Source organism: Sphingomonas sp. BAUL-RG-20F-R05-02, from assembly GCF_022662305.1.
In the GTDB taxonomy this organism is placed as follows: domain Bacteria; phylum Pseudomonadota; class Alphaproteobacteria; order Sphingomonadales; family Sphingomonadaceae; genus Sphingomonas.
Genome location: NZ_JAKNQH010000006.1, coordinates 1 through 57,671 on the forward strand (window position 1 = coordinate 1; position 57,671 = coordinate 57,671).

General features: G+C 63.5%; 47 protein-coding genes and 1 pseudogene (1 of these 48 running past the window's edge). 19 read left to right on the forward strand and 29 right to left on the reverse strand.

Features of this window, described 5'->3' with window-relative positions; translation table 11 throughout:
- Positions 1-72: 72 nt before the first annotated feature.
- The 8 genes from L8F97_RS14015 to L8F97_RS14050 form a co-directional block, all read right to left on the reverse strand.
- Complete coding sequence (locus L8F97_RS14015; RefSeq protein WP_242151254.1) at positions 73-948, reverse strand: hypothetical protein; 876 nt, start codon at positions 946-948, stop codon at positions 73-75.
- A gap of 1,173 nt (positions 949-2,121) precedes the next feature.
- Positions 2,122-2,802 (reverse strand): cell wall hydrolase, encoded by a 681-nt coding sequence (locus L8F97_RS14020; protein WP_242151257.1) that lies wholly within the window; start codon positions 2,800-2,802, stop codon positions 2,122-2,124.
- A gap of 368 nt (positions 2,803-3,170) precedes the next feature.
- Complete coding sequence (locus tag L8F97_RS14025; RefSeq protein ID WP_242151260.1) at positions 3,171-4,535, reverse strand: MFS transporter; 1,365 nt, start codon at positions 4,533-4,535, stop codon at positions 3,171-3,173.
- 45 nt (positions 4,536-4,580) lie between these two features.
- Positions 4,581-5,420 carry a fumarylacetoacetate hydrolase family protein gene (locus L8F97_RS14030; RefSeq protein ID WP_242151263.1) on the reverse strand — a complete coding sequence of 280 codons (840 nt, stop codon included), beginning with the start codon at positions 5,418-5,420 and terminating at the stop codon, positions 4,581-4,583.
- A gap of 42 nt (positions 5,421-5,462) precedes the next feature.
- The gene (locus L8F97_RS14035; protein WP_242151266.1) at positions 5,463-5,909 is read right to left on the reverse strand and encodes a GlcG/HbpS family heme-binding protein; all 447 of its coding nucleotides are present in this window, start codon (positions 5,907-5,909) and stop codon (positions 5,463-5,465) included.
- Positions 5,906-7,471: a bifunctional 3-(3-hydroxy-phenyl)propionate/3-hydroxycinnamic acid hydroxylase gene (locus L8F97_RS14040; protein ID WP_242151269.1), complete on the reverse strand. Its 1,566-nt coding sequence runs from the start codon at positions 7,469-7,471 to the stop codon at positions 5,906-5,908. The genes L8F97_RS14035 and L8F97_RS14040 overlap by 4 nt, the downstream gene beginning before the upstream one ends.
- 136 nt (positions 7,472-7,607) lie before the next feature.
- Positions 7,608-8,516, reverse strand: a complete 909-nt coding sequence (locus tag L8F97_RS14045; RefSeq protein WP_242151272.1) for a VOC family protein — start codon at positions 8,514-8,516, stop codon at positions 7,608-7,610.
- The gene (locus tag L8F97_RS14050; RefSeq protein ID WP_242151275.1) at positions 8,516-9,526 is read right to left on the reverse strand and encodes an ABC transporter substrate-binding protein; all 1,011 of its coding nucleotides are present in this window, start codon (positions 9,524-9,526) and stop codon (positions 8,516-8,518) included. Before L8F97_RS14050 ends, L8F97_RS14045 begins: the two co-directional genes overlap by 1 nt.
- 96 nt (positions 9,527-9,622) lie before the next feature.
- Between L8F97_RS14050 and L8F97_RS14055 the strand changes: the two genes are divergently transcribed.
- Positions 9,623-10,558, forward strand: a complete 936-nt coding sequence (locus tag L8F97_RS14055) for a LysR family transcriptional regulator (protein ID WP_242151277.1) — start codon at positions 9,623-9,625, stop codon at positions 10,556-10,558.
- Here the strand turns inward: L8F97_RS14055 and L8F97_RS14060 are convergent.
- Positions 10,546-12,009 carry an alginate export family protein gene (locus L8F97_RS14060; protein WP_242151279.1) on the reverse strand — a complete coding sequence of 488 codons (1,464 nt, stop codon included), beginning with the start codon at positions 12,007-12,009 and terminating at the stop codon, positions 10,546-10,548. The genes L8F97_RS14055 and L8F97_RS14060 overlap by 13 nt on opposite strands.
- A gap of 598 nt (positions 12,010-12,607) precedes the next feature.
- Positions 12,608-13,186, reverse strand: coding sequence for a GDSL-type esterase/lipase family protein (locus tag L8F97_RS14065; protein ID WP_242151283.1), 579 nt, complete (start codon positions 13,184-13,186; stop codon positions 12,608-12,610).
- Between the two features lie 109 nt (positions 13,187-13,295).
- Between L8F97_RS14065 and L8F97_RS14070 the strand changes: the two genes are divergently transcribed.
- Complete coding sequence (locus L8F97_RS14070; RefSeq protein ID WP_242151286.1) at positions 13,296-13,526, forward strand: hypothetical protein; 231 nt, start codon at positions 13,296-13,298, stop codon at positions 13,524-13,526.
- 1,035 nt (positions 13,527-14,561) lie between these two features.
- On the opposite strand, the gene L8F97_RS14075 is transcribed toward L8F97_RS14070, so the two are convergent.
- Positions 14,562-15,080: a recombinase family protein gene (locus tag L8F97_RS14075; protein WP_242151290.1), complete on the reverse strand. Its 519-nt coding sequence runs from the start codon at positions 15,078-15,080 to the stop codon at positions 14,562-14,564.
- A 580-nt stretch (positions 15,081-15,660) separates the two neighbouring features.
- On the opposite strand from L8F97_RS14075, the pseudogene L8F97_RS14080 reads away from it, so the two are divergent.
- Positions 15,661-16,421: pseudogene (locus tag L8F97_RS14080) on the forward strand (IS5 family transposase).
- On the opposite strand, the gene L8F97_RS14085 reads toward L8F97_RS14080, so the two are convergent.
- The 4 genes from L8F97_RS14085 to L8F97_RS14100 are packed head-to-tail and all read right to left on the reverse strand — an operon-like array spanning position 16,389 to position 20,027.
- Positions 16,389-17,039, reverse strand: a complete 651-nt coding sequence (locus L8F97_RS14085; RefSeq protein WP_242151293.1) for a TadE/TadG family type IV pilus assembly protein — start codon at positions 17,037-17,039, stop codon at positions 16,389-16,391. The pseudogene L8F97_RS14080 and the gene L8F97_RS14085 overlap by 33 nt on opposite strands.
- A complete protein-coding gene (locus tag L8F97_RS14090) occupies positions 17,036-17,620 on the reverse strand; it encodes a TadE/TadG family type IV pilus assembly protein (RefSeq protein WP_242151296.1) in 585 nt (194 codons plus the stop codon). The genes L8F97_RS14085 and L8F97_RS14090 overlap by 4 nt, the downstream gene beginning before the upstream one ends.
- Positions 17,621-17,628: 8 nt before the next feature.
- A complete protein-coding gene (locus L8F97_RS14095; RefSeq protein WP_242151300.1) occupies positions 17,629-19,671 on the reverse strand; it encodes a vWA domain-containing protein in 2,043 nt (680 codons plus the stop codon).
- Complete coding sequence (locus L8F97_RS14100; RefSeq protein WP_242151303.1) at positions 19,671-20,027, reverse strand: hypothetical protein; 357 nt, start codon at positions 20,025-20,027, stop codon at positions 19,671-19,673. Before L8F97_RS14100 ends, L8F97_RS14095 begins: the two co-directional genes overlap by 1 nt.
- On the opposite strand from L8F97_RS14100, the gene L8F97_RS14105 reads away from it, so the two are divergent.
- The gene (locus tag L8F97_RS14105; protein ID WP_277924983.1) at positions 20,010-20,462 is read left to right on the forward strand and encodes a DDE-type integrase/transposase/recombinase; all 453 of its coding nucleotides are present in this window, start codon (positions 20,010-20,012) and stop codon (positions 20,460-20,462) included. The two genes, L8F97_RS14100 and L8F97_RS14105, sit on opposite strands and share 18 nt — an antisense overlap.
- Here L8F97_RS14105 and L8F97_RS14110 read toward each other — a convergent pair.
- On the reverse strand, positions 20,459-20,869 hold the full coding sequence (locus tag L8F97_RS14110) for a hypothetical protein (protein WP_242151311.1): 411 nt from the start codon (positions 20,867-20,869) through the stop codon (positions 20,459-20,461). The two genes, L8F97_RS14105 and L8F97_RS14110, sit on opposite strands and share 4 nt — an antisense overlap.
- Before the next feature lie 16 nt (positions 20,870-20,885).
- Positions 20,886-21,296: a response regulator gene (locus L8F97_RS14115; RefSeq protein ID WP_242151313.1), complete on the reverse strand. Its 411-nt coding sequence runs from the start codon at positions 21,294-21,296 to the stop codon at positions 20,886-20,888.
- 78 nt (positions 21,297-21,374) lie between these two features.
- On the opposite strand from L8F97_RS14115, the gene L8F97_RS14120 reads away from it, so the two are divergent.
- Positions 21,375-21,851 carry a beta-galactosidase trimerization domain-containing protein gene (locus tag L8F97_RS14120; RefSeq protein WP_242151316.1) on the forward strand — a complete coding sequence of 159 codons (477 nt, stop codon included), beginning with the start codon at positions 21,375-21,377 and terminating at the stop codon, positions 21,849-21,851.
- A gap of 27 nt (positions 21,852-21,878) precedes the next feature.
- Here the strand turns inward: L8F97_RS14120 and dld are convergent, their stop codons facing one another.
- Positions 21,879-23,558: a D-lactate dehydrogenase gene (gene dld / locus L8F97_RS14125; RefSeq protein WP_242151320.1), complete on the reverse strand. Its 1,680-nt coding sequence runs from the start codon at positions 23,556-23,558 to the stop codon at positions 21,879-21,881.
- Positions 23,555-24,169: a DUF5605 domain-containing protein gene (locus L8F97_RS14130; protein WP_242151323.1), complete on the reverse strand. Its 615-nt coding sequence runs from the start codon at positions 24,167-24,169 to the stop codon at positions 23,555-23,557. Before L8F97_RS14130 ends, dld begins: the two co-directional genes overlap by 4 nt.
- An 80-nt stretch (positions 24,170-24,249) precedes the next feature.
- On the opposite strand from L8F97_RS14130, the gene L8F97_RS14135 reads away from it, so the two are divergent.
- A complete protein-coding gene (locus L8F97_RS14135; protein ID WP_242151326.1) occupies positions 24,250-24,939 on the forward strand; it encodes an MFS transporter in 690 nt (229 codons plus the stop codon).
- 187 nt (positions 24,940-25,126) lie between these two features.
- On the opposite strand, the gene L8F97_RS14140 is transcribed toward L8F97_RS14135, so the two are convergent.
- Genes L8F97_RS14140 through L8F97_RS14155 form a run of 4 tightly spaced genes read right to left on the reverse strand, consistent with a single transcriptional unit; the run spans position 25,127 to position 29,244 of the window.
- Positions 25,127-25,573, reverse strand: coding sequence for a DMT family transporter (locus tag L8F97_RS14140; RefSeq protein ID WP_242151329.1), 447 nt, complete (start codon positions 25,571-25,573; stop codon positions 25,127-25,129).
- 13 nt (positions 25,574-25,586) lie between these two features.
- On the reverse strand, positions 25,587-26,837 hold the full coding sequence (locus tag L8F97_RS14145) for an arsenic transporter (RefSeq protein WP_242151332.1): 1,251 nt from the start codon (positions 26,835-26,837) through the stop codon (positions 25,587-25,589).
- The gene (locus L8F97_RS14150; protein ID WP_242151335.1) at positions 26,834-27,955 is read right to left on the reverse strand and encodes a metallophosphoesterase family protein; all 1,122 of its coding nucleotides are present in this window, start codon (positions 27,953-27,955) and stop codon (positions 26,834-26,836) included. Before L8F97_RS14150 ends, L8F97_RS14145 begins: the two co-directional genes overlap by 4 nt.
- Positions 27,952-29,244 (reverse strand): MFS transporter, encoded by a 1,293-nt coding sequence (locus tag L8F97_RS14155; protein ID WP_242151338.1) that lies wholly within the window; start codon positions 29,242-29,244, stop codon positions 27,952-27,954. Before L8F97_RS14155 ends, L8F97_RS14150 begins: the two co-directional genes overlap by 4 nt.
- Positions 29,245-29,822: 578 nt before the next feature.
- Here L8F97_RS14155 and L8F97_RS14160 point away from each other — a divergent pair.
- Both L8F97_RS14160 and L8F97_RS14165 read left to right on the forward strand, forming a co-directional pair.
- On the forward strand, positions 29,823-32,228 hold the full coding sequence (locus L8F97_RS14160) for a TonB-dependent receptor plug domain-containing protein (protein ID WP_242151340.1): 2,406 nt from the start codon (positions 29,823-29,825) through the stop codon (positions 32,226-32,228).
- A gap of 14 nt (positions 32,229-32,242) precedes the next feature.
- Entirely contained in the window at positions 32,243-33,541 is a 1,299-nt protein-coding gene (locus L8F97_RS14165) for an aminotransferase class V-fold PLP-dependent enzyme (protein WP_242151343.1), read from the forward strand.
- A gap of 193 nt (positions 33,542-33,734) precedes the next feature.
- Here the strand turns inward: L8F97_RS14165 and L8F97_RS14170 are convergent, their stop codons facing one another.
- Complete coding sequence (locus L8F97_RS14170) at positions 33,735-35,897, reverse strand: histidine kinase dimerization/phosphoacceptor domain -containing protein (RefSeq protein ID WP_242151346.1); 2,163 nt, start codon at positions 35,895-35,897, stop codon at positions 33,735-33,737.
- 281 nt (positions 35,898-36,178) lie between these two features.
- Between L8F97_RS14170 and L8F97_RS14175 the strand changes: the two genes are divergently transcribed.
- The 5 genes from L8F97_RS14175 to L8F97_RS14195 all read left to right on the forward strand — a co-directional run bounded on the left by L8F97_RS14175 (position 36,179) and on the right by L8F97_RS14195 (position 42,562).
- Positions 36,179-38,572, forward strand: a complete 2,394-nt coding sequence (locus L8F97_RS14175; protein ID WP_242151349.1) for an EAL domain-containing protein — start codon at positions 36,179-36,181, stop codon at positions 38,570-38,572.
- A 246-nt stretch (positions 38,573-38,818) separates the two neighbouring features.
- Positions 38,819-40,288, forward strand: a complete 1,470-nt coding sequence (locus tag L8F97_RS14180; protein WP_277924984.1) for an aminotransferase class I/II-fold pyridoxal phosphate-dependent enzyme — start codon at positions 38,819-38,821, stop codon at positions 40,286-40,288.
- A gap of 120 nt (positions 40,289-40,408) precedes the next feature.
- On the forward strand, positions 40,409-41,371 hold the full coding sequence (locus L8F97_RS14185) for a phosphatase PAP2 family protein (RefSeq protein ID WP_242151357.1): 963 nt from the start codon (positions 40,409-40,411) through the stop codon (positions 41,369-41,371).
- On the forward strand, positions 41,358-41,825 hold the full coding sequence (locus tag L8F97_RS14190) for a sterol desaturase family protein (RefSeq protein ID WP_242151365.1): 468 nt from the start codon (positions 41,358-41,360) through the stop codon (positions 41,823-41,825). Before L8F97_RS14185 ends, L8F97_RS14190 begins: the two co-directional genes overlap by 14 nt.
- Positions 41,822-42,562, forward strand: coding sequence for a fatty acid desaturase (locus L8F97_RS14195; RefSeq protein WP_242151368.1), 741 nt, complete (start codon positions 41,822-41,824; stop codon positions 42,560-42,562). The genes L8F97_RS14190 and L8F97_RS14195 overlap by 4 nt, the downstream gene beginning before the upstream one ends.
- Here L8F97_RS14195 and L8F97_RS14200 read toward each other — a convergent pair.
- Positions 42,534-43,793 carry a glycosyltransferase gene (locus L8F97_RS14200; protein ID WP_242151371.1) on the reverse strand — a complete coding sequence of 420 codons (1,260 nt, stop codon included), beginning with the start codon at positions 43,791-43,793 and terminating at the stop codon, positions 42,534-42,536. The two genes, L8F97_RS14195 and L8F97_RS14200, sit on opposite strands and share 29 nt — an antisense overlap.
- A 329-nt stretch (positions 43,794-44,122) precedes the next feature.
- Between L8F97_RS14200 and L8F97_RS14205 the strand changes: the two genes are divergently transcribed.
- Positions 44,123-45,649: a carboxylesterase/lipase family protein gene (locus L8F97_RS14205; protein WP_242151375.1), complete on the forward strand. Its 1,527-nt coding sequence runs from the start codon at positions 44,123-44,125 to the stop codon at positions 45,647-45,649.
- Between the two features lie 149 nt (positions 45,650-45,798).
- Positions 45,799-47,451, forward strand: coding sequence for a GH39 family glycosyl hydrolase (locus L8F97_RS14210; RefSeq protein ID WP_242151378.1), 1,653 nt, complete (start codon positions 45,799-45,801; stop codon positions 47,449-47,451).
- A 137-nt stretch (positions 47,452-47,588) separates the two neighbouring features.
- Here the strand turns inward: L8F97_RS14210 and L8F97_RS14215 are convergent, their stop codons facing one another.
- The 4 genes from L8F97_RS14215 to L8F97_RS14230 all read right to left on the reverse strand — a co-directional run bounded on the left by L8F97_RS14215 (position 47,589) and on the right by L8F97_RS14230 (position 51,342).
- Positions 47,589-48,605, reverse strand: coding sequence for an LLM class flavin-dependent oxidoreductase (locus L8F97_RS14215; protein WP_242151380.1), 1,017 nt, complete (start codon positions 48,603-48,605; stop codon positions 47,589-47,591).
- A complete protein-coding gene (locus L8F97_RS14220) occupies positions 48,605-49,513 on the reverse strand; it encodes a RimK family alpha-L-glutamate ligase (protein WP_242151383.1) in 909 nt (302 codons plus the stop codon). The genes L8F97_RS14215 and L8F97_RS14220 overlap by 1 nt, the downstream gene beginning before the upstream one ends.
- A gap of 162 nt (positions 49,514-49,675) precedes the next feature.
- Entirely contained in the window at positions 49,676-50,659 is a 984-nt protein-coding gene (locus L8F97_RS14225) for a cupin-like domain-containing protein (protein ID WP_409929047.1), read from the reverse strand.
- The gene (locus L8F97_RS14230) at positions 50,656-51,342 is read right to left on the reverse strand and encodes a SapC family protein (RefSeq protein ID WP_242151386.1); all 687 of its coding nucleotides are present in this window, start codon (positions 51,340-51,342) and stop codon (positions 50,656-50,658) included. The genes L8F97_RS14225 and L8F97_RS14230 overlap by 4 nt, the downstream gene beginning before the upstream one ends.
- Positions 51,343-51,464: 122 nt before the next feature.
- On the opposite strand from L8F97_RS14230, the gene L8F97_RS22635 reads away from it, so the two are divergent.
- The 4 genes in view from L8F97_RS22635 to L8F97_RS14245 are tightly spaced (at most 60 nt apart) and all read left to right on the forward strand, a layout consistent with a single transcriptional unit that may run on beyond the window.
- Complete coding sequence (locus L8F97_RS22635; RefSeq protein WP_277924985.1) at positions 51,465-51,590, forward strand: hypothetical protein; 126 nt, start codon at positions 51,465-51,467, stop codon at positions 51,588-51,590.
- A 38-nt stretch (positions 51,591-51,628) separates the two neighbouring features.
- Positions 51,629-54,637 carry a TonB-dependent receptor gene (locus L8F97_RS14235; protein WP_242151389.1) on the forward strand — a complete coding sequence of 1,003 codons (3,009 nt, stop codon included), beginning with the start codon at positions 51,629-51,631 and terminating at the stop codon, positions 54,635-54,637.
- A 60-nt stretch (positions 54,638-54,697) separates the two neighbouring features.
- Positions 54,698-56,239, forward strand: coding sequence for a tryptophan halogenase family protein (locus L8F97_RS14240; protein WP_242151392.1), 1,542 nt, complete (start codon positions 54,698-54,700; stop codon positions 56,237-56,239).
- Between the two features lie 29 nt (positions 56,240-56,268).
- Positions 56,269-57,671, forward strand: the 5' portion of a protein-coding gene (locus L8F97_RS14245; protein ID WP_242151394.1) for a glycoside hydrolase family 3 C-terminal domain-containing protein. It continues 1,282 nt past the right edge of the window; 1,403 of the gene's 2,685 nt are visible here — the first part of the coding sequence; it begins with the start codon at positions 56,269-56,271; its stop codon lies beyond the right edge, outside the window.

Consider the following 57,671-nt stretch of genomic DNA (forward strand, 5'->3'; position numbering starts at 1 on the left):
CTTTTAGACAAAAACACCTTCGAAGCAGACGAAGGCTCGTTCCAGCCTCAGGGTCCGCCCGTACGAGGTTCCCTAGAATGGTGGTGGGATGGCGCGCTGCAAACGCATTCTGACGATCCGTCCATCAACTATCACGAGGCCGGCGATCCAATCACCGCCGAGGAACACTGTCAGGCCCCGGGCCACACGACTTTTAGTAGTCTTAAGGTCAGAAGCTTTAAGGATATTAGGAAATGCTGTCTCTGAAGGACCGGCAAACGTCGCTTCACCGATTGGAAGCGATGCCAGAGCTTTCTTGGCGTCGTTTATGATGCGCAGGCCGGGTACTGGGGTTAGTTCGGGATGCTCTCGCTGAAATGCGAGCATCTCGGGACCTTCTTTATCCACGAGCGATAACGAGTAGCCCAACCGTCTGCCCTTTTTAGCAGCCTCGCTAGCCGCTGCTAGCAGGCGGACTGCCTCGAGAGCGCTCTGTTTTTCCTTGAGGCTTGGAATAAAGAACGCATATTTTGGCGCATTGCAGGCCAAAGCTCCGCGCGCCTCCCCAATCCAACGATAGGCTACCTCGGTTGTCAGGTTGATCGGACGTCCACCAGACGCACTCGAAATTTCTGGGCGGCTGACTGGCTGAAGGTAAGTGGTAGCGATAGTCCGTTGGCAGAAGCCTGATTGCTCACTCAACAAGGGCTTGAGGTACAGTTTAACCCGTGTGGGGACGACTCCGCCAGGCGGCGGTGGCGGCTCCATGCCCTGTGCGCCTACAACAACTTCCAAGACAGGCAGGTGTCCGGGAGCGAGTAAAGCGTCGCCTAAGGCCTGTGGCGGCAGCGCTTTCGCTTCTTCCGGGCTTATTGATGGTCCTTCAGGTCGTAGTTGAAGCGTGGTCGTTGTCCGGGGCTCTGCCGCGTACAGGGCGGAAGGCACGAGGATCAAGGCAGCCATCGTCATGTATCGTCGCCACATTATCTTTGTCGCTCCACGCAGCCACCACCGTCTCCTTGTGGAGTCAGTCAAAGGCTCGCGCAACGACGACATATGGGCGACAGCCGTCGGTTTGTTTTTCTTCCAGACAGACGCCGGCTTGCTATCGGACGACAAGCCCGCAAAATGGCAGCTTGGAACGGACTGCCGCCGCACATTTCCGCGCACGCGCGCGAGGCGTGTTCAATTTCGAACGCTACCCATCATCGACAGAGTCAAGGTGGTGATTTGTTCGGACAAAGCGTTGCATGTGAAAGCCCAGATGCAGTCAGACTCTTATTCATTACTTCTGGCGAAAATAGGGCTGAGGCATTAGCGTTCTCCGCTTTTAAAGAGCCGATGACAAAAGGCTCGACCGTAGGTTTCAGAGCGGATCGCTTTCAAATGCGCGGGTACCTCGCAGAAGGCGCGTATCGCAACCTTGTGACACTTGGAGCTGGCTAATTAGGCTGCCTGAGGGACGACCGGCCGCTTCTATGAGTATCGACGTGATCGGAGCGTCTGGAGTTGGGCGACCGCGGAAGGTCCGGTCCTGGTCGGCGATGGTGGGATCGCTGCCCATCCCTTCCCTTCGGCGCAACGACCTACAAAGCGGCATATGGCTGGGCTTGGGAGATCCCCATTTTCGGCCATCTGTTCAGCTAAAGATCGGGGCAGCCTAGCCTAGATAGTCGAGTGGCTAGCTGCTTCATCATCTCGCGATGGCGCCGAACGCTCGCGACCATTACGTAAAGCCTGAGGAAGACAACGGTCCGTTTTGCGTAGCTCGCAGGTGCGTTTCTCGTTTTTCCCCGTAGTGAGGCGTTCGGTCTATCAGCCGAAAGATTGCTCGTGGAGCTCCCAATACCATCGGCGGCGCAACAGCGTCACCTGCTGCTGACCGTGCCATCGTCTTTTTGGTGTTTGCCGCAGCGGCACCGGTGGCGTCCATGATCAGCAACCTGCCGATCGCGATTGCGCGCGGAAGCGGTGCCGGCGTCTCCGTCGCCTTCCTGATTGCCGGCGCCATCCTGATCGCCTTCACCACCGGCTAAACGTTCGGTATCAGGCGTTCTAAAGTGACCGCGCAATGGGTTGAGGTCGTGGAATCTGTGTGAAAACACGGGCCGAACGCTACGCCGGATGTTCCAGGCTCATTCTCTAGCCGACTTTGCGTATGTAGAAGAGGTGCGGACCGACTTGGGCGACCTTCGTCATTGAATTGCGCCAGTAAGGAACGATCCAATCAGCATGATAGTGCGTCGCTTTACCCACGTCGGCGAACACCGCTCCGGCTAACGCGCGACGCGCAGCTCGCTTGGCCAGCGACCAACCGACATGCACCGGCCGGCGCTGGAGTGAACCATCGCAGGTGAAGGAGAACTGGCACCCGGCCGGGCGGCCACAGCCTTGATATACAACTCCGCAAATTGTTGCTGGAAAGCCAGGCGCACGCAGCCGATTTAGAATCACTTGCATCACCGCACGCTGTCCACGTTCATCGTCGCCGGCTTCGTAGAGCGCCGCTGTCGCCAGACACTCGGCAGCCTGTTCGCGTGCAGCGCGGCCGCCGCGAAAATAGAAGGCCTCGGCGCTCACGAGTCGATCCGTCTGAATTGACACCGCTACATTTGAGGCCCGGGCCTGCGCCACCGTCATTGGCTCAGCAACATTCAACTCGTGCGGCGTAGGCAGCAGCGTTGCCACTACCAGTAATAGGATGCCAGCCGCAGCGAGCAGCAGCAGCAGCCCGCGTTCGGGCGCACCGTTGCGCTTGGCGCTCCGCTTTCGAGGGCGCTGGCGCCGCGCAGGCAACAAAGACTTTTTTGATCGCTGCGGCACGATCTTTTCCTAGCTGCGGATATGCCGAGAGGCACGCAAACACGGAAGATTGACATACGAGTTGAGACGTGGACCTCCGCAATCGATGCCGAGGCTTGCTTTCACCTACTCGCGCGCTGCACACTCGACCCAGAATTGGACGTTCCAACCGAGCTGTCCGCGATCAAAACTTCGATCATTTGTTCATATCGGGCGGCTGCCTTTTGGAAAGCTAGATCAGCCGCCCTCACGTCCTATTGCTTGTCAGTAACTCTTGGCAAGATCGCCGGTGGCGGGTCGAGAGTCTTTCCAAGGATCAGGAGTTCGTCTGCCACTAAGCATCACCGACCACCTTCAGGATATCTCGCAACTGCCCAGTGGAAGGATGATCAGTGCCCCGTCTGGAGCGGCGTCGGACCAGCATGATGGGGAATATCATACCCGCTCCGATTACTGCGCCTCCTGAGCGTGGCGATAACCAGCGCGGCGAAAACTTGAGCGCCGGCTAGCATGGCCAACGTCAGCCACAAGGCGTCATGCAATCCTTGCATTCGGCCAATCAGGATCGGACCGGCTACCCCGCCAACGCGGCTGAACGCGACTGCGGTACCGACGCCAGTTCCGCGCAGCCGTGTCTCGTAACTCGCCGCCGTGAAATTGTTCATGACGGCGTGGGTTCCGAATACAAAGAACCCCGCGCCCGCCACTGCCGCGAATGCGAAGCTGCCGTGAATAGTGAATGCAAGCAAGATCAGCGAGGCCGCCGCACCAAGGAACCCGACGGCCATGACCGCAACCCGGTCGACGCGATCGGCCGACCAGCCGGCAACGGCGCCGCCCAGGATCTGCATGGTCATGAGCAACGTGCCATATCCGAAGGCCGTCTGCACCGCAGCGCCCTCGTGAAGCAGAATCGAGGGGAGCCAAGCGGTCAGGCCGTGCAGGCAAAACAGGCTGAGCGCGCTTGCCAACCAGATGGCGATCGTCGTCGCGCGGTGATCGCGGTCGAACAGCATGGCGATGCCACCACCTCGCTCAATTGTGCCGGTCTCGAAACCGCTCGCCTGCCGGTAGATCGACGCACGATCCGGCCGCGCCTTGGCCAGCACCGTCGCGACTCGGGTCCAGTCGCCTCGCGCGGCGAGAAAACGCACAGATTCCGGCAGCACCGCGTGGCACAGCAGCGCGATCAACAGCGCGGCCGAGCCGACGCAATAAAGCGAGTGCCAGCCAAAGTCCGGCGCGAGGGTAAGCCCGGCGATGCCGGCGAAGATGCCGCCAAGCGAAAATGGCAGCACGAACGAGATGGTCGCATAACGGTTCGCGTAGCGCGCCGGCGCCCATTCATTGATGTAGACAAACGCGATTGGCGACAGCATGCCGAGCGCAATCCCCAGGCCGGCGCGTAGAGCGCAGAAGACGACGAAGCTGTGCGCCAGCAGTGCAAGCGCGAGGCTGGCGAGCCCGAGCAGCCAAATCCCGGCGAGCATCACCCGCCGGCGCCCGAAGCGATCGGCAAGCGGACCTTGCAGCAGGGCGCCGATTGCCAGTCCCGCAATGCCGAGCGACAGCATCAGCCCGATCTGCTGGCTGGAAAGGCTCCACTGCGCCTTCACATAGGGAGCAACATATGCGGCGTTGAACAGATCGTAGCCGTCGATGAACAACACGGTCCCGATCAGCGCGGCGAAGCGGATATGTGCCCCCGACAGGGGCGCGTCCGCCATCTCTTTCTCTACGTCGATCAGGTTCATGTCGCTCTCCTTGTATTTGTCTCGCTCGGTCGATCGGGCCTGTGTTCAGGCTTCGTCGATGACCGGGTTGGTCAGCGTGCCGATGGCGTCGATGGTGATCTCGACGGTATCGCCGGCCTTCATCCACACCGGTGGCTGGCGCTTGGCGCCTACGCCGCCCGGCGTGCCGGTCAGGATCAGGTCTCCCGGCGACAGGTTGGTGAAGGTGGAGCAGTAAGCAACCAATTCGGGTATCGGGAAGACCAACTGGTCAAAGCGCCCCTGCTGCATCACTTCGCCGTTGAGGCGGGTAGTGATCGACAGCATTTCGAGCGGCCCGATCTCGTCGGTTGTCACCATCCAGGGTCCGGAGGCGCAGGTGCCGGGGAAGTTCTTGCCGGGGGTGAACTGGCCGGTGTGCCACTGGAAGTCGCGGATCGAAGCATCGTTGGCGCAGGCGAAGCCGGCGACATGATCCATTGCATCCTCGCGGCTGATCCGGCGACCGCCCTTGCCCACGATCAGCAACAACTCGCCCTCATAGTCGAGCATGGTCGATTCCGGCGGGCGGCGGATCGCCTCGCCCGCGGCGATCTGGGTGTCTGCGAAGCGCGTGAAGATCGACGGATGATCGGTCTTGGCCCGGTTGGTCTCCTTGCGATGATCCTCGTAATTGTGGCCGACGCAGAGGATCTTGCCAGGATTGGGGATAATCGGCAGCAGGCTCACCTCGGCGAGCGCCAATGTCGGCTCCAGCCCCTTGATTGAGCCGGGCAACCAGCTGGCGGCGATTGCCGCCTTGAGATCGGCCGGTGCATCGGGTCGGCAGCCGAGATCGGCGATCTGGTCGTCAATCACCGCGCCATAGCTGGCGCGATCGCCGATGCGATAGCTGATGAACTTCATCGGTTGGTTCCTTCGATAAGCGACAGGGAAAAGTCGGCCGTTTTAGCCATGGTGCGAGCCGCCGGGATCGGGGACGAGGCCGACTGCGACGATCCCGGCGATCGCACACGCCTCGTCAATGTCGGACTGATCGCCGCTGATGCCGACGGCACCGACGATCCCGCCGTCGGCGGCGCGGATCAGGACGCCACCAGGCGCGGGAACGATGCGCCCCGCGGTCACCGCCGACAGTGCGGTAAAGAAAGAGGGTGAGGCAGCCGCGCGCTCGGCAAGCGTCCGGCTGCCGCTGCCCATGCCGAGTGCGCCATGCGCCTTGGCGGTGGCGATCTCGGCGCGGAACAGGCTGGCCGCTTCGTTCCGTTTGAGCACAAGCGGATGGGTGCCGGCATCGAGCACCACCACCGCCAGCGGCTTGGCATCGCGCGACGCTGCGTGTGCCAGCGCGGCATCGACGATCCGCGTCGCGACCTCCAAGGTTAGGCGGGTCAAGCTGCCACGCTCTCGATCACGGGCGCACCGACGCCGCGCAGGAACGCATCGAGCAGCGGACCGACGTCGGCCGCGGTGCGGGCGGTGCCGAACACATAGAAATCGGGGCGGACGAGCACGGCAACGGCGTCATGCGCCGCCAGCCAGGCTGCCAACGTGTCCGATTGCAGCGCCTCGATCGAGACGACGCCCCCGCCGAGGCGCTTGAAGGCATCCGCGCTGGCGGCATCGAGCACCGGATCACCGGCAACGAACAGCCGCAGCCCCGCGCCGGTGACATCGTCGAGCAGGTAGGAAAGACCCTCGGCATCGGTTAGCCGCGGCTGGATGAAGCGCTCCCCTGCCCCGGTGCTGGCGGCGAGCACCAGCCCGGTGATGGGGCTGATCAGATCCGCCGCGGTGTGAACAGTTCGCGTCGCCTCACGCTCGCGTATAATCCGGTCGCGAGCCGCGGCAGCGAAGGGGTCGAGTTCGCATATATACTTCCCGGCTTCGATCGCCGCGGAAATCACCGCGCGCACCTGCGGCTCGCGTTCGCCTTGATAGCCGTCGAGCAACGGTGCGCCAGCCAGGTCACGATGCACCAACGCCAGCTTCCAGGCTAAGCTGGCGACGTCGCGCATCCCATGGCACATCCCCTGCCCGAAGAAGGGCGGGGTCTGATGCGCGGCATCGCCCGCTAGGAATACACGGCCGACCTGCCAGCGATCTGCGACCAGTCCGTGGAAGCGATAGGTCGCCGCCCGGACCACCGTATGCGGCACATCGCCTACCCATGGCTCGATCAACGCGGCGACGCGCTCGGGCGCGCGCATCGCCTCGTCCTGCTCGCCCGGCAGCAACATGAATTCCCAACGGCGATGATTGCCACGCCCCGGCACGATCGTCGTCGGTCGACGTGGGTCGCACAGCATCACCGAGAGCTGCTGGAGATCGGCCCCGATCGGCAAGCCGGCGTAAGGCGGGAAGGTGACCGGCCCGTCCATCTCGACGTCCACCACCAGCCATGGCTCCTCGAACCCGATGTCAACTAACGACACGCCCAGCATTGCCCGGGTCGGGCTCGACGCGCCGTCGCAGGCGATAACGTGCCCTGCCCGCACCTGAACACCGCCATCGGCACGCTCTAGCGCGATCGTCACGCCATCGGCGTCCTGGTTGAGCCCGATTGCGCTGGCGCCCGTCCAAAAAGTGACGTTGGGCATCGCCGCAAGCCGCTCGCGCAGTAGCGCCTCGAGTTCGGGCTGGTAGAAGAAATAGTCGTTCGACCAACCGAAGCGGCGCGCCTGGCCTGCGGTGCCGAGATAACGCAGGACGCCGCCGTCGGCGCCGATGTGGAGGTGACCCTGGGTGTCGCGCGCCAGCGGCTCGAAACCATCAACCACCCCGGCCGACTGGAAGATCCGCATTACCTCATGGTCGATGTGGACGGCGCGCGGCAGCGGATAAGGATCGGCCTGCTTCTCGACCACCAGCACGTTAAGACCAGCGCGCCCGAGCAGGTTGGCGGCTGCACCACCCACCGGGCCGCAGCCGATGATCACGATGTCGAAGTCCTGCACGTTGATCCTCTCCGCACTGCGTGCTCGCTCGGAAGTTGAGCCTTGAGTGCACCCCGGCTTAACTACGGTCAAATGATGGAAAATGAGATGGTGCCCACGATTGGTGATGGCTAATTGGGGCCACCGGCGGGGTCGCTCAGATCGCCAGCGTGAAAGGGATGGCGAGTTGCGCAGCCGTGCACGCGTCTGACTTGGGGGGCGCGATGCCCCATTGATCGGTGCGGCCTGGCGCCCACGTCCAGTCTTGCGGACCGCCGACCCGGTAATCGTCGTCGACCTGCAGCACCTCGGCGGTATGCTCGACGACGAAGCCGAACGGATCGACGAAATAGGCGAACACGTTGTCGCCCGGCCCGTGGCGCCCCACCCCCCAGGCGATCGGGAAGCCGTTGTCGACCAGCCGGCCGGAAGCGACCATCACCCCTTCCCAACTGGGGAGGAGGAAGGCGACGTGGTTGAGCGTGTCGACCGGCGCCTGCGCGATCACCACGCTGTGGTGATCGCTGTTGGTGCGCACGAAACCCATCATCTTCGATCGATCGGTAAGGCGGAAGCCGAGCTGCTCCTCAAAAAAGGCGACATCGGCGTCGACGTCGGTGCTGTTGATGTTGACGTGCGCCAGCCGCTCGGGCCGGTCACGCTGCAGCGGCGCCGCGTCCGGCCGATGATCACCGTGGACGATTCTGATGGTGCGCCCGCGCGGATCGGCAAAGGCGAAGCCAGTGCCTCCCGCAGGCTCGTTGGTTATAAGGCCGACCGGCTTGACCATGGCGAGGCCCGCCTCCCTGATCCGCGCTGCCAGTCGCTCAAGCGCCTCCGCAGATGCGGCGCGAAACGTCATGTCGCGGATTGCCGCGACGCCACCGGCTCGCAGGCCGAGCAGATAGGAATCGTCGCCCGTGCCGCGCAGCCACAGCCGATCATCGTCACGGTCCGCGACGGAGAGCCCCCAGACTTCGGTGTAGAAGGCCTCGGCCCGCGCCAGATCAGGTACCTGGAACTGGACGCTGCGCAGGCTCTCGATCAAAAAGTTGTTAGAAGTCATCATTGTAGTCCGCTGCTCGGGGGAAGATCGTCGGCGCCAGGGAGATCGGCAAACAAGGCCTCAGGCGCGAGCCGATGCTTGGTAAGTCCATCGGCTTCGGCGTAGCGCAGGATTGCCTCCAGCGCGGCGCGATTGGCGGGAACGCCATAGCTCCACGGATCGCCGCCGAGTTCGGCGAGCGTTCGTGTGCGATCGGCCATTAGCCAGGGTGAGGCTATCTTGGGATAATCGCGATCTGTGAGATCGCTGCTCGCGAGCTGCCGTGCCCGATCGAACGCTTCGAACAGCGCCTTTGCAAGTCGCGGTGCTGTCTCGACACAGCGCCGCCTCAGCACCAGCAGGTGCATGATCGGAAAGATGCCGGTGTCGCCGAACCAGGCGCGCTCAGCCGCGCGATGATCGGGCCAGAGTCGCGCCACGCGCGGGTCGCCACGGGTGAACAGCGCCGGGGCGGTCGGGCTGATCACGCCATCAATCGCGCCTTCCTCGAGCAGGTCATTGAGCGTTTGCGTCGACCGCCGTACGGAGATTGACGGCGGCAGATCGAGCGTGGCGCGATCCTCGAGCACTGGGGTCGACAGGCCGCCGGTGATCCATTCGATGCTGGAGCGTTCGACGCCATAGCCATCGGCAAGGATCCCGCGCACCCACAAGGCGGCAGTCTGGTGAAAGTCGATCACCCCAATCCGACGACCGGCCAAATCCTGAGGCGAAGCGATGCCGCGATCAGTGCGTACATAGACGTTCCCGTGGCGGAACGCGCGCGACACGAAGATCGGCAAGCCGACATACGCGCCATTGCCAGCCGCAACCGCGGCGATATGGCTGCCAAGCGAGAACTCGCACACGTCGAACGTTTGGTCGCGCAGCACCGAGCGGAACAGCGCCTGCGGTTGTCGGCAGCTGATCGCCAGCGTCGCACCGTCGACATCGACACGGCCATCGAGCAGCGCCTCGATCCGGTCGGAGAAGGCGAGTCCTGCGCTCAGTGACAACGTTGAGACGGTCATATTGAGGGGCTTCCGTGTTCCGGCATGGCGCGGCGTTGACACAACCTTTGATACACGGTCAAATGATCGAAATACTGTGAGTACAAAGGTTTCCCTATGGCTGTCGATGCCACGCAAATCGCAAACCTGCTCGCGATCGCGCGCACTGGCTCCTTCACCCGCGCGGCTGCCGAAAAGGGCATGTCGCAGCCGGCGCTTTCGAACAGCATCGCGCTGCTGGAACGCCGGCTCGGCGTACCAGTTTTGACGCGAAGCCGACGCGGCTCCGAACTAACGCCCTATGGCGAGATCCTCGTGCGCCGCGCCGAGGGACTGCAGGCCTTGCTTTCGGACGCGGAGACGGAAGTCCGCCGACGGGTCGACGGTGTTGCCGGGCCGTTGCGGATCGGCGCCACACCGAGCGTCATTCCAACCTTGCTCGCTGACACGCTGATCGAACTGATCCGTGACGGCGACCCAGTTGATATCGAGATTCTCGACGGCCTTGATCAGACGCTGGTGCCGATGCTGCGATCCGGCGCGATTGACGTGATCATCGGGCCCGTGGGTGAGATGTTCATGTCAAGCGAAGACGTGGTCGAGCGTGTGCTGATGCAAGATCCGTTCGCCGTCGCGGTGGGGTCACTTAGCCCTTTCCGCCAGCATACCGCAGTGACGCTGGCCGAACTCGCCGATGCGCCATGGATCCTACCACGGCCGGGCAGCACCTATCGCAGCCATGTCGAGGCACTGTTCATGACCGCTGGTTTGCCATGGCCGCGCAACTGCATTCTCGCCAACTCGCTCCAGTTGCTGGAAACGGTGGTCGCATCGAGCGACCGGGTCACGATCGTCTCCCCAATTCAGCTTAAGCAGGCCGATGGCGCGCTGACCGTGATCCCGCTCGCCGACGCCGGCAGCCGGACGATTGGCTACAAGGTTCGTGCTTCGGGCCGGCTGTCGGCGCTAGGCGAGCGTCTCGTCAGCCTGCTGTCGGACAACGCGGCCGCCCGTATGCCGACCGACCGCGCCTCAACAGATCAGAAGCGGTAGTCGGCGAGCACTCCGAAATAATTACCATTACGGCCGCCATGCGCCTGAAAGGAGTCAGTCGCCGCGAAGTAGGTTTCGAACAATCGGAACTGCATTCGCTTGGAGAACTGCCACGAGGCATCGAGGTTGAGGTCGGTGCCGATCGCCCGGCTCGATGCGTAAGGCGCGAACGACCCTGACGGGCCGAGGTATACGCCGTCAGCCTTGCTGTTGCGCCACAGGAAGTCGGGGCCGACCAGTACCGTAATGTTGTCGCGCGGCTTGAGCGTCAATGAGGGGTAAAGGTCCATCAGGTTGGACAGGCCGAAGAATGCACCTTCTGTGATCAGCGACGATCGGCCGAAAGCTGCAACGAAGGTCCCGGCTTTGCCGTCAGCCAGATTGTTGTCGCCGCTGAACAGATTGGCGCGCAGGCCCAGCCGTGGCTTGAGCGGCTTGGCTACAAGCGTATAGCCGCCTTCGAACAGGATGGCGTAAGCATCGATATCGCCGCCGTTGAAGCTGCCGCTCTGGTGATTGCCCTCGAGATCGAAGTCCCACGCGGGTCCGCGACGCCACAGCCGACCACCCCAATTATCACGGTGATCGCGGCCAACGCCTTCACGCAAGGTCGCGCTGTCGCGATTGACCTCATACCAGTAACCGTCAACTCCGAACCCGGCGACGCGATTGGGGGCGCTGACGTAGACGCCGGTGAAGGTGGACGCGTGATTGGGGTTGTCGTCGAACGTGCCTGGTTGAATCGCCACAGGCCGCACGCCGAATACATCCACCGACACCTTGCCCGGCAGGATGTAGGTGGCGCGAACTCCCTGAAAGGTGAAGCGGGTATTCAATCCCTCGCGCGTGTCGACGAGCTTGCCGTTGCCGAGCGGCATCTCGAACCGGCCGGGTCGTAGCGTAATCTTGCCTGCGGAGCCCAGCGGAAGCGTCACATCGACAAACGCCTGAGCTATGTCGAGTTTGTCGCTGTTGGGAGGAGTAACAAACGAGGCGCCGAGATCGCGGTTGTCGCCAAGTTCGACAAACGCGCGAACGTAAGGCCCAACGTGAAGGTCGGCGAGCAGCCGCAGGCGCGACTGCACCGGGTCCTCGCCATCCTTTGCCCGCGCGCCAAGCACGGTGTGGTTCCAATTGGTATAATAGAGCCGCGCCTCACCGCCGAGCGACAGATAGACATCGTCTCCCGCGATCGGGATATGACGGATCTTCTCCACCAGCGGCGCGTCCGCTTTGGGTGTCGCCGACCAATCCTCGGTCCAGCGATAGAACTGCGGAAGACCTTGAGGCCCTGGCCGCCCACCCGGCAGGACCTCGGCAGGACGCGGCTGCGATCTTGGCGGCCGCACCCCGGTCATAGATTGCGACGCCAGCGGTCCGCCTGACTCGGTCGTCTGCGGCGAATTAGGGGGAACGCTCTGCGCTTGCGCGACCTGGGCGGCGAAAACCACCGCTGACAAACCTACCGGGGTCATGAGCACACGCAGTGTGGAACGCCCATATCTTCTTACCACAGTCAAAGCTCTCCGTGCCGGGCGTTCGCCGGTCTTCTTGTGGTGTTGTCATGCATGCCGGCGGGCCAAGAACGATTGCTCTCGGCCGGTCCACTAACCGGTAGTTACCGGCCGGCAGCCCGTTGCAGCCGTTGCTGCCCAGTGGGGACTTGATGTCACCGGCGCCGCTCGTACGTCCAATGATCGATTGGTGATTGGTGCCGAGATTTACTTATGGCTCACTCGTGGCAGGAGCGAATCAGCTCGCCGAGCCTGCGCGACGATTTCATCGTTCAGAACCTATGCCCTGATGTACTCTTTAGCGTTCTCGAGAAATCCTGCCGTTGAGGCTATCACCCGCCCCATCAGTTCCACGGCTTCGTTTAAGTTGCTCAACGACCGCACTGGAATAGGTCGGAGCTAGAGACACGACGACCCAGAAGTCGCCATTCGGGCCACTCCGTCCACTTCCCGAAACCCGCGGTTCGTTCACAATCTGATCCCGTTTCAGATTGGCTGCTTTATCAGCGGCAAGGTTCCGCTGTTTTCGCCAGTGTCACCGCGTCAGCTCTACGTTCAAAATACCTTCGATCGCAGGCAGCATCGCCTCGACCACAGCAGCGATTGCCTTGCCGTTCGGATGCACCCTGTCCGCAAGTACCATGTCTCGATGACCCAGCACACCGGCGGGAAAGAACGGCCAAGTCGTTGCACCATGGAGCTTGGCCAGAGCTTGCTGAATGTCTGCGTAAGGGGCCGCCCTCTTTGCGAGCAGCGGCGGGGGCATGATGGTTGTGAGCAGCACCGGGGCGCCGCAGCGGCCAAACTCGACGAGGATCGCCTCAAGGTTCGCCAGCGTGGACGACGGCGGCACCTGTCGGAGCACATCGTTGGGTCCGAGCTGGATGATCGCGAGGTCGGGACGGACTTGCAGGCGCGCGAGCACGCGGGGTAGCCTCCGCAACGCGTCGGCAGTGGTGTTCCCGGCAACACCCGCGTTGATCACCCGTGCGCCCGGATGTGCAGCGCTCAGAAGATGCTCCAGTTGAGCGGCAAAGCCGTCGGCGGTGGCTAGACCATAGCCAGCGACGAGGCTGTCGCCGAACGCGAGGATGAGCGGGGCTGATGCGGTCATGGAACACCGCAAAGATAGGTATTGCCGGGTCGATTTGTAGCGATGCCACGTCGCGTTGATGCCGATGCCGCCGCCGCGCGTTCAGTGATCCCGTACAATGGAGACAATGATGACCGACGAGACCGCCGTCCAAGCCCGCCGCCGCGAAATCGCGATGGAGCACGTCCTGTTCAAGCTGGTGGAATACGTCGAGGCTAAGCATCCTGGCCTGCTCGATCATATTGAAAGCAGCCTCGACCATCTGGGAGACCCGGCGAAGGACGAAAGCAAGGACGACGAGGCGGTGCGCGACATTGCCCGTAAGCTGATTGCCAGTGCACGAAGTGAGAGGGCCGCCTGAGCACCCTGCTGCCCTCTGGACGGAAGCAGACGACGCCTCCACCGCGCGACGGAAAGGTTGCATGTGGACATATAGCGGCACGCGGTCGTCACTCGCACCATCATGGACGGCGCCGTCCGACGGAGGCGCCTTCTATCTAGTCATAATGCGGTCGGCTTCGCGTCGGCAGGCTAGACCCAGTTCCGACCGTTCGCGACCAGGTTCCCGATGTGCCTTTCGGCCGTCCGTTCATGTCGCTGCTCCTGCCGCCGATTGGCCTAGCGCGCATCGTGCCGCCACCCGCTTGGGAAGGACCGCATGAACCCGACAATCACCGCGTTTGCGCAACTACTCAACCGCGGCCGAGGACTGGCGCGGAATTTGGCTGTGAGGTGGGCGTTTGAAGAAATGGGCCAGCCCTATAACGTACGTCTCCTTTCTTTTGCAGCGATGAAGCAGCCGGCACATCGCGCGGCAGCAGTTCGGGCATACCCCGACGTACGAGGACGACTCGTTTGCGTTGTTTAAATCGGCTGCCATCGTGTTCCATATCGCCGAGTGCCATCGGGGACTCATGCCTCAGAATGCGGAAGCCAGAGCACGGGCGATCGCATGAATGTTCGCTGCCAAGAGCACGGTGGAGCCAACGATCGTCGAACGCAGCATGGCGTTGCTGCTCGAGGCAGATCGGCCTTGGCATACTGAGCGCATCGCAATGCTAGATGAGCGAGTGAGGACAAGGCTAAGCGATCTCTCCCGCTGGTTTTCTAACCATAACTGGCTGGAGGACGAGTTCAGTGCAGCCGACATCGTGACGGTATCGGTTCACCGTGATGCTCCGCACCAAGTGCCCAGGCGATCGCGGCGGACGCGCAGTCAATCTCGATGCCGCTGTCTCGTACTCGGACTTGCGTCACGAGGGCAGCGAGGCGCTGCCGGCCACGACTGTTTAGCTCGGCATGCAGATCGCCGCATCGCGCTATGATCAGCGGCACCTCGGCAAGCTGTACGTGCGGCCATTCGGCCGAGGTGAGCGCGATCCCATCCTCAAACAACTTAGCGAGACGTGTCCCGACGGCGTCCTCGATTTCGATCGCTAGCAGCCGCATGCCGGCGGTACCCGGCGTGGTCTGGAGATCGCGGCTGGACATAGTAGCGGTAGCGCACCTTGGCCTTGCATGCATCAGACGCGATCAACGGCTCACCGCTCGCGTCGACGATCCGTCCGGCCAGCAGGCTGTGATGCTCGGCGCGTGGACCACGCTTGCCGCCCCGTACATGCCCGGCGAGCAACGCCTGCGCCTTGTCCCAGACTTCACGTTCGATGATTGGCTGGTGCAAGCGTTTGTAGACCTGCCCCTTGTGATGCACCTTGCCGATGTAGATTGCGCATTTGAGCAGCAGATGGATTTGGCCACGGCTGAACGGACCACCGCCATAGCCGGTGCCCGAGCCAATGCGGAGCCGGCGTGGCGAAACGGTGTCGTCCCGTGTCAGCGCCTCGGCTACCAGCCGAACATTGCCGAGCACGAGGTAGCGCTGGAACACCTTGCGGATGATCGCGGGATACCGCATTTTGCTCCGCTGAGATCGCTAGTGTCCCCTCACCTCAATCTTGTTGTCGACGCGAGATCAGCGATTACGTCGTGAAGTCGTCGGAGCTCGCTCAGCTGCTTGGAGAGATCAGATCAACCCGTAGTCTGGCGCTGTTTCTATGATGCGGGCTAGGTAAAGACGCGTGGCAGCGTTGAACGACCGGAAGTGGGCGCTTCCAGCCCGATCGCTTTTCGTCCCCACACCCCCCCGGTGAGCTTTGGACGCAATGAAAGCGTTCGGTCGGCTGAAAGTCGCGGTCTGGTGGAAAGCGGGCATTAGAGTATGCTATCGCGTGAACGCCAGGCGCTGGTACTCAGCCAATCCTTATCCGCATCCTCTCGGCCGCGGGGCCGCAGGACAATGTAAAGTCTTCGCGCACGTTGACGCGGAAGACCTCGAAGTCATTCATGTATGTTGATCCGAATACCGTTATCTGTTCGGGAAATGGACCTGGGCTCAGGACCTATTAAATTGCTTGCGGGGACGTTGATCGGTTGATTCAGTGGTGGCGCAAGGAGACGTTACCATGAGTGATATCATCTGATTGTCGGAGGCGCAGATGCGCCACATCAAGCCGTATTTTGCGTTATCGCACGGGGTGCTCGGGTTGATGATCGTCGGATTATTAGCGTGATCATCTTCGTAATCAGGAACGGTCTGCGCTGGTGGGACGCTCCTGCCGCGTAAGGACCGCCGAAGACGATCTACAATCGGTTCATACGTTGAAGCAGGTTTGGTATGTTCAACAAGATCCTTGCGGCGGAAGGCGGCAAGCCTGACCAGTTGATAATCGATGCCCCTTATCTCAAGGCGCACCAGACGGCTGAAGGCCTTTTAGAAAAGGGTCTGTTCCCCGACGTATTGGACGCACCAAGGGCGGCCTGAACTCAAAGCTACATGCCGTCTGCGATGGCAAGGGGAAGGCCGCTCGTCATGCTGCTCAGCGAAGGTCAGATGAGCGACTACAAGGGTGCCGCCCTCATGCTCGACGCCTTGCCCCGGGCCAAGGCACTGCCCGGGGACAAAGGCTATGACGCCGACTGGTTTTGCGCCGCGCTAGCAAAGCGCAAGATCACTGCTTGCATTCCCTCAAAAGCCAACCCGAAAATGCCGATTCAGCACGACGCAGCGCTCTATCAGCAGCGCCACGCAATTGAAGACGTGTTCGGAAGGCTCAAGGATTGGCGGCGCATCCAAACGCGTTATGATCGCTGCTCGCATACCTTCATGTCCGCCATCTGCATTGCCGCAACTGTCATCTTCTGGCTCAATCAACGAGTCCTGACCCTAACACGCCGACGGCTGAACACCATTCACTGAGTTTATGCCGGGATCGGAAGTGTCGCGATTATCACGAACCATCATCGCGGCGACCTCGTGCATCAACGCCGAAGGTGCGATGCGAGCGGAGATGATAGGTTGATATTGATAGGCGATCTCCACAAACATGGCTGGCGCGTCGGCTACCGCGACAATCTTGGCGTCTGAAGGGCCCATTCCCTTTACGCTTGAATTGCCCTTACCATCACCCTGCCTGCCGTAGCTCGACGGATAAACGAGCGCTCCGTAGCAACGTTGCCAATGGAGATATTGCCCATGCGGTTGGCCGTCGTCGACCTCCAGACTAGTCAGTATGATTCGACCGTTGTGCGCTAGATCGAGCGATCCGCCTTGGAGGTTTGCGCCTGTAAAAAGATCATTGATCTGCTTTTCGTCGATCTGCGTCTGGACCGAGGTCAAGGTGCCGATCCGAGCGGCGTTGTCGGAAACCTGAAGCGCGAGTTGACTGATCTGTTGTCGAACGAGAACATAATTGGCGAACTCGAAGGCCCAAAGCGTCGCGATGATCAGGAACGGGAGACAGAGCGCAAATTCTAACAGCGCCAATCCGCGCGTCTCCCGACGAAGCGTGCGAAACAGACGTACGGGCGCACTCACGGGCATGTCCCGGTCGGCGGTTCGGCTTGCTGATCGTTGGGCTGGTTGCGGATCAGTGTCTTAGCGGTCAGGACAGTCTGCGGTGATCCAGCAAGGAGGCTGGTCAACCCGAGCCGGCTGTAACTGGCTGTCGCTACGAGCAGGACGACGTCGCGGGCGCTGCCTCGCCCACTGACGGACCCGTCCTGATCCCAGCTCCCGTTACGATTGCTGTCTACGAACGCCTCGCCATGGTCGCATCGCCCGTCGTGGTCGGCATCGTTATACTCTTCCGCCGGACTGGCAGCGTTGCTGTAATCATGATAGCTTTTCGCAACCAGTTCGACCTTGGCACTCGGCATGATCTGGTGAACCGCGGTCGCCACCGTGGCGTTGATCGCGTTCATCTGCGTCGACGAGCTCGCGCTTTCCAGGCTGATATCGCGAGCCGCCTTCTGAAGCGATCCGACAAGCGCCGATCGCACATATATCGTGTGCCCGATCTCTAGGCCGCCGAGCAGCATGAGGACCAACACGGGCGCGATGATGGCGAATTCGATCAGCGTCGAGCCGCGATTGGACTTGACAAGATTGGTCAACATGGGACGGCTCATTTGGTCAGCCGCAACTGTGCGATCTTCGCAGCAATTTCGGCGAAGGTGTCGTTGAGTTGCTGACTATTATTTGCCTGGAAAGCGCGGCCTTGGGACGCACAAGTTTTGAGCAGCGGCGTCAGGTCGGTGCCGAACGCGATCACCCAGACAGTTATCCCCTTCTTATTCTTGGCAATAGTGCAATAGCGCGTCAGCCGATCCTCGACGATCGAGTTCTGGTCGCTGTCGCTCGGCAGAGATGAGGGATCGGTCCGCCGTCGGTCAAGCGCAGACAGCCCATATGCATCGTAATCTTGGATATGCGATTCCGTGTCGCCATCGGTCATGAAGATGATGTTGCGCGCGATCGAACTGCCGTCGGGCGCCGAGGTGTTCTCGCTGCCAAACAACCCTTCCTTTGAAATCAGTCTCAGGCCCCACAAAAAGCCGATGTCGTGATAGGTATCCCCGCGCGTCAGCAATGCGTTCAGATAGGATTGCAGCGCCGAGGACGTAAGCCCGGCCTCCTTGCTCTGCAGTTTTCGGGCAGGGCTGGGACAGGCGGCGCGGTTGTAGGGATAGCTTGAAAGCTGCGTATAACCGGCCGTCGTGTTCACGTCTGCGGTGTTGAAGCCAGTCGGCGGGGTCGCAGTGTAGTTCGTGACCTGACGCGCAAAGAGGAGCGCGGGCAGAAACGGGGCCCATTGGGTTTCCGGCTTGGACGTATCGGGCGTGCTGTCGACGTCCATGTCCCAAGCGGTGCCGGTTTCTCCCGGCCGTAACGTCTTTCGCTCCTCGATGCAGGCACTCGCGGCAACCCAGGACACCTTCTGGTCGCTGCCCGTGGCATTGCTGCCGGAAGGCGCATTAACGTTCGCCATCGATACGTTGCTGGCGCCTGCCATCAGTCCACTCGTGGCGGCACCCTTGAACGCGCTGACGTCGTAGCTGACGGGTTTGTACCAGAAGTAGTTCCGGGTCGTGTAGGTCGGCTGGCCGGCATTCGGATTGTTGCTGACGGTCTGCGTCTGGCTCTGCTGCGTGCTGGGATAGCTGTTCTTGGTGATCACGCACTGCCCGCTGGAATTGACGATGGCCGAATATGTGTCGCCTTCGTACGTGCGATAATTAGTACGCGAGCGCGGGACTGCGCTTGCGGAAGGGTTCCAAGGCGTGCTCGAGGAGTTCGTGGTCGCCGCCGTGTTTGCCGGCGCTGAGCAATTTTCGGGGTCGCCATAACTCGTCGTGGTGGTCGGTGTGATCGCTGGCGTCCATGCCGAGCTTGTTGTGACGGTGTTCCCTTGCGTCCCAGTTTGATCCTGCTGCTGCCGATCGAACTGGCGCGACTGATAGGTCCAATTGTTCACGATCCATTCGCGCTTGAGCAGCAACCCCACATTGACGGTGTTCGAATAGGGTACGAAGCCGTAACGCACCTGCGTACCGGAGATCTTGGCCTGCTCGAGCGTGTTGTAGAAGTTTAACACCGCATTGCGCAGCCCGGTGATCTTGTTGTCGGAATCGCCCGGATTGGTGTCGGTCATCGATCCGGTGGTATCGAGCACGAACATCACATCGGTGTTAGGCAATTGAAGTTGCGCGTCACAGGTACTGCCGAGCGTAATCTGCTTGAAGCCAAATATTTGCATCAAGGCCATCGGCACCGTGGTCGTCGCCGTCCCGTGTACGACCACATTCGCATCGACGGTTGGCTGCGGAAATTGGGTGTTCATCGAGCCGTACCGGCCCGGCGAGAAGTTCGCGTTAAAATAGGCTAGCGCGGTCGGGTACGTCGTGGGGAGGACATTCGTGCCCTGCATCGATTTGCGATACGCCAGCACCCCCGCGTCGCAGCCCTGCTGCATCCGCGTTTTTACGAGGTAGATACGGCTGAGGTCGAGCGCGCCACCGCCCATACCTAGCAGTAGCAACAGACCGAGCGCTGACAGGACCAGAACGTTTCCACGCTCGTCATTCCTCAGCCGCTTCAGCCATACGACCACTCGCCTCATCGCTTTCCCCCTGTCGACGAAGCACGCCTCATAAAGACGGCCGTTCATCACGGGATGGATAATACTTCATTATTCTTAAGAATTGATGCAGCGTGGCTTTGTCTGCACTTCAGACCAATGTGGCAGGTAGCGACCGGGGTGATACCCAGCACGTATGAGCCGCAGATCCCGAGCCAAACCGCCCTCCGTTCCATTGCTTTAACTCGTCGCCCGAGGTGATCCGCTTCATGGTGATGATATACATACGTTTTCCATTGTCGCTGCGGAACGCCGAGGACCTGCTTGTCGAACGCGGCATCGATATGAGCCACGAGACAGTGCGGCAGTGATGGAACAGGTTCGGGCCGATACTCGTCGGCGATATGCACCAGCAGCGCATCTAGCGCATGCGGGGCTTCCGCCATTGGCGCTGGCACCTGGACGAGATGTACGTGAAGCTGAACGGCGAGATGGTGTACCTGTGGCGTGCCGTCGATCACGAAGGTGAGATCCTCGAGAGCTACAGCACAAGGAGCCGTGACAAGGACGCCGCGCTGCGCTTTATGAAGAAAGCGCTGAAGCGTCACGGCTTGCCAGAGTCGATTACCACCGACGGTCTGCGCTCCTACCGCGCCGCGATGAACGAGCTTGGCAACGCCGAGAAGCAGGAGATCGGCCGCCGGGCGATCAACCGTGTGGAGAACAGCCACCTGCCTTTTCGACGACGAGAGCGCGCGATGCTCAGGTTCAGGCGCATAAAGACGTTACAGAAGTTTCCCTCCGTCCACGCCAACGTTCACAACCACTTCAACCTGGAACGCCATCTTTTCAAGCGCCAGATCTTCAAGGAACGCCGCTAGGCCGCACTGGCTGAGTGGCAGCGGGTCATGGCCTGAGGAACCGCCGCCGCAGCAGCAGCTTCATCCTGTAGAGACGAGTTCGCATTAGATTGACAGTGCGTGGCGGCACTATCGTCGGAGTAGAAGATCAGATTGGCGGGAAACTCCGCCTCGGCCGTAAGCGTCTCCGCGCTATCGTCGGCTTCGAACGTGAGACCGATCGCGGGGTGCTTCACCAGCGCGGCCGACAGTCGGGCCGCTGCGACCAACGCCTGACCGCGATCGACCCCGCGGCCCTCGATTGCGGTAAAGCCGAGCGACCGCGCCGTCCAGGCGGCATAGGCATCGGCGCGAGCAACGGTCTGGACCGTGGACGTCGACCCCGCCAATCGGCTCACGTCCGCCCAGGTGATGATTGAAAATCGCATATGAGGATCCTCGCACTCAGGCGGCATGCCGGAAGGCACGCTCGTCGGCAGCGACCGGCTCGAACGAGATGGCGTGTGTCAGCGGAGAGGCGACAACCACCGACAGGTTCATCAGCACGCCGTCAGGGTCGATCAACTCGCGGCCGACCGGATGGAAGCGCCAGCCCGCGAAGCGTCGCCAGCTGCGCGCTGGTGGCGCTGCTGGCTCTCTTACCACGCCGCGCCGCAGCACGGAGCGAATGCGCGCAAGCAGTTCACGTGGATTGGCCGGTTTGGCGATGTAATCGTCGGCACCGAGTTCAAGGCCAACGATCCGGTCGATATCTTGGCCGATCACGGGCAGGATGATGACTGGTGGACTTGAGGACCGGTCGAGCGCGCGCAGGATGGCGAGGCCGTCTTCGCCGGGCATCATGACGTCGAGCACAATGAGCGCGTAGCGTTAACGCTCGAGGGCGCTGCGCATCTCGCCGCCACTGGCACTTCGGGGCCGATTAAGTGAAGCTTGCCCAACCCGATCATTGGCGAAGTGACGCAAACCGCGCACGAGATCGACGCCGCCGCGCCGGTGCTGGCCAATTCGGTGCCGGATGCCGCCGATACGCGGGTGATCGCGCGGTATGCGGATCCGGGCGGCTGGCTGGACAAAAAGCCGGCGATCGTGACCCGGTCCGTCGGCAAGGGGAGCATCACCTATGTCGGCGCCTGGCTCGATGCTGCCGCCATGCGCGTGCTGGCGGGGCGGATGCTGGACGAGGCAGCCGTCGCCACGATCCTGCCCGTCGCCAGCCCCGACATCGAGGTGAGCGCACGCGCCGGAGCGGAGCGTTGCGTGCTGGTCGTCATCAATCACGGCGTCGCGGCACAGCCGGTCTCGCTGCCGTCCGGCGCGCGGCTGGTGGTCGGCGCCGTACCGGGCGGAACCTTGCCGGCACACGGCGTCGCCGTCGCCGAGGTGCCACGAGACGCCGTATGCCGTTAGCGCGGCCGCGGCATCGCCGTGCGCGGCCTACCGCCAGTGCGCCCGCTTCGACACCCGTCCGACGCCGGGGTTGAAGCTGTTGGTTGGATCGAGCGCGCGGTAATGATCGGTCAAGGCGGGCTTGGCGTAGTAGAGATGACCGACGTTATGTTCGGCCGGATATTCCGCACCACGCGCGTCCAGCAACGCCCACATCGCGTGTTCGATCGCGAGCGGGTCATGCCCGGCGCGGATCACGTAATCCTGATGGAAGACGTGGCAGAAGAAGTGGCCGTAGTAGAATCTGTGAGCGATCGCCGCCTCCAGTTCGGCGGGCAACGTCTCGAACCACGCGATATCGTTGCGGCGAAGCGCGATGTCGAGTGCGACGATATCGGCCACCTCGCGCGTATGCACGGTGCGGTAGCGCACAGCGGCGCCCGCTGCGGCAAAGCGGTGCGTGAAGGCGGCATCGCCCTCTTGCCTCGTGCAACGGAAGAACGCGCCCTCACCCGCGCCTAGCGCCTGCGCGAGCAGCGCTTCGGTCGCGTCCGCATCGGCAGCGGCTACGCGCAGCATCAGGTGATGCTCGAAACGGTCGCGGTAGTCGGTCAGCCGTTTGGGCAGATGGCTCGGGCCGAGGCGGGTGGCGACCTGCAAGGTCTTGTCCGCGACGTTGCGCAGGCCGAGCCAGCGGAACCAGCCGTCGACGCGGTCCTTCCACCGGAACAACGTCGGCAGACGCGCGGTGCCGAGGTGCCGGATCGCGAGGAACGTGTCCCGGCCGTAGCGTTCGGTGAGGACGAAGGCGTCGCGGTGGATGTACTCGCCCGCGATCGGCAGCGGCAGGTCGCCGCCGAGCATCTCGCGCCGCAAGCGGGTAAGGTCTGCGGTGTCGTTCGAACCGATGTAGAAGACGGTCGTGCCCGCCTCCTTCACGAACGTGTCGAGCCGCGCCGCGAACAGTACGACGTGGCCGGCCGATCCCGACGCTTCGAACAATCGCTTGGGGTCGGCATTGAAGCGCGCCGGGGTGTCGGCATCGACGTCGCGGACGTGGGTCGCGTAATCGTGATCGGACGCGCGCGCACCGGTGTCGCGCACCTCCGCCTCGGTGAAGCCGCCGCGCTCTAACCGCGCGAGGATTTCCTCCGGCGTCGTGCCGAGATCGATGCCGAGGTGATTGACCAGTTCCAGCCGGCCGTCCGCATCGACCCGCGCGTACAGCGCCAGTTCGGTGAAAGCCGGGCCACGCCGCACCAGCGCACCCCCCGAAGTGTTGCACACGCCGCCCAGCACCGACGCGCCGATGCAGGACGATCCGATCACCGAATGCGGCTCGCGGCCAAGCGGCGCCAGCGTCTTCTCCAGCACGTCGAGCGTCGCGCCCGGCAGGCACACCACCTGCGCGCCGCCCTGCACCAGATGCACGCCGGCGATCCGCAGCGTCGAGACGACGACGACCGGCCGGTCGTAATCGTCTCCGTCCGGGGTCGATCCGCCGGTGAGCCCGGTATTGCTTGCCTGCGGGATCAAGATTGCGCCCGCCTCGATCACTGCCTGCGCCACACGCCACAATTCGATCAGCGATGCCGGCCGCACCACCGCTGCGACCGGCCCGCTGCCGAAGCGGTATCCGGTGCGGAAGCGGTGCGTCTCGGCCTCGCCGGTCAGCACATGCTGCGCGCCGACCGCTGCCCGCAGCGCGGCAAGCAAGCCAGCGCTCACACCCGCACCAGCCGCACCGCCAGCCAAGGCTTGCCCGATAGCGCCAGCGTCGGCCGCGCCGGATCGTGGACGTCGTAATCGTTCATCTGCGCCATCGTGAAAGTGCCTGCCGGCGTGATCGTCATGTTCCAGGTATCAATGATGTCGGCACGGTAGCTGTGCAAGGCCCCGGCGCCCTTGCCCGGCAGCACCACCGGCCATTCCGCCGGCGTGTCCGCCCCGAAATAGCGCAGGTAATAGTCCTGATCCTTGCCGGCGAGGCGGTAGCCCCACCAGGTTTGGATCGGATCGACGCCGGGTGCCGGACCGTTCTCCAGAATGCCGCGCAGGAAGGCCAGCCGGGGCGCGCTGTGCCCGCGCAGCACACCGCCCTGCCCCAGCCATGATCCATCGGCGTTGCGATCACTCGCGAAGGTTTCGCTGTGGCCGACATAGGTGCCGCCGATCGTGCCCCACCAGAACCGCTCGACCATCGCCTCGGCCGAAAGGTTGCCCCATCGCTTGGCGATGTCGCCCTCGTAACATACCTCGTCGAAGATCACCGGCTTGCCCGTCATCGCGCGGTGCAGTTCGGCGCGGCCGTCGTCGAGCACCGCGTGGCCGTTCTGCACGCTGGCATGCGTGATCCACGGTTTGCGATGATCGTAATATATCTTGATCTGGTGGATCGAGCGCAGCCGATCGTTCGAGCATGCACGAAAGTGCGCACTGGCTGGAAGCGCAGGCGGCTGAAAAAGACAGTCCCGCCAAGCACCGCGTTCGCGTACGCGATCTCTTCCAGCCGCGCTACATCGGCGGGATGGCGTTCCTCGTCGGCATGTACCTGTTCTGGAACCTGTGGGCCGGTACCAACGGCTTCTTCTTTCCCTACATCCTGCGCACGGTCGGAAGTCAGACGCAGGCCATGTCGGTGACGCTGCAGATGCTGAGCTTCGGCACCGGCATGCTATCGATCGCGTTCATCTTCATGCCGCTGTCGGACCGGGTGAACCAGCGTGCGCTGTTCGCTGCCTCTGCGATCATCCAGATCGTCGGCATGGCGCTGCTCGCAATTTTTCCACTCTCACTTCCGGTGGCGATCGTCCACGTGCTGATGATGGCGATCGGGCAAGGCTTCGGCGCGCAATGCTTCTTCCAATTGTGGAGTTCGGAACTGTTCCCGACCTTGCTGCGCAGCACCGCGCAGGGCGTGATGTTCGCGGTGGTACGCGTGACGCTAGGCTTCTGGTCGTTCTTCGTGCCGGTGTTGACCGCGACCGGTTTCCACACACTCGCGTGGATCTTGACAGGGTTCCTCGCTGTCAGCGGTTTCGTTGGGACGACTTGGGCACCTCGCAACGAGGGCAAGTCACTGGCCGATCTCGAAGCCAAGTTAGGTTAGTAGCTTTGATGGTTAGCAAAGCGAGCGCAATGAAGCTGATGTAGCGTCGCTTCTGCAACGCATTTGTGGATATGCCGATAGCTGGCGTCACGTGCCGTGCGCACGGCTTAGCAGCCGGTGGACCCGAGCACGAGCACGAAGCCGGCCAGCAACAGCCCCCGCTCCCGTCGCTGACCGCTCGACGCCATCAGAACTTCGCGATCAACGTGACGCCGCCGATCATCAGCGCGCCGCCGAGCGCGCGTTGCCAGTTCATCGAATGCTGCTCCATGCGAAGAAGCCCGAAATGATCGATGGCGAGGCTGGCGAGGATGTTCGCGGTGATGGTGACGCCATTAACCGGGCCGGCGCCGAGCTTCTGGATCAGCAGGAAGCCGGCGAACACCGCCACCGCGCCAACGATGCCGCCGAGCGGCGCCCACCACGGCATCGACATGACGTCGCCGACGCTGGGCAGCGGTCGCGGCATGCAGGCGAATAGCGTCACGGTCGCGAACATCACCAGCATGAACGAAACCGAGGTCGCCAGCCACGGGTTGTGCAACGACTTGTTGAGCTGGCCACCCATCGCGGCGCCCACCGCCTGCAACATGCCGGCGACGAAGATGAAGGGAAAAGCCCAGGCAGCATTCATTGCGTGTGTCCTATCAACCGAGAAGGAGGCGGGTGCCGAGTGCGGCGATCAACGCCAGCGGCATTGCCACCGCGCCGACCTTGAGGAAGGCCAGGAAGCCGACATCCTCGCCTTCCCGGCGGATCGCGGTCAGCCACAGGATGGTGGCGAGCGAGCCGGTGACCGACAGGTTGGGACCAAGGTCGACGCCGATCAGCAGCGCGTCGGTGACCAGCCGGGGCGGCTGCGCCTGCGCGACTGCGGTGCTGGCGATCAGGCCCGCCGGCAGGTTGTTCATCGCGTTGGAGGCGAACGCCAGGACCGTGCCTGAGGCGGCTGCGGTGCGGGCTGGATCATGTGCGCCGCTGCGGATTGCATCGGCCACCATCCGGATGACGCCGGTCCGGTCGAGCGCCTCGACCAGTACGAACAGCCCGGCGACCAGCGGCAGCACCCCCCAGGAGATGCTACGCGCCAGTTCGACCGGCGACCTGCGGGCGAGCGCGGACACGCCCAGCGCGGTCACGATGCCGGCGAGCGCGGTCGGCAGGCCGAGTTGCTGGTCGAGCGCCGACATAGTGACGAGTAACGCCGCGGTCAGCAGGATGCACGCGAACGCGACCTTGCCACCGGTCGACAGGGCTGCGCGCTCGACATCGCAGTCGCAAGCGCCGGCGATCCGCTTGCGCTCGATCCAACGCAGCACGACGAAGGTCACGCCGATGGACGCCAACGAGGGCAAGGCGAATGAACCGAGCCACTGGCCGAGCGGCGGCATCTTGCCGCCATACAGCACCAGATTGGCGGGGTTGGAAATCGGCAGCACGAAGCTCGCCGCGTTGGCAATCAGCGCGCAGGCGAAGAGCAACGGCAGCGGCTCAGCCTTGGACTTCTTCGCGGCGGCGAACACGGCGGGGGTGAGCACCACGGCCGTCGCGTCGTTGGACATGAAGGTCGTGACGACCACGCCCGCGCCATAGACGAGCAGGAATAGCCGCGGCCGCGACTGGCCCGCCGCATTGACCGCCGCCGCCGCCACCCAGTCGAACACGCCGTGCTCGCGCGCCGTCTCGCTGAGCAGCATCATGCCGGTCAGGAACAGATAAACGTCGAGCCCCTTCGCCACCGCCGACCCGGCTGGCCCCGGCGGCATCAGCCCGGTGACGACGAGCAGCACCGCGCCTGAGATCGCCCAGATCCATTCGGGCCAGCGCATCGGCCGGATGATGACGCCTGCGGTCGCTGCCGCGCAGATCGCCCAGGTGGCACCTATCGCCGGGCTCATGGCTTCTTCCCGTTCTTGTTGGGGCCGAGCTGGGTGCCAAGGATGCCACGCTCGGGCCAGGCGCCGACCGTATGGATATCGAGGCCCGGCGCGACCGGCAGCGTGCGATGCGGGATATTGTCCTCCGGACGGACGAGCAGCGAGATCGTATCCTGGTCAGCGCCGGCGGTGACCGTCACCGCGTGCAGGCCGGGCGCGAGCGACAGAGTCGCGCGCCACAGCACGCCATCGGCGTCGGCGGTCATCGGCTGGGGTGCCCCGCCCGCCATGATTGTCACCACCGTGTCGGCGTCGCCGCCGAACAGCTTGGCGACGACCGCCACCTCGCCCGGCCGGGGCACCTGTCGGGGGTCGGCGGGCCGGGTGACCAGACGAAGGTCGGCGGGCGCGACGATCTGTACGAACGGCCAGCCGCCGCCGATTGGCTTGAACCGCCAGCTCGGCACCCGGTCGTGCACCGTCACGATCGTGTAGCCGGGGCGGCCGCCATCTTCCTCGATCTGCGCAGTCGACCGGGTCGCGCCGTAGACGACGCGGCCGTCGTTCAGCAACTCGTTGTAATGGGTGTGGCCGGTGTCGACGAAGGCGACGCGCGCATCGGCAAAGGTGCGCGCGATGGCTTCGCCGTCCGCGGCGAGGTCGCCGGGATAGGCGTGCATGAACACCAACGGCACCTGCCCTTCCGCCTCGGCGCGCGCCAGTTCCTCCAGCAACCGATTTCGGTGATGCATCGTCAGTCGGAAATCGGGGCCGCCTGCGCCCGCAGAGATCATATCGAGGAAGACGCAGCGATGCCCCGCGATCACCTCGACCTCGGGCCGGTTAATGGCGGGAAAAGCGGCCTCGTAGGTGTCGAGGCTCCCAAGCTCGAAATCGTGGTCACCCGGAATTGCGCGATGGGGGCGCCGCAACGGCACCAGCGCGTCGGTAATCGCGCGATACTGCTCGGGCGTGGCATGATTGGCGTTATCGCCGGGCAGGAACACGAAGTCCGCGGCGTCGCCGATCCTTTCGTTTATCTCGCCGACGATCGCCGCCAGCCGCTCGCGCGCCAGCCAGCCGTCCGCCTCGTCCATGTGCAGGTCACCGATATGGACCCAGCTGATCGTCGCGCTCATGCCCCGGCCTTCTCGTTGTCCGCCCCGCCTGCACAGGCGGGGCGCAGCGTTCCGGCAAAGCCGATCCACAAGGCGAGGCTCGCCAGCGCAAAGCTGCCCAAAACGTAGAACGCGACATGATAGCCCAACACCTGAGCCAGCCAGCCGCCGATCGCCGGCGACAGGCTCGCGCCCAGTCCCTGCACCGTCATCACCGCGCCCTGGCCGACATTTACCCGGCCGGTGCCGTTCAGCAGGCAGGCGACGAGGCCTGGAACCGCGACGCTCTGCAGCCCCGCGCCGATGCCGTCGAGCGCCTGGACCGGCCACACGCCCCAATGTTCGATGAAGGTGCCGGCGAGAAACCCGCGCAGCGGCAGCGCCGCGAACGAGATCAGGAGTACCAGCCAATACCCTCGTCCCGCCGCAACCTTCATCGCGATCAGGCTGGTGACGATCATCACCGCCTGCGCAACCACGACGGTGGTGGCGGTGAACAGCGCGGCGTTGCCCTTGCCGGCGCCGACTACCGCCAGTCCGTAAAGTGGCAGCATCGCGCCGTTGCCGAGGTGAAAACAGGCAAGCGCAGCGGCGAGGATCAGCATTGGCTTGTTGCGCAATAGCGCCTTGAACCCCTCGGCCTGACCGGCGTCCTGCTCGTCGTCGCCCTGTTGACCTTCCAGCCCGCGCGCGGCGCGATGGTCGATCGCCTTCTCCGGGATCGACAGGACCGAGATGATCGCGAGCACCCCAAAGGCCGCAGCCAGAAAGAAGATCGCCGGCATCCCGAACTTCCAGCCGAGATACCCCGACAGCCCCGCACCGATCATATTGCCGGCATGGTTCCACGCCTGGTTGCGACCATTCTGCGCGTTGAAGCCTTTCTGGCGAACGATGCCCAGCGTCATGCCGGTCACCGCCGGGCCGATCGCCGCACCGGCAATGGCGGTGGCGACCTGACTGACGGTGACGACGATGCCCGACTGCGACCACAGGATCAGGAACGAGGCGAGTACCGTGCAGATGCCGGTGACGACGACGACCCACCGCTTCCTTTGGGTATGGTCGATGAAGGCGCCGGCCGGCACGGTCATCACCATGCCGGCAACGCCGCCCGCCGTCATCACCGTGCCGATAGGCCCCGAGGTCCAGCCACGCTGCTGCAGGAAGACGCCGAGGAACGGCCCGATGCCTGCCTGCATGTCAGCCATGAAGAAGTTCAGCGCCTGGAGCGATCGGGTGGCACGCCGCGTCTCGCTAGATCGTGCGCCGGCAGAGTCACGTGTAGCCGACATCGCGCTCGTCGCCATGAGCATCGTTCCTATCTCTTGGCACAAGCGGCCGAACAGCCGCGTCATGCGCCGCAACAAAGTGTAAAGCGCCTCGGCATCTGCCTAAGCGCTGCGGTTCAACACCTTCTGAACCGGATTGTTCAGCTACGGTTTAGGTTACGCTTCAAGGAGCGGCTGCATCGCCATGTTCGGCACCGCCTCGCGGGGTGCAGCCTGCACGAGTACAGGCGGTTGGAAAAGCTGAGCGCTGACGATGTGATGGAATGCGGGATGGCTCAATACGGCCGCCTCAAACGAGAAAGCCATGCATGCGACGCCCCAGTACTTCATGGTCGTTCAGGGTCTTTCGTCTCGCGACACGGCCGACGTTCTTAAAAGACAGGATGTTTGGACATCAGGACTCTCGAAGCCCGTAAGCCGGTATAAAGATCAAGCGACTTGCGCGCTGGCCGCGGCTGCTCGCGCACCGGTTCGGATCGTATCGCGCAACTGCCATCGTTCCGTCGCACCAATGCAGTGATACTGAAACACAGCATCCCTAGGGCCACGCCAGCCGGCAAAGATAACGCCAGCCGGGCTGCCCAAGGGGACATCATTTGACGAAACTCATCTCGGCCGGCGCGCTCGCCGCGCTGTCCGTTGCGCTTTGCGCGCCCGTTTTCGCCCATGACTCGCCACTCGCCGCGCCCGCCGTTGCACCGGCGGCAGAGGAAGTTGCGGATGCCGATACCGTCATCGTCATCGTCACCGGTACGCGGGATCGCGGCGTGACACAGTTCAACTCGCAATCACCGATCGACGTACTGCCCGCCACCGCGATCGATGCGAGCGTCTCGGGCGATCTCAACGATACGCTCGCGCAGTTGCTGCCCTCCTTCAACGTGCAGCGCCTGCCTGCCGCCGACGGTCAGGCGTTCGTGCGCCCTGCCACGCTGCGCGGGCTGTCCGCGGATCAGACGCTCGTGCTGGTCAACGGCAAACGCTACCATCGCTCCGCGCTGCTCGGGACGCGCGGCGCGCAGGCGCCCGATCTCGCCACCATCCCCGGCCTCGCTATCAAGCGTATCGAAGTGCTGCGCGACGGCGCCTCGGCGCAATACGGGTCCGACGCGATCGCCGGCGTGATCAACATCATTCTCGACGATCAGCCCGGCCTCGACGCGTTTGGCCAGTATTCGCAATATTACAAAGGTGACGGCAAGGAGTATCAGGGCGGCTTTCAAGGTGGCATAGCCCTCGGTGATCGCGGCAGCTTCGTCTTTACCGGCGAGTACGACCACTCTGAAGCGACATCGCGCACTCGTCAGCGCCCCGACGCGATCGCGTTCCAGGCCGCCAACCCCGCGCTGAAGGTGCCGAACCCGGTGCAGCGCTGGGGCCAGCCCGATCTGGAAAGCATCCGTGGCGGCTACAACACCCACTTCGACGTGTCGGATGCATTCAAGCTCTACAGCTTCGGCACGTTTGGCGAGGGCGAAGGCGTTACCGACTTCAACTGGCGCAATCCGGCCGGCACCGCCTCGGTCTATGGCGCCAGCCCGGCCTTCCCCGGCTTCAATTTCAGCAGCCTGTACCCGACCGGCTTCACGCCGCGCTTCGGCACGACGACCAGCGACATCCAGGCGACCGGCGGCGCGCGCGGCGCACTCGCCGAGGCGTTGAGCTATGATCTCAGCGCGTCATACGGCGAGAGCATCATCGACTATACGCTAAACGAAAGCCTCAATGCATCGTTAGGACCGAGTTCGCCGACCGCCTTCTACCTCGGCCGGCTGCGGCAGCGGGAATTCAACCTTAATGCCGATTTCGTGTATCGCCTGCCGGTCGGCGGGCTGGAACCGATCAACGTCGCGTTCGGCGGCGAGCGGCGGCTGGAGCAATATAGCGTCCGCCCCGGGGACCCTGCTTCTTACGCGATTGGTGCCGGTGCGGCGGCCGGGCTCGCGCCAAATTCCAACGGCTTTCCCGGCTTCAGCCCGCTTCAGGCCGGACGGTTCGCCCAAGAAAGTTATGCAGGATACGGCGATCTCGAATGGCAGCCGGTCAAGATGCTCAGCGTCGGCGCGGCGGGCCGGTATGAGAATTTTTCGGCATTCGGCGGCAAATTCACCTACAAGCTGAGCGCTCGGCTGGAGCCGGTTGGTGGCATCGCGCTGCGCGGCGGCTATTCGACCGGCTTCCGCGCACCGACGCCGGGGCAGCTCAACACGTCGAACACCTCGCAGGGTCTCGACACCAAGACGTTGCAGGTGTTCAACAGCGGCCGGCTCGCCACCACCGATCCGATCGCGGTCGCGCTCGGCGCGAAACCCCTCAAGCCCGAAACGTCCGACACGATTACCGCCGGCCTAACCTTCAAGACCGCGTTCGGGTTGACCGGCAGCGTCGACGCCTATCAGATCAGCGTCGATGGCCGCTTCAGCCAGTCCGCCTCGTTCGCGGTACCCGCCGGCGTGCTCAACCCGCTGCGCTTCACCTCGGTCAGCTACTTCACCAACGATTTCGACACGCGCACACGGGGCATCGAGGCAGTGCTGAACTACGCGCAAGCTGTCGGTCCAGGTAAAGCGACCGCGACGATCGCCTACAATTACAACCGCACCAAGGTGACAAGCGGCACATCGGCGGCGATCCCCAACGAGACCCAACGGATCGTGTTCGAACAACGCCTGCCGCAGCACAACGCCACCGGCTCGATCGGCTACGACATCGGCCCGGTGGGCGTACTGTTCCGAGGCCGCTATTATGGCGGCTGGACCGACGTGTCGGGCAACGCGACCGGCGACATCTACCAGAAGTTCGGCGGCATCGCGCTTTTCGACGTGTCTGCGAGCTACACGTTTGGCAAGCATTTCACGCTGCGCGCCGGTGCGGAAAACGTGTTCAACCGCTATCCGGCGGAGGCCACCAACCAAGCGGTTCGCGGCCTGATCTATTCGCGCAACGCTCCATACGATACCGATGGCGGCCAATATTACGTCCGCTTGGGCATGAAGTTCTGAAAGGGTCGAACGGCATGTCGACGATCAGTCGCAGGACGATGATGAAGGCGGCGGGGATCATGGCGGCTGGCGTCACGCCTGCCGCCAGCCGGCTCGGCGCGACGATGTCGCAAGGCTCAAAGGCCGCCGAGCCGGACGACGAGGCGTATTGGGCCAAGATCGCCGCGCAATACGACGTCACGCGCGAGGTGATTCAGCTAGAGAACGGCAATTGGGGCATCATGGCCAAGCCCGTGCTCGCCACCTATGAACGCGCGGTCGAACGGGTCAACCGTGAGAACAGCTTCTACACGCGACGCGGCTTCTTCACCGATTACCACGCGGTGCGGCAGCGTGTCGCCGCGGCCCTCGGCGTCGGTGCGGACGAGATCGTGCTCACCCGCAACGCTACGGAGGCTTTGCAGGGGTTGATCGACGGCTACAACAAGCTCCGCCCCGGCGATGCGGTGCTGACCGCCGATCTCGATTACGACAGCATGCTGGGGTGCTTTGACGGCCTGAAGGCACGACGCGGCGCGCAGGTGGTGCGGATCGCGCTGCCCGAACCGGCGACCTATCAGGGTGTGATCGACGCCTATGCGCAAGCGTTCGCCGCTAATCCGAAGATCCGGCTGGTACTGCTCACCCATCTCAGCCACCGCACCGGCTTGGTCGTGCCTGTGCGCGAGATCGTCGCGATGGCGCGCGCACGCGGGATCGACGCGATCGTTGATGCAGCGCACAGCTGGGGGCAGCTCGATTTCAACTTCGCCGATCTCGGTGTCGATTTCGCCGGCTTCAACTTGCACAAATGGTGGGGTGCGCCGCTCGGCGTTGGCGTCATGTATCTGCGCAAATCCCGCGTGCACGACATCGACCCTGATCCCGCCAATGAGGGGAGTGCCTCGGACAGCGTGGCCGCGCGCATCCATACCGGCACCAGCGATTTCGCAGCAATGCTGACCGTGCCACGGGCGCTTGATTTTCAGGAGGCGATCGGGACGCCGCAGCGCGCGGCGCGGCTGCGCTACCTGCGCGATCGCTGGGCTGAACCGCTACGCACGCTGGACGCATTGCAGGTCCTCACGCCCAGTGATCCGCGCCTGCACGGTGGCATCACCTCGTTCCGCATACGGGGGCGCGTCACACCCGCCGACAATATCGCGGTGGCAAAGACATTGTTGGACGAGTTCGGCATTTTTACGGTCCATCGCACTGGCGTTCAGGCTGGTGCCTGCGTGCGCGTCACCCCGGCGCTGTTCACCAGCCCCGAGCAAATCGACAGGCTCGCCGCAGCCTTGCCCATTCTGGCCAAGCGGTTCGCACAGATTTGAAGACTATCGTGCCCTGCACTCAAGATCCATGCAGGTGGTGGTGCAAGCATTGGACAACGGGAGAACCGCCAATCCGCAGGTTAGCTTTTAGAGAAGCGGGTCTTTGGCATTCAACGCAAAGACGCGCTGATCCATTCTTGCCGGTTCGCGCACATTTCCCGTCTTCCCCACGTCGGTCACTTGTTCATGTCGGTCATATCCCGGTGCTTTGCCGGTTCAACTCGTCCGCTGTAGAGCGCGGCATCGTGATCGGGGCGGTCAAGACCGAACGGACGCCTGGGCCGTTGTCGCCATCCTCAAGGTTGCCGTTGAGCCGTTTGACCATCGCGTCCAGCATTCTCGTACCGAACCCCTTACGCGTACCCGTCTTGCCTCTTCCCTTGTCGGCCACAACGAGGCGGAAGCGTGCACGATGGCGCTCCAACCCGATGAAGATCGGGCCGGGACTGCCAGCATAGGCGTATTTCTGAGCGTTGATGACCAGTTCGACCACGATCAACCCGACTTGGACGGCATCGTCGGCAGTGATGACGATGGGCGCGAGATCGAGCGTGAGCAGGTCGGCCCACTCAGTGCCCATCGACGTTTTGAGGTCTGCGACCAGATCGGCCAAGTAGCGCGAGAGATCGACCGCCTGAACATTATCATCGGCGTAGAGCCGGCGATGTACGAGCGCGACCGCGGAAAGACGCCGCTGCGCTTCGCTGAGGTTTCCGCTCACCGCCGGATCATCGCTCGACCGGGCCTGGAGCGACAGGAACGCCATGACGAGCTGAAGGCTGTTTTGAACGCGATGGTTTACTTCCTTCAACAACGTGCCTTGCTGCGCGATCAGCCGATCCTTGTCAGCAACGGCGACGTTTAGATCTTCGGCGAGATCACGGACGCGGCGGTTCTGCCGGGCCTCATAAAGACGCGCCAACAACCGGCGAGCGGCCTCGGTCTCGGCGTGAGACCATGGTCGCGCGCGCCCCCGCACCTCTTCCGTCCATGCCTCGAACGAGGCTCTTGGCGTGAGCTTCTCGCCGGGCTGCAGAGTCACCGCCTTGTGCGGGTTACCAGCCCACTCGACCAACTCGCGTTCCTCAGCGCGAAACCACAGCAGGACAGTCGGCACCATGGATGAAAGCGTGATCGCCAGAAGACCGCTTGCGCGCTCGCGATATTCGGCAGCGGGCGCAAAGTCCTGACCGAGCATGTTGCTATGAAACGGCGCAGGCCCCTGCGTGCGAACCCATGCCGCGACCTCACGGATGTCGTCGGGATCGGGGCAGATCCCATCCTGATGAAGTGCACCGCCGTGAAGGACGGCAAAAGCGTCGGCTTCGAACATCCGTCGCAGATCGCCCGATGCGGTCTTGAACAATTCCTCAGGATCGACTTCGGTCGAGACACGTGCCGCAATCGCGTCCTCGTCAGCACGCACCCGAAGTCGTTCGCGATACTCCTCCGCTTGCTCCTTGGCGTTTATCTGACGCGCGAGCCCGGCCGCGATCAGCGACGCTGCACGCCGTGTTGCCGCGCTGAGATGCCGGGGCGTCAAATTGTGACAGGCGACCAGCCCCCACAACACGCCGTCCTTGACGATGGAGATCGATGCAGAAGCCGCCACCCCCATGTTCTTCAGATACTGGATGTGAATAGGCGAGACGCTACGCAATTCGACGTCGCTCAAGTCGACGCCGCTTTGCGCCGCCGGGCGGATGGGCTGAGGCTGGTACGCCACGTCTGGGATCACCCGCACACGATTACGCAGGTAAAGGGCGCGAGCCTGCGGCGGAATGTCCGAGGCAGGAAAATGGTGGTTGCGAAAGCTGTGAAGACCTTCAGCCAGATCCTCGGCGACGACGACGCCCGAATCGTCGTCAAGAAACCGGTAGATCATCACGCGGTCGAAGCCGGTCAGGCTCCGAAAGCTCTCGGCAGCGCGCTCGCAAAGTTCGAGCAGTCCGCCAGCACGTTCAAAGCTTAATCCCGCGTCGTCGATCCAAGTGAGCACATCCGTCGCCGTCTGCTGCTCGCTTTCCTCTAGCTCGATGAGCCATAAGTCGCCCGCCCGCCGGCCGGCCGCTTCCCACCGCGTGTCTGCGATACGGCCCAGGGAGCAAGTGGCGCGATCGCACTTGAGCAGGGTTTCAACGATCGACTTCCCGAGCAGCGACGCGAGGGTTTCCTCCTGCCAGCGCGTGCCGAAATGTTCCTCGAGGTCACCGGCCCCGCCTACGATCCGCAAGTCACCCCCACTTGCCAACAATAGCAAGCCGTGTGGCTGGATGCTGCCCGGGATGTGGATGGGTTCCCGGTCGCATTCGGAAATGTCGGAACCGAGTTCGGGGGCTTCAAGCGTCGTGTTCATCACATTGAATCATATAGGTATAGATCGAGACCTCAAGGCGATTGAACACGTTTTGACCGACCGACGGGCTGCGATCGCGGTGAGTGAGTGGTGTTGAGCCTCGCCGCGTCTACGCCGGGCTGCGCAAATTGGTCACATACCGGACGTAAGGCCGCAGGCAAACCTGTGCGGTTATCGCCGCTTATTGATCCAGATGGCCGATTTTCAGTGGAAGGCGAGAAGTCTGCCAAGCTGATCGTCGCCCCACGAAATTATTAAGATTCTGTCTTTATCACGGTGACATGGCTGCTGCTTTGTTCTCCGTCATCCAGTGCATGCGAGACATGCACGATGCTCGCCTGATGATCGTTGCAAGCCTGGTCTGTGCGATCGGCATCTACGCCTCGTTCGAGATCGGTCATCACGCTGCCCGGGCTTCCGGTTCCGTTCGAACCCGCTGGGGCTTGATCAGCATCGTCGCCAGCGGCAGCACCGCCTGGGCCACCCACTTCATCGTCCTGCTCGCGTTCAAACCCGGCATGCCGGCGGCGTTCGAACCAGCACTGACCGCGCTTTCGCTGACATGCGCAATCGTCGGGATTGGTGCCGGCGTGTCGATCTCGATCCGCGCCCGGCGACGTTGGCAGCATTTCGTAGCAGGGCTGATCGTCGGCGTCGGCGTGGCAACGCTGCACTACGTCGGTCAGGCGGCGTACCTCGTGCAAGGCACGGTAGCGTGGAACTTGGGTCTGGTACTGCCTTCGGTCGTTCTCAGTCTCCCCGTGTCGGGGGTCGCGATGATCGCGGTGGGCAGCCGGGACCGGCGCATACGGTCCACCGCTGCGCCGTTGCTGCTGCTGTCGATAGCGGTACTTCACTTCTGCGGCATGGCCGCCATGACGCTTCATTTCGATCCAGCCGTCAATTTCCCGGACAACGCCGTTTCTCCGCGCGCGATCACGCCGGTCGTTGCGGGTGTCTCCCTTGCTCTTATTGTATTGGCCGTCTTCGGGTGGCGCTTCGATCTCGCGGCAAAGGCTAGCTTGCGACACGACCGCAGGCGCCTTCGCGAGCTGGCCGACGTTGCGCTTGAAGGATTGCTGATTTGCCAGGATGACGTGATCGTCACCGCGAACGATAGCATTGAATTCCTGTCAGGGCACGAACCCGGCTCCTTGTCCGGCTGCTGCGTCAGCGCTCTGCTGCCCGGTCTGGACGTGTCCAGCATGCCGGAACGCGAGGAGCGCGAGATTGATCTCATCAGCGCTACAGGAAAGAATGTTCCCGTGCGTGTTCTGCGCCGCGAGGTGGCTCTGGGGCATAAACTGCAAACCGTAATCGCCGTCAGAGATCAGCGCGAACGGCTAAAAACAGAAGCGAAGATGCGGCTGCTCGCCTTCACGGACTCGCTCACCGGCCTCGCCAACCGGGCTCGCTTCTTTGACCTGTTAGCTTCACAAACAACATCGCGCCGCAATCGTGATCTGCCGTGTGCGGTATTGATGCTCGATCTGGATCGCTTCAAGATCGTCAACGATACGCTGGGTCACGCGGCGGGAGACCTTGTTCTCGCCATGGTCGCGGATCGGCTGAAATCCACGGTTCGGGACGACGATGTGATTGCCCGCCTCGGTGGTGACGAATTTGCAATTTTGCAGATGTCCCCCGGTCATGTCGCCTCGGTCACTGCGTTAGCAACGCGCGTTGTTGACGTTATCGCGGCACGACCATTCATGCTCGAAGGGCAGTCGATCTACCTGGGGGCAAGCGTCGGCATGGCGATCGCGCCGGCAGATGGCGACGACCCCACGGCGTTGATGCGCAACGCGGACCTCGCCCTATATGCGGCGAAAGCAAGCGGAAGGGGGGCGTTCCGCCGCTACGATGTCTCGCTCGATGAACAGATGCGGGAGCGTCGCGCGATCGAGACCGGATTGCGGCTCGCCCTTGCTGGAGGACAATTAGAGCTTCACTATCAACCTTTGCTGGACGCGAAGACACGGGGCATCACCTCTGCCGAGGCACTCGTGCGCTGGAATCACCCGGAGCGCGGGAGAGTATCACCGATAGACTTCATCGGCATCGCCGAAGAAACGGGCCTGATCGTCCCGCTCGGCGAATGGGTGGTTAGGACGGCGTGCGCCGAGGCGGCGACATGGCCGAAATATATGAGCGTAGCGGTCAATCTGTCGCCGGCACATTTTCGCGATCGGTCGCTGGTTCCCAGTATCGTGGAAACGCTCCAGGCCACCGAATTAGCTCCAGAGCGCCTCGAGCTGGAAGTGACCGAGGGCGTTCTGCTGACCGATGAAACCGGGACGCTTGATACGCTGAACCAACTCAGGGCGCTCGGCGTCAGGGTTTCACTAGACGATTTCGGCACTGGCTACTCGTCGCTCAGCTATTTACGCAAATTTCGCTTCGACAAGATCAAGATCGATCAATCGTTTGTGCGCCAGGTGCCGCAGGACGCGGAGAGCTCTGCCATTGTGCGGGCCATCATCACTATGGCCAAGTGTCTTAACATGTCGACGACTGTTGAAGGGGTCGAGACAGAGGGGCAATTCGACTTCTCCGTCGCGGCAGGGTGCGACATGATCCAAGGTTACTTGATCAGCCGGCCAGTTGATCGTGACGAACTGGCTCTGATAATTGCCACGAAAAGCCAGAACGCAGGCTTGGCCGAGGCGGCTTGAGCGATATGGTTTAGCAGAGTGTTTGGGCGTGGTGTCGCTACAATCACCAACGTCGTTGACGTCGTCATGCGGGTACGAGACCAGTCCTTCGAAACGTTGAATGGCGGAAACGCCACGGTCGCGCGGCCGATACGATCTGGTCGTTGCCGCGCAGATTGATGATCGTACATCGCTTTGGCGATGCTGCTGATTGGCGGATTTGTCGTTTCGTGCGTTGAGCAGGCTCCGACGACAGGCAGGATTTGCATGGATCAGAAAAGCGCGCCTCTGGCAGAGGCCTTGAAACAGATCGAAAACAAGCCATTGGTCGGCTTTGGCGCGCCAGGCCACAATCAGGGAGCTGCAATACCGTCGGGGATGCGCGCGCTGCTCGGCAAGCGCGTGTTTCAGGCCGACGTGCTGACACCGAAGGGGCTGGACGATCGCACGGAAGGTGCGCTCGCGCTGCAACGCGCGCATGAACTTGCCGCCGAGGCATGGAATGCGGATTTCTGCCGGTTCGTAACCGGCGGATCGACGCAGAGCCTCCACACGGTCATGGCGGCGGTCGCCGCTTCGGGTGACACCATCCTGATCGCGGCCAACGCGCACAAGGCCGAGCGGACCTATGCGCTGGCAAGTGGTCTCGATGCGGTCATCGTGCCCGTTCAGATCGACGCGGCGTGGGACATCGAACATGGCGTGACTCCCGACCTGCTTCGCGCGGCATTGGCGCAGAACCCGTCCGCCAAGGCTTTCCTGCTCGTAAGCCCGACCTATTACGGCGTGACCAGCGACGTCGCGGCACTGGCGGACATCTGTCACGACCATGGCATCCCGCTCATCGTCGATGCGGCGTGGGGCGGTGCGTTCGCGTTTTGCGAAGGGTTGCCGGACGATCCGCTGACCAAAGGTGCCGACGCGGCCGTCTACAGCGCACACAAGACCATGGGTGCGCTGGCGCAAGGATCGGTGATCGTCGCCAAAGGCAACCTGATCGATCGTCAACGGCTGTGGATGGCCTATGAGTTGTTCGAGACGACCAGCCCCTCGGTCCCGATCCTCGCGACGCTCGACGCGACCCGGCGGGACCATGCGCTTGGTGGCGAGCAGATGTGGCGTAAAGTCCTGTCGCGCGCGGAAAAGCTGCGGACGCAAATCGCCAAGATCGCGCCGTTACGCGTGTTCAGCCGCGAAGACGTTCCGGCCGACAACGATCTCGACATGACCAAGGTTCTGGTTGACGTGTCGGCGCTGGGCGTGTCCGGTTATGCCGTCGACGACTGGCTCTACAGCCATCACCGCATCAGCATGGGATTGTCGGACGCGAGCCACATCCTCGCCGTCATCTCGCTGGGCACCACGCAGTCGGATCTGCGAAAGCTGGTTCATGGTCTTACCGATCTGGTGAAACAACTCTCGACCGATCCGTCGATACTCCCACGAACGACCCCCGTGCCGAACGTGGCGACGCTCTCGGTAGACATGGCAATGCCCGGTCCCGCCGCCTTGAACGGTGCAGCGGAGATGGTGTGCTACGAAGATGCCGCCGGCCGGATCGCAGCGGAGATTTTGGCCCCTGCCCCGCCGGGCGTACCGCGCCTTGTTCCCGGCCAGCGTATCTCCGCGCAGCATGTCGCCTGGCTGGTCGCCCAACGTGATGCCGGTGCCTTCATCATGGACCCGGTCGATCCCACCCAGGCGACCATCAGAGTGGTCGCGCCAACGTCGGGGTGAGCGGCTATTCCGAGGGCGTGATGTAATTCGGCACTTCGGCGGCAGCGCTGCGAAACCGGCGGCGCGGCGTCGCGTTGAACGATCATGCGTCACATACCCCCGAAGTTTTCTCCCGACGCAATGACTTGGACGCTGATTTGCGGCATCGCCACGATCTGCGTCCTGCTCGGCCATGCGCAGGGCTTCGGCGTGTTGTTGGGGCGAGCGGTCTTGCCGGGCATTGGTCTGGCAGTGCTGGCGGCGGGGCTTGTGATCGGACGACGTAGCGGCAACGCACGGCTGACGGCGGGAGCCTTGGCATTCCTGCAGATGACCCTTTTCACGATATTGGGTGTGGTGCTCACCTACCTTCTGGCCGCGCGGGCGGGTCCGTTGTGGGATGCCGAGTTCTCGGCGGCGGATGCCCGTCTTGGGCTGGTATGGCCGACCGTCTTCGCTGCCGCCGACCGGATGCCGGCTGCGCTCCTGATGCTCGGCGGGATCGCCTATCACAGTCTGGTCTTGCAAATGGTGGTGAGCATCGTGCTGCTGGCAGGTGCCGGCCAATTGCAACGGCTGCGCACTATGGTGGCCGCGGCCATCCTGTCGGGTACGGCGACGGTCCTCATATCCGGCGTCATGCCGGCGCTCGGCAACCTGTTCGACCCACACCATTACAAGGCGTTGTGGCCGTCGGTGGCGTGGGTGGACCGCGATCTCGTCCTTCGGTTACGCGACGGCACGCTGCGGCAGGTCGATCTGTCCCATATGACGGGGATCGTCAGTTTCCCCAGTTATCATGCGACCCTGCCGGTTATTCTGGTCTGGGGACTGCGCCCCTTCTCCCGGATCCGCGCGCCCGCGACGCTCTGGGCCGGGCTGACGATTGTGGCCACCCCGTTGTTCGGCGGGCATTATGCCGTTGACGTACTGGCCGGCCTGGCGCTCGCGATCGGTGGGCTTGTCGTTGCGACGCGGCTTCCAACCCATCCCCCTGAAGGGATGCTCCAGCCAAAGCTTTGTGCTACACCCGTGCCGCGCACCGCCAAGCGACGCCGTATCGGCAGCAAGGACGGTGTCGGAGTGATCCATGACTTGGTATGAGAAGCTGCTGATCGTCGTCGGCATGGTGTTGTTCATGGAGTGCTTCGCCTGGGCGACGCACAAATATGTCATGCATGGCTGGGGCTGGGGCTGGCATCGCTCCCACCATGAGCCCCACGACAACACCGTTGAGCGAAATGACCTTTATGCGGTGACGTTCGCCGCCATCGTTATCGCGCTGTTTGCCGCCGGTACGTGGTGGGAGCCGGTTTGGTGGGCCGCGCTTGGTATTACCGTCTACGGGGCGATCTACGCGTTCGTGCATGACATGCTGGTGCACCAGCGGTTTGGCATGCGTTGGGTGCCCCGGCGTGGCTATTTCAAGCGGCTGCATCAGGCGCATCGCCTGCATCATGCGGCGAGAGGCAAAGAGGGCGCGGTCAGCTTCGGCTTCCTATTCGCGCCCGACCCGGCCCGTCTGAAACGGCAGTTGAGTGAACGAACGAACCGATGAGCACGACGTCTCGCCACCAGCACGAAGCCCAGCGCGGGATCGTACTGGCCGCCACGATCATGGCGGCGTGGCTGGCGGTGCACATCGGCGCTATTTTCTTCTGGCGGTGGAGCATCGTTACGGCGCCACTCGCCCTGCCCGTTATCGTCGTGCAGGCGTGGCTCAGCACCGGTCTGTTCATCATCGCCCATGATTGCATGCACGGATCGCTAGCACCGGGCCGGCCACGCTTGACCCGGGTTGTCGGAACACTGTGCCTGGGTGCCTATGCGGGTCTATCCTACGCGGCGCTGAGGCCCAAGCACCACGCGCATCATGCCGCTCCCGGCACGGCGAGTGATCCCGATTTCCATGCCGCCGCGCCGAAACGGGCGCTGCCGTGGTTCGTGTCGTTCTTTCGCAACTACTATACGCATGGCCAAATCCTGCGGATCACCGTGGCGGCGATCGCCTATATGCTGTTGGGCGCTTCGCTGCTCAACATCGTGGTTTTCTGGGCGATTCCGGCGCTGCTCGCCCTGGCGCAACTGTTTGTGTTCGGCACCTACCTGCCGCACCGCCACGACGAACAGCCCTTTGTCGATGCGCACAACGCGCGCAGCAGTACGTTGCGGCCGATCCTGTCGCTGATGACCTGTTTCCACTTCGGCGCGTATCATCACGAACATCACCTCAGCCCGGCCACACCCTGGTGGCGGCTGCCGGCACTCAGGCAGGAGACGCCAGCGCGGCGGTGATTGCGGCAGCCGCGCGATCCGCGCCGCCCCCGCCCGCGATCTCTGCCGCGATCGACCGCGCGGCCGCCCGGTAACTTGGCCGAACCATCACATCCTGCAAGGCATCCGCAAGCGTACGCACGCTCAACCGGCGCGGCGACAGCATCCGTGCCGCGCCGATCCGAACGAGCCGTGCGGCGGTACCGGGCTGCTCGAAGCCGATCGGCAACGCCACGATCGGCACGCCCGCCGCCAGTGCATCCAGCACGGAATTAAAGCCGCCGTGCAGGATCGCGGCCGAGCAGCGGCGCAGCACCGCAGCCTGCGGCCAGAAGGCGCGTACCAGCGGATCGCCCGGCAAACCGGCTTCCTCTGCCACCGACAGCCCGCCGCCGTGGCCGATCACCGCCCTGGCCCCGACACGCGCGCACGCCTCCGCCATGGTCGCGAACAACGCGCGCCGCGACCCCTGCAACGTGCCCAGCGAACAGAAGACCAGCGGACGCGGATCGTTCGGCGCATGAAAATCATCCGTTTCTTCGGCGCGCCAAGGCGAGCCGTAGAAGAAGCCGGGCGGCACATCGCGACGCGGGTAATCAAGCCCTTGCGGACACTGGGCGATCTGGATGCATGGCAGCTTGCCTTCGGGCGTAAGGCCCCAATCCCGCCGGCGCGCATTCAGCACGCGCGTGACCGGCCGCATCAGCCAATCCGTGACGGCATAGCCGGAGCGGTTGCGAAATCGACCCACCGCGTCGGCGCGGTAGCGCCAGCCGAGGAAGGGTGGCGGCACATCGGCTTCGCGCAGCAGCGGCAGGCCGGTGACCGCGACGGCAAAAGGAAGATCAAGCTTGCGCGCGATCAATGGGCCAGCGGGCTCCACCGCATCCGCGAGGACGGCCGTCGCGCCGATCCGCTCCAGCACTGCCGGTGCCTCCGTCAGCAGCCGGTCGGTCATCGCCGCCGTCGCGCGGATCATGCGCGTGAGGCGGATCGGCCCGCTCGGCTCGACAAGCGTTGCGAGATACGGTTCGAGAGCCGGCGCCGCTCCGCGCGGCAGTCCAGAGAAGTGAACCGCGGGATGGGTAATGAACCGCCGCGCTTCATCGACGTGCACCACCGACACACGCCAGCCCCGATCGATCAACGCTCCGGCCAATACCTGCGCCGGGTTGAGGTGACCTGCCAGCGGCGCAGTGATGATGGCGAGATGGCCTTGCGACCGGGGCGATGAAACACTGTTTTCGTGCACGGTCGCCTCAGCATTTTCAAAACCAGACGGCGGCGCGCAAGTGGGCGAGCGCCGTCCAAGCCGCGTGTAGCACGTATGTGCGATAAGCAGGCAATCGCACGTCGCTGAAAATGTGCTGTCGGCATTTTTTCAGGGTTGCTTGCGGCGTAATCCAACGTGAACGCCGGCCGCCCCGGCAGTGTAGCCGACTGGCGATCCTTGATGAGGCCAAAGTCGCGTCGCCGTGACCGGGAACCGCCACTGGCAAAGCCAGGACATGTATGCTTTCCTTCGATCAGGCGTCGGCAGTGCGTTGGGGAGACAGGATGCGGTCGGTCACGATACGGCGGATGGCAGCGTTACTCGCCGCAGCCGCCGCCACGCCGGTGCAAGCCGCCCCACCCCGCGTGCCGACACACTCGGGCGTGGTGGCAGGCACACAGGAGAAGACGATCGCCGTATTTCGCGGCATCCCCTACGCGGCGGCCCCTGTTGGGCCGTTGCGCTGGCGGCCGCCGATGCCGGCGCCACGCTGGGCCGGTGTGCGATCCGCGACCCGGTTCGGCCACAGCTGCTGGCAGGCGGTTTCGCCGCAGGGCTTCGGCCCCTGGACGCATGAATATGTCGTGCCGGGCGACATCAGCGAGGATTGCCTGTTCCTCAACATCTGGGCGCCGCTGAAGAAGGCGCGGCCACGGCCGGTCCTGGTCTGGATCCACGGCGGCGGCTTCAACTCAGGTTCCGGCGCGATACCGATCTACGACGGTGCGGCGCTCGCCGCACGCGGTGCCGTGGTGGTGACGATCAACTACCGCGTCGGCGTGTTCGGCTTTCTCGCGCATCCCGACCTGACACGGGAGGCGGGGGCTGCTCCGCCGGCCAATTTCGGGTTGCTGGACATAGTCGCGGCGCTTCGCTGGGTGAAGGCGAACATCGCCGCGTTCGGCGGCGATCCAGCGGCTGTCACCATCGCCGGCCAGTCCGCCGGGGCGATGGCGGTACAGGAACTCGTCTCCGCGCCGATGGCCAAGGGTTTGTTTCAACGTGCGATCGGGGAAAGTGGCCTGCCGCGCACGCTCACGCCCCTCGCTGACGCCGAGGCGCAAGGCACTGCATTCGCGCGGGAGAAAGGCGCAAGCTCCATCGCGGCACTGCGCGCGCTGCCGGCCGAAGCGCTGCAACCGAGCCACGGCGCCAATGCGGTTCGCTTTGTACCCGTCGCGGATGGTCGCCTACTGCCGGCCGGCGCCTGGCGAGCGGTCAGCGACGTGCCGATGCTGGTCGGCTTCAACAGCGATGAGGGCAGCGCGCTGGGCCAGGATTACGGGTCGACGGACGCGGGTAAGCTCCAGGCGCTGCTGGCGTCCGCTTTCGGCGCCTCTGCCGATCAGGCGGCAGTCTTGTACCCCGCCGCCACGCCCGAACAGCGTGCCGCGGCGAACAAGCAGATCCGGCGTGACCAGAACTTGGGCGCGATCGACAGCTGGGCGCTGCGTCGCGCCGCCACCGCACAACAGCCGGTCTATACGTATCTGTTCACGCACGTATTACCGGGTGCCGACACGGCGCGGTGGGGCGCGTTTCATTCCTCCGAAATCCCGTACGTGTTCGGGACGCTTCCGGCCGCCCCCGAACGCCCGATCACGCGCGAAGACAAGGATCTTTCTCGGCTGGTTTCCAGCTACTGGTTGAACTTCATTCGCCGTGGCGATCCGAACGGTCCCGGCCTGCCGATCTGGCCAGCGTCAACCGTGACCGCGCCGATGGCGCTTCACATCGACAGCCGGGTCGTTCCCGAGCCACTACTCCCGCCGGCCAAGCTCGACCTGTGGCGGCGCCTCGCAGGGTCGGCGACCGCGACGAAACCGTCCGGCTGAAGCGCGCGGCGATCATGGCGGCATCGGTACGTCGCCGCCTCACCAAAATGGTAGCGGCGTGTTGCCGACTGGCGGATCGCATGACACACGAGACTCTAGCAGGGAGAGGTCGGGATCATACTGCGTCCCGGAACCAGCGGGAGAACAGGATGCTGAAGTCGTTGCTAGCCATCGCGCTTGTCGCCAGCGCAGTGCCCGCCGTTGCGCAGGATCGTACCATCCCCGTCAATATCGTCGTGGATGCAAGCAAACCCGGCGCACCGGTCAACCCGATCTGGCGCTTCTTCGGTGCCGACGAGCCGAACTACGCGCCGATGAAGGACGGTCGCACGACCCTGGCCACGCTCGGGCAACTGATGCCGGACCATGTCTACTTCCGCACCCACAACCTGTTTACGTCGGGCGACGGCACGGCCGCGTTCAAATGGGGCTCGACCAACATCTATACGGAAGATGCGGCGGGGCATCCGGTCTACAACTGGACAATCATCGACCATATCTTCGACACGTACCGTGCCCGGCACGTCAAGCCATATGTCGAACTCGGCTTCATGCCGGAGGCGCTGTCGACGCACCCGGAACCCTATCAGCATGATTTCCGCCCCGGCAGTGGCGCACTGCGCACGGGCTGGGCCTATCCGCCCAAGGATTACGGCAAGTGGGAAAATCTGATTACCGCCTGGGTCACGCATTGCGTGGCCCGCTACGGTCGGGCGGAGGTCGCGAGCTGGTACTTCGAGACATGGAACGAGGCTAACCTGCCCCAATATTACTGGGCCGGCACGCAGGACGAGTTCTTCCGCCTGCATGACGCCGCAGTGCGCGGCGTGCGGCGCGCACTGCCGGAGGCGCGGGTGGGCGGCCCAGACATCGCCGGTGCCGGCGACGACTACATGACCGCGTTTCTCCACCACGTGAAGGCCGCAGGCACGCCAACCGATTTCCTGTCCTTCCACGCCAAGGGGAAACCCAGCTTCATCAAGGACGGTGCGGGATCACACGTTCGCATGGGGATTGCCGACCAGCTCAACGCGGCTGACCACGAGTTCGTCCAGATCGCCGCCGAACCCGCCTTCAAGAACAAGCCCATCATAATCGGCGAGTTCGACCCCGAAGGCTGCGCCGCCTGCCAGGGGCCGGCCAACGGCTACCGCAACGGCACCATGTATTCGAGCTACGAAGCAGCGGTATTCCCGCGGCTGATGATGCTTGCCGAGCGGCGCGGCGTGAACCTGGAAGGTGCGATCACCTGGGCGTTCGAATTCGAGGATCAGCAGCCCTTCGCCGGTTTCCGTCAGTTGACGTCGGGTGGCATCGACCTGCCGGTGATGAACGCCTTCAAGCTGTTCGCGAAAATGCACGGGCGCGTGGTCCCCGCCGCTTCCGACGCGGAGAAATCGCTGGATACCGTCATGAAGGAGGGCGTGCGCGGTACGCCGGACATCGGCAGCACGGCGGCGCTGGATGCGAACAGTCTGACGGTCCTGCTCTGGCATTATCACGACGATGATCTACCCGGTCCCGACGCCGCTGCGCACCTGACGCTGAACGGTCTTCCCTCCGGTCTGGCGGGTACGCGGTCGGTCGAAGTTTACCGGATCGATCGCGATCACGCCAACGCCTATGCGGCGTGGCTGGCGATGGGCGCGCCGCTCGCCCCCACCGATGCCGAGCGCGCGACACTATTAAAAGCAGCCGAGTTGCAGCCAGCCACCATGCCGATCACCGTCGCGGGCCGCCATGCGGCGTTGACCGTCACGGTGCCGCGCCAGGGCATCCTTCTGCTTCGTCTCGGCCACTAGCACGACGATCCCGCACCGCATTGGCCCCAGTGCGGGGTTGCGCCTTCGCCCTCCGCTGTCGATCCGGCTCGGGCTGTTGATGCTCGCGCTGGCGTTGGTCGCCTGAGCGTCGCGACCTTAACACGCGGCGCAGAGGATCAAGCCGTCCCCATCACCTGCGCGGCGAACCGCTCCATCTCCTCATCCTGCGGGCTCATCTGGAGCAGCAGCAGGTCGAGGCCAGCGGCCTCATATTCTTCGATCCGCTCGCGCAACTGCTCGGGCGTGCCGACGAGATTGGGGCGCAGCCCCCTGTTCGACACCGAATATTCCTGGATCTTCAACGTGCGCTCAAGCTGCGTGCCGGAAAGCCACTGGTCGAAATTGGCGTAGCCCGCCGGAAGATCGCTGACCGCGGTGATCCGCTCAAGCTCGCGCTTTGCCTCTGCCTCGCTGTCGCGCACGATCGCATAGGCGGCCATGCCGTATTGCATCGGCGCGCCGCCGGCCGCCGCGCGCCGTGCGGCCATGTCGGCGATCTTCGGAGCAATCGCGTCGACGGGATCGCCGTGCATCACATAGGCATCGCACTGCGCGGCGATCATCGCCTTGGCCTTGTCGCTTTCGCCACCGGCATAGACGGTCGGCCGCTTTGCGGGTTTTGGCGCGCAGATCGCATCCTCGGTCCGGTAGAACTGGCCGGAGAAACTGAACCGCTCCTCGCTCCAGAGCCCGTCCACCACCGTCAACCATTCCTGGGTGCGGGCGTAGCGATCATCGTGCTGGTCGAACTGCAAGCCATATTGCCTCGCCTCGTCCGCCCACCAAGACGACACGACGTTGAGCGCGAGCCGCCCGCCGGAGATACGGTCGATATTGGCCGCCGCCTTGGCGAACAGCGCGGGGTGGTGGAAATTCGGCCGCACCGCGACCATCAGCTCAATCGTATCGGTCACCGCCGCCAGTGCGGCGGCGGTCGACCACGCGTCCAGCGCCGGCGCCTCGACGCCTTTGATGTCGTTGAGGTTGAGTTCCGCGATCAGCGTTAAATCGTAGCCGATCTGTTCGGCGCGCTGGGTCAGCCGCTTGGCGTAGTCCCAACTCGCCTCCATCTGCTCGTCGGCGACGTTGCGCAGCCAGCCGCCGAACACCGGCATCCAGAAACCATAGCGCATCAGCCTCGTGCCCCCTCGATCCGAGCGATCAGATAGTCGACCAGCCGGTCATGCGGCTCCCAGCCGAGCACGTCGAGAGGCTTGGCGACGAAATTGGACAAGGCGTTGATGTCATAAAACCGCGGCGTGCCGTCACGATCGTCGATCATCACCTCGACCCCGCCGACGTCGAGATCCACGGCGCGCGCGATCGCTTCGGCGGCTTGCTTCAGTTCGGGCGCGGGATCGGTCGAAACCATCGGGATCGGCGCGCCGGGAATCTGGCAGGCGTCGGCCGGGCACAGATCGAACGTCCCCGCGCCTGTAATATCGAGTGCGTACAGATAGCGGCGATCCAGCGTCTCGATCCGCGTGATCTTGCCATCCCGCGCCGGCACGTAATCCTGCACCAGCAGCACCCCGTCGATACTGTTCGGCAGGGTCATGTCGGCAACCGCAGCGCGCAATTCGTCCATCGAATCGTAGCGGATGATCCCCGCCCCTGCCCCGCCGATATTGGCCTTCACCACCAGCGGGAACGTGAGCGTTGCCGCCGCAGCCACGACATCGGCGGCGCGGTGGACGACCCGCGTGGCCGGCACGGCAAGGCCAAGGCTGGCGATCAGCGACAACTGCCGCGCCTTGGAGGCATCAATCGCCAGCACCTCGGGGCCGTTGATGACCTGCGCACCCGCCCGCCGCCAGTGATCAAGCAGCGCCATCGTATGGAAGATGGGATGCTCGCCTGCCCGAAGGAAGCTCGACATGGCGAAGCGGTTGAAAACGAACGGTGCCGGCGCCATGCGATTCGCCGGATCGAAGTGGCCATCCGGCATCAGCGCAGCGTAAGATACGCCACGCCGGTCCAGCGCCGCGAACAACGGCGTGAACCATGCCGGGTGTTCGTAAAGAATGGCGAGGTCGGTCATAGGTCCGTTTCTTTACAGAGTGGCATGGGCGCGCGCCAGATCGGCGCACCGCTCAATGAGGATCAGCGAATTAGTACAGCGACTTCGGCCTGAGGCTGCGTCGTTGCAAGGCATTGAACAACCGCGCCGGCACATTATCGGTTGCAGGTACGCCGCGCGCGATCAGCCGCGCAAGAGCTTCATCACCACGGCGCGAATCCGGCCAAGCTGGCCGCGGCCGAGCGCGCCGTGCCGCTCCTCCGGCAAATGCGCGAGCGGATGACCATCCGGCCGAAACACATAATGGTCGAAATACGCCCGCCAGGCGGCCCGCTCCCGCTCCGGGCGGTGGGCGATGGCGGTCATCGCCAGCAGCAGCGTCGTATAAGGGGCGTCGGGCCCGACCGAAGCGCTGTCCCACCAGTAATTGAGCAGCATGTTGAACGGTGCAGTCGCATCAACCCGGTGCCACCATAATTTGGGCAAGTACAGCGCGTCGCCCGGTTCGAGTTCCACCGTCACAGCGCGCGCATGCGCGGCAGCGTACCGCGGGTAACGCGGGTCGCCAAGCGGCGCACCGGCAGCGAGGCTGGTCGGCTGGCCCGCCATCGTCAGGTCGATCGGCCCGACATACAGGTCGCCAATCGCATCGGGCGGATACAGCGTAAAACGCCGCTGCCCCGCAACCACGCAGGCGATGTTGTCGAACGTGTCGTAATGGCAGGCGATCGTCGAGGCGGTACCGATCCATGCGCGCGGGTTGACGCCCGCCGGCAACACCGACAGCGTATGCGCCTCTGCAAAACCGGGCAGGTACCGTTCGACCGGCAGCGAACCGACATAGATCGAACCCGCTTGCGCGTCATCCGCCGCCGCCGCGATCCGCGCCAGAGCACCAGCGAGCGGCATCGTCTCCCGCGCGAAGTTGAACCCATCGAGGTTCTCGGCATAGTCATAGCGGCCGGCGATATCGGCGGCGCCGACGAACGCCTCGGCCGGGTGGCCTGCGTCGAACCCGGCAAGATACGCCAGCAGCGCCGATCGCGACTGGGCGGCGGCCCGCACGACCGGCCAATCGCGACCGAAACCGCGCAGCACTACCGGCGCGCAGGCCTCGGTGATCGCCGCGAACGTCTCTGACGCGACCGGGCCGACGTGCTCGATCACGCGACCGTGGCCAACCGATCGTTGTGCAGCCGCGCCAATCGCCCGACATGCTGGATCGAACTGATGATCGTATAGGCCAATTGAAGATATCCTTGGCGGAACAGATCAAGTGCCGTCGCATCGTCGAGCGCGGACACACCGTCGCGGCTGATGGTGTACAGCCCATCGAGCGTAAGACGCTCGCCGTCGTCAAAGCGGAAAGACAAGTCGATCGGCTCGATCAGCTTGAGTGCGAGGCAACGTTGTATGAACCGGTCGGTCGGTTCGAGCCCGGTGCTGAGGTGTGCGAGCGCACGCTGGACCCGGCGCAGTGCGTCCTCCGGCTGACCCTCCGCATCGAACAGCGCCTCCCCGCCCGCGGCGCCGAAGCGGGGATGCTCACGGTCGATCACGATCGATTCGTCGGCGACATAAAAGCCCTCCCGCGTCACATCGAACAGGCGGCCGGCATCCTCTTCCTCCCGCGAATCGGCGAACAGCGGCTTGCCAGGTTGCAGCCCGAGCATCGCCCCCGCATAAAAATCGCCAGTATCGGCTCTTTTCGAAAACAGAATCGGAAAGCGTGCCGCCGCCGCCTCGAACTCCGCCGCGATGATCTGCACGAACAGCCGTTCCTGCGTGCGCGGCGACCCAATTCGGAGGGCTGCATGATTCTGACTGTCGAGAACTTCCCACGTCGGCATCGCCACCCATCCCCTTGATTGCGCCGGATATGTTCTACGACATATCGCTAGGATACAGCCGCACCGCGCGTCTCCCACGGTTTAGCGGGTGCAGACTGGATCGCCAAGCACACGGAAGGGACTTGCAAAAGATTTTTGGTAGCGGTACCACCACTGCAACAACGGAACTTGCCCCGCTGTCGCTGCTGCTGCTGAAACGCGGCGGTTTCGCCGGTGGTGCGGTAACATCCGGCAAAATGCCGGGCTAAAAACATGCCGATTTAACGGCTTTGCACTGGAGGGGACGATGAAAACATCAAAGATCTTTGCGCCTACGCGTTCGCGGGGCAAATTGCGGCTCGGACTGGCCGGTGCATCGAGCCTGATCGCGCTCGCGTTCATGGATCCTGCTGCCGCATTCGCGCAGGACACGGCACCGCAAGCGACGCCGGTACAGGATCCCGCCACCGCGCCACAGGCAGCAGTCGGCAGCGAACCGACCCAGACTGCAGCGAACCCGGTTGAACAGACCCAGCAGGACATCGTCGTCACCGGTTTGCGCGGTTCGCTCCAGCGCAACCTCGACATCAAGCGCACCTCCGAAGGCGTCGTTGACGCGATCTCGTCTGAAGATATCGGCAAGTTCCCGGACTCGAACGTTGCAGCGTCGCTTCAGCGTCTGCCGGGCGTATCGATCCAGCGCAGTGGTGCGCGCGGCGAGCCGACCGGCATCACCGTTCGCGGCTTCGGCGGCGATTTCAACACCACGCTGTACGACGGCCGTCGCATCTCGACCGCGACCGGCGGACGCCAGATCGACTTCTCGACGGTGGGCTCCGATTTCGTCGGTCAGCTCAGTGTCTACAAGACGCCGGACGTGTCGGTATCGTCGAACTCGATCGGTGCGACCGTCGATATCTCGTTCCCGAAGCCGTTCGATCACCCGGGTTTCCGCATTGCGGGCAGCGCTTCGGGTTCGGTGCAGGATCGCTCCGGCAAGGTCGTGCCGACCGGCGGCCTGCTGCTGAGCGACACCTTTGCCAACGACACGCTCGGTGTTCTGGCTGATGTGATCTACACGCGGCATGACACCACCAGCAACCGCGTCGGCGTGAACGGCTGGCCGGGCGGCTACTACGCGCCGTGCCAGCTTGCCGGCAGCACGGGCGATTGTGCCCCCGTTCCCAACGACGCCGCGCATGTGAATTCGCCCGCAGCGCAGAAACAGACGATCGTCGGCTTCTTCCCGCAGCAGTATACGTACGAGCAGGATTACACCAAGGACGAGCGCGTCGACGCGCGGATCGCGCTGCAGTGGCATCCGGCTGAGAACGTGATGCTGACGGTCGACGACAACTTCTCGCGCCAGACGGTCACCACCGATGCGTACGGCGTCGGCATGTGGTTCAGCCAGGGTTCGCTGCGCAACGTCACGCTCGACAAGAACGGTCAGGCGACCAGCTTCATCCAGGCGGGCACCCCGACCGACTTCGGTTCTGCCATCAACAAGTCGGTGTTGCAGACCAACCAGATCGGCGGCAACCTGAAGTGGGATGTCAACGAGCATCTCAACGTCAATGCGGATGTCAGCTATGCACAGAGCTGGCTCAACCCGGACGGCAACATCGGGTCGCAGAACGGCGACATCGGCTATGGCGGCAATCTTGGCAACACTACCGGCCTGACGATCAACGGCAACAGCAACAGCGCGTTCCCGTCGTTGACCACCTACGGCCCGGCCGGCAACCAATCCGATTATGCCAATCAGTCGTTGATCGGCTCGCACGTCACCGTCAACCAGACTCAGCGCAACATCGATCGGCTCAAGCAGGGTCGCCTTACCGCGACCTGGAAACAGGACGACCTGACGCTGAAGATCGGCGGCCAGTACGTCGAGGACACGTACAACCTTCTCAACGAGAGCACCTTCACGAACAACTACTGGCAGGCTTACTCCGGTTACGGCGCGCCGTCGGGCCAGGGCGGCGGCGGCATCAATCCGCTACCGGCAAGCCTGTTCCAAGGCTCGATCAACACCAACGGCTTCATTCCCGGCTTCAAGGGATCGCTGCCGCCCTCGATCCTCAAGTACAGCCCGATCGCCTATCAGAACTTCCTGACCGGCCTCGGCAATCCACAGACGCAGAATGTCCCGGGCTTCAACTACTCGCAGGTGCCGGGCTTCACCGGCACGTTCGATCAGAAGATCGATCCGGCCAGCATTCAGCGGATCCAGGAGGAAACCTGGTCGCTGTTCTTCAACGCGTCGTTCCATACCGACGTGGCCGGCATGCCGTTCAGCCTGAATGCCGGTGTCCGCAACGAGAATACGCACCTGACCTCGTCCGGTCAGGGTCAGTTGCCGTTGGTCATCAATCGCAGCCCGACCGACCCGACGTTGCTGTCGATCCCGAATCCTTCGGGCTACACGCCGGTGCAGAACATCACGACCCGCAACAATTATTCGTACTTGTTGCCAAGTCTTGATGCCAAGCTCAGCGTCACGGACAAGCTGATCCTGCGTATCGACGCCTCACGGACGCTGACCCGTCCGAACCTCGGCTTCCTGACACCGGTGCTCAGTGTCGGCAGCGGCCAGCGCGTCGGAGCGCTGACGGCGAGCGGCGGCAACCCCAATCTGAAGCCATATCTGTCGGATAACTTCGACGCGGCGGCGGAATGGTACTACCAGCGCAACTCGTACTTCTCGGTCGACTTCTTCCTGAAGAACGTCAGCAACTTCATCGTTGGCGGCGTGACCAGGCAGGCGATTAACGGCGTTATCGATCCGACGACCGGGCAGCTCGCGAACTTCGCCGTTACCGCTCGCGTCAACGGCCCGGATGCGACCGTTCGCGGCGTGGAAGTGGCATGGCAGCAGGTGTTCGGAGACTCCGGCTTCGGCTTCAACGCCAACGCCACCTTCGTCGGCACGAACAAGCCGTATAACCCAGCCGACATCTCGCAAACCGGCTTTGCGGTTACCGGCCTGGCGAACTCGGCGAACTTCGTCGGTTTCTACGACAAGAACGGCTTCCAGTTCCGCGCCGCGGTCAACTGGCGTGACGAGTACCTGCTACAGTTCGGTCAGAACCAGAACACCGGCCAGTTCGGTGCCGAGCCAACCTTCGTGAACGCGGCAACGCAGATCGATCTCAGCACCAGCTACGACATCACGCCGCACTTCAGCATCTTCGGCGAGGTTACCAACGTCAACAACGCGCAGCAGAGCACGCACGGCCGGTTCGCCAACCAGCTGCTCGACGTGTTCGATTACGGCCGGCGCTTCACCTTCGGCGGGCATTTCCGCTTCTAAACCGTTCCTCAACCTCGGGGGTGCCTATCCGGCACCCCCGTTTTTTTGGTATCGGGGCTAATGCAAAAGATCGAAAACATCGTGATCGTCGGCGGCGGTACGTCGGGCTGGCTCGCGGCCGGGATCATCGCCGCGCGGCATCAGGGCCGGATGCCGGCGGACTTCACCGTGACGCTGGTCGAGTCCCAGAACGTGCCGATCATCGGTGTCGGCGAAGGCACATGGCCGACGCTGCGCACCACGCTCGCCAAGATCGGCGTGTCCGAGACCGACTTCTTTCGTGAATGCAACGCCACGTTCAAGCAAGGCGCGCGCTTTGCAAAATGGACCACGGGCGAGGCAAACGAAGGCTATTACCACCCGCTGATGCTGCCGCAGGGCTTCCAACGGGTGAACATGGCGGCGCACTGGCTCGCCGACCATCATCATCAGAGTTTCTGTGACGCGGTGACCCCGCAAGGGCTGCTGTGCGACGACGGCCTCGCGCCGAAAACGATCGCCACGCCCGAATATGACGCGGTCGCCAACTACGCCTATCATCTCGACGCGGGCAAGTTCGCCGGCTTCCTGCAACGGCATTGCACCGAAAAGCTCGGCGTGCGCCACGTCCTCGCCGATGTCGGCCACGTTAATCAGGCGGAAAATGGCGATGTCACGGGCGTGGTCACCGAACAGGCAGGTGAAATCACCGGCGATCTGTTCGTCGACTGCACCGGCTTTTCCGCGCTGCTGATCGGCAAGACGCTGGGCGTGCCGTTCAAGAGCTGCGCCGACGTGCTGTTCTGCGACACCGCGCTTGCCATTCAGGTGCCGTATGAAAGCGAGGACGCACCGATCGCGTCGCATACCATTTCCACCGCGCAGACGGCGGGGTGGATCTGGGATATCGGCCTGCCCCACCGGCGCGGCACCGGGCATGTCTATTCGAGCAGCCATATTTCCGACGAGGACGCCGAGCGCGAACTGCGCGCGTACCTCGGCCCAGTCGGTGAGAAGGCCGACATGCGCAAGATCAAGATCCGTGGCGGTCACCGCGAGACGTTCTGGAAGAACAACGTCGTCGCGGTCGGATTGGCGGCCGGGTTCCTAGAGCCGCTCGAAGCCTCCGCGATCGTGCTGATCGAACTGTCCGCCAAGCTGATCGCGGAGCAGATGCCGGTGTGCCGCGAGGTGATGGACATCATCGCCGCGCGCTTCAACGCCACCACGCATTACCGGTGGGGCCGGATCATCGATTTCCTCAAGCTGCATTACGTACTGACCAAGCGTACCGACAGCGACTTCTGGCGCGACAACGTGCGTGCGGACACCATTCCGGATCGGCTGCGCGACCTGATGACGCTTTGGAAATACCAGCCGCCGTGGTTCCACGACGAGTTCGACCGCATCGACGAGGTGTTCCCGGCGGCGAGCTACCAATATGTCCTCTACGGCATGCAGTTCGGGACCGAGGTGTCGCGCGCCGCACTCGCCGGCGAGGCACGGATGGCGGAACAGACCCGGCGCGAGGCGGCGGTGCAGACGCAGCGCATGCGTGCCGGCCTGCCCCGCCACCGCGACCTGATCCGCCGGATCGTCGAACACGGCATGCCCGCCATCTGATCTTCTCCCCAGTGCGAACGAGGTACTTCATGGCTCTTGCGAAGACACTCCTGCTGATCGGTGCAAGCCTCACCGCCGTGGCCGCGCAGGCCCAGACCGATCCAACGAGCGCACCCGCGCCGCAAGTCTCCGCCGTACGCGCCGAAGCCGACCGGATGGCGACCGCGATGGTCGCGCGCATGACGTTGGCGGAAAAATACGATCAGTTGCTGAATGTCGCACCGGCGATCCCCCGGCTCGGCGTGCCGGCGTACAATTGGTGGACGGAATCGCTGCACGGCGCGATCGGCACGCTGCCGACCACCAACTTCCCCGAACCGATCGGCCTTGCCGCCACCTTTGACGCGCCGCTGGTGCATGATGTCGCCGGCACGATCAGCACGGAGGTGCGCGCGCTCCATACGCTGCGCACGCAGACCGGCCGCACCGGACGGATCGGCACCGGGCTCGACACCTGGTCGCCCAACATCAACATATTTCGCGATCCGCGCTGGGGACGTGGCCAGGAAACCTATGGCGAGGACCCGTTCCTGACCGCGCACATGGGCGTCGCGTTCATCACCGGGATGCAGGGGCCGAACGCCGATCTGCCCAACGTCATCGCCACGCCGAAGCATTTCGCGGTGCACAGTGGTCCGGAATCGACGCGGCACAAGGCCAACGTGTTCGTCTCGCCGCACGACCTGGAAGACACCTACATGCCCGCCTTCCGCGCCGCGATCGTGGATGCGAAGGCCAATTCGATCATGTGCGCGTACAACCGCATCGATGGGCAGCCGGCCTGCGCGAGCGATCTGTTGCTGAAGGATCACCTGCGCGGCGCGTGGGGGTTCCAGGGCTATGTCGTGTCGGACTGCGACGCGGTGAAGGACATCAGCGACAGCCACAAATACGCGCCCGACGGCGCTACGGCGGTGGCGGCGGCGGTCAAGGCCGGCGTCGACAACGAATGCCACACGCAGACGCTGAACGATACCGCAGGGCTAGAGGATCGTTACAAGGAGGCGGTGCAGCGCGGGCTGATTTCCGAAGGCGACATCGACCGGACGCTGGTCCGGCTGTTCTCCGCGCGCTACCGCAACGGCGACTTGCCCGGTCTGGCAGGGCGCACCGCCGGCGCGGTGCCGGTTAGCCAGATCGACACGCCCGAACATCGCGCGCTGGCGCTGGCCGCGTCCGAGAAGAGCCTCGTGCTGCTGAAGAACAATGGCGTGTTGCCGTTCAAGCAGGGCCTGCGCATCGCGGTGATCGGCCCGCTGGGGGATGCAACGCGTGTGCTGCGCGGCAATTATTCGTCCGAACTGTCCGCACCGCCGATCTCGGTCGTCGATGGCCTGAAGCAGGCAATGCCCGGCGCAACCGTGACGGTGGTGCCGTTCGGCAAATCCTTTACCGACGGTGACCGTGTACCGACCAGCGCACTGCGCACGCC

What these genes read in the sequence shown, in the direction of transcription:
- L8F97_RS14045 (WP_242151272.1), bottom strand. Translation starts at nt 8,516, where the DNA reads ATGACTTCTAACAACTTTTTGATCGAGAGCCTGCGCAGCGTCCAGTTC.
- L8F97_RS14230 (WP_242151386.1), bottom strand. Translation starts at nt 51,342, where the DNA reads ATGCCGACGTGGGAAGTTCTCGACAGTCAGAATCATGCAGCCCTCCGA.
- L8F97_RS14015 (WP_242151254.1), bottom strand. Translation starts at nt 948, where the DNA reads ATGACGATGGCTGCCTTGATCCTCGTGCCTTCCGCCCTGTACGCGGCA.
- L8F97_RS14030 (WP_242151263.1), bottom strand. Translation starts at nt 5,420, where the DNA reads ATGAAGTTCATCAGCTATCGCATCGGCGATCGCGCCAGCTATGGCGCG.
- L8F97_RS14235 (WP_242151389.1), top strand. Translation starts at nt 51,629, where the DNA reads ATGAAAACATCAAAGATCTTTGCGCCTACGCGTTCGCGGGGCAAATTG.
- L8F97_RS14190 (WP_242151365.1), top strand. Translation starts at nt 41,358, where the DNA reads ATGACTTGGTATGAGAAGCTGCTGATCGTCGTCGGCATGGTGTTGTTC.
- L8F97_RS14210 (WP_242151378.1), top strand. Translation starts at nt 45,799, where the DNA reads ATGCTGAAGTCGTTGCTAGCCATCGCGCTTGTCGCCAGCGCAGTGCCC.
- L8F97_RS14110 (WP_242151311.1), bottom strand. Translation starts at nt 20,869, where the DNA reads ATGCGATTTTCAATCATCACCTGGGCGGACGTGAGCCGATTGGCGGGG.
- L8F97_RS14145 (WP_242151332.1), bottom strand. Translation starts at nt 26,837, where the DNA reads ATGAGCCCGGCGATAGGTGCCACCTGGGCGATCTGCGCGGCAGCGACC.
- L8F97_RS14215 (WP_242151380.1), bottom strand. Translation starts at nt 48,605, where the DNA reads ATGCGCTATGGTTTCTGGATGCCGGTGTTCGGCGGCTGGCTGCGCAAC.
- L8F97_RS14240 (WP_242151392.1), top strand. Translation starts at nt 54,698, where the DNA reads ATGCAAAAGATCGAAAACATCGTGATCGTCGGCGGCGGTACGTCGGGC.
- L8F97_RS14195 (WP_242151368.1), top strand. Translation starts at nt 41,822, where the DNA reads ATGAGCACGACGTCTCGCCACCAGCACGAAGCCCAGCGCGGGATCGTA.
- L8F97_RS14185 (WP_242151357.1), top strand. Translation starts at nt 40,409, where the DNA reads ATGACTTGGACGCTGATTTGCGGCATCGCCACGATCTGCGTCCTGCTC.
- L8F97_RS14150 (WP_242151335.1), bottom strand. Translation starts at nt 27,955, where the DNA reads ATGAGCGCGACGATCAGCTGGGTCCATATCGGTGACCTGCACATGGAC.
- L8F97_RS14155 (WP_242151338.1), bottom strand. Translation starts at nt 29,244, where the DNA reads ATGGCGACGAGCGCGATGTCGGCTACACGTGACTCTGCCGGCGCACGA.
- L8F97_RS14090 (WP_242151296.1), bottom strand. Translation starts at nt 17,620, where the DNA reads ATGTTGACCAATCTTGTCAAGTCCAATCGCGGCTCGACGCTGATCGAA.
- L8F97_RS14180 (WP_277924984.1), top strand. Translation starts at nt 38,819, where the DNA reads ATGGATCAGAAAAGCGCGCCTCTGGCAGAGGCCTTGAAACAGATCGAA.
- L8F97_RS14165 (WP_242151343.1), top strand. Translation starts at nt 32,243, where the DNA reads ATGTCGACGATCAGTCGCAGGACGATGATGAAGGCGGCGGGGATCATG.
- L8F97_RS14100 (WP_242151303.1), bottom strand. Translation starts at nt 20,027, where the DNA reads ATGGCGGAAGCCCCGCATGCGCTAGATGCGCTGCTGGTGCATATCGCC.
- L8F97_RS14065 (WP_242151283.1), bottom strand. Translation starts at nt 13,186, where the DNA reads ATGACCGCATCAGCCCCGCTCATCCTCGCGTTCGGCGACAGCCTCGTC.
- L8F97_RS14170 (WP_242151346.1), bottom strand. Translation starts at nt 35,897, where the DNA reads ATGAACACGACGCTTGAAGCCCCCGAACTCGGTTCCGACATTTCCGAA.
- L8F97_RS14140 (WP_242151329.1), bottom strand. Translation starts at nt 25,573, where the DNA reads ATGAATGCTGCCTGGGCTTTTCCCTTCATCTTCGTCGCCGGCATGTTG.
- L8F97_RS14175 (WP_242151349.1), top strand. Translation starts at nt 36,179, where the DNA reads ATGGCTGCTGCTTTGTTCTCCGTCATCCAGTGCATGCGAGACATGCAC.
- L8F97_RS14105 (WP_277924983.1), top strand. Translation starts at nt 20,010, where the DNA reads ATGCGGGGCTTCCGCCATTGGCGCTGGCACCTGGACGAGATGTACGTG.
- L8F97_RS14050 (WP_242151275.1), bottom strand. Translation starts at nt 9,526, where the DNA reads ATGACCGTCTCAACGTTGTCACTGAGCGCAGGACTCGCCTTCTCCGAC.
- L8F97_RS14095 (WP_242151300.1), bottom strand. Translation starts at nt 19,671, where the DNA reads ATGAACGGCCGTCTTTATGAGGCGTGCTTCGTCGACAGGGGGAAAGCG.
- L8F97_RS14075 (WP_242151290.1), bottom strand. Translation starts at nt 15,080, where the DNA reads ATGCGGTATCCCGCGATCATCCGCAAGGTGTTCCAGCGCTACCTCGTG.
- L8F97_RS14055 (WP_242151277.1), top strand. Translation starts at nt 9,623, where the DNA reads ATGGCTGTCGATGCCACGCAAATCGCAAACCTGCTCGCGATCGCGCGC.
- L8F97_RS14220 (WP_242151383.1), bottom strand. Translation starts at nt 49,513, where the DNA reads ATGACCGACCTCGCCATTCTTTACGAACACCCGGCATGGTTCACGCCG.
- L8F97_RS14135 (WP_242151326.1), top strand. Translation starts at nt 24,250, where the DNA reads ATGCACGAAAGTGCGCACTGGCTGGAAGCGCAGGCGGCTGAAAAAGAC.
- L8F97_RS14025 (WP_242151260.1), bottom strand. Translation starts at nt 4,535, where the DNA reads ATGAACCTGATCGACGTAGAGAAAGAGATGGCGGACGCGCCCCTGTCG.
- L8F97_RS14205 (WP_242151375.1), top strand. Translation starts at nt 44,123, where the DNA reads ATGGCAGCGTTACTCGCCGCAGCCGCCGCCACGCCGGTGCAAGCCGCC.
- L8F97_RS14070 (WP_242151286.1), top strand. Translation starts at nt 13,296, where the DNA reads ATGACCGACGAGACCGCCGTCCAAGCCCGCCGCCGCGAAATCGCGATG.